Origin of the sequence: Veillonella rodentium, from assembly GCF_900187285.1 — a bacterium.
Classification (GTDB): domain Bacteria; phylum Bacillota; class Negativicutes; order Veillonellales; family Veillonellaceae; genus Veillonella; species Veillonella rodentium.
In genome coordinates this window covers 1,504,900-1,557,500 of record NZ_LT906470.1, presented here as the reverse complement: position 1 = coordinate 1,557,500, position 52,601 = coordinate 1,504,900, and the positions used below count along the sequence as shown (strand labels likewise).

The following is a 52,601-nucleotide window of genomic DNA, read 5'->3' as shown; positions in this document are numbered from 1 at the left end:
TATGAGGATCCACCTGTTCCCATCCCGAACACAGTAGTTAAGCTCATAAACGCCGAAAGTACTTGGCTGGAGACGGCCCGGGAGGATAGGAAGTCGCTGATTAAGCATTAAAAGAGGGTCACCCTAAAGGGTTGGCCCTCTTTTTTGTGCTCTAATGAGGATATTCTAATTTTTACTGGAGCCGTCTCCAGCCAAGGCTGTACAAGTAGTCTCTATCTGTATAAATCAATAAGACGGTGTGGGAAAAGTAGGGCAGTAGAAGATGGAGGAACAACGTGACGACAGATTCACTGCATCACTTTCTTCCGAACGTAAGATTTACCAAACTGCGAAGCAGTAAAGGGAAATCCACAGTGAGGAAGCAATTAGGGCAAGCGAAAAGTAATTAGGATTAAACGACGTATGGGGCCCACACATCACCTTCTTCCGAACGTAAGATTTACTGAACTGCAAAGCGGTGAAGGAAAATCCATAGTGAGGAAGCAATTAGGAGAACCTAAAGGTAATAAGAACTAACCGACGACAAATTCACTGCGTCGCTTAGTTCAGCGCGCAAGAGTTACCATGTAGCGAAGCTACATAGGGAACTCCACAGAGACGAACACCCACTATGGCTAAGGGTGAAACTATATATAAGGATTTGCTGATTATATTGGTAAGTTAACATAGGTATTTCTATACGGTTAGGCCTCCATTATGTACAAATTTTGGTACTTCATTTAATAATTCATATATATGAATTATGTTTTTGAATGATATACAAATAATTTAATATTTAGTAATATACTATGGTTTTCCGGCTTTTTCATATTTTTCGTATGTCCAAAAAAATACCCGTATATTTTTGGTAGAACATGAAACCTTCACTATCTTTTCACGAAGTGTCTATATACTAGCAATAGTTGATTGAGGTCAACTAAGGAATGGAGGTCTACTGCTAATAACTTTTACCTGTCCCTTTTACAAATAATACAAACAACACAAAACAATACAACACATAAAACAACACTTAATACACAACAATACTCTCCCTGTGTATAAACAAAACAATACATATACAAAACTCTCTAATTATATATACCATCTCCCGTATATATAAAGGTAAAAGTTAGGTAGACAGAAGAGCCCTTTTTAGGGCTCTTTTCCTTCCGGGACGCGGTGATTTTACTATTTAGAATGCGCGTATTTCTTGACAGCGTCCCTGTTTTTTGTTATGATAATCAAGTATCAAGCATGGCTTGGTGGAGATAGGGGTATAGCTCAATTGGTAGAGTAGCGGTCTCCAAAACCGTTGGTTGTGGGTTCAAGTCCTACTGCCCCTGCCAAATTTATTTTCAGCCTTTTGACTGTGAAGTGCTCGAAATGTTAAATAAATGCTTGCTTTAAAGCAGACATTATGTTAATATAAGTGAGTACTCAATTTATGACTCAGTAGCTCAGCTGGATAGAGCGTTTGACTACGAATCAAAAGGCCAGGGGTTCGAATCCCTTCTGGGTCACCAAATTAACCCGCATGTTGTGCGGGTTTTTCTTTTTGTCCTATAACCCCAAAAAATTCAAATATGATTAAGGGACTGTCCTTAGAATGCAGTAGAATTGCATTTTGAGGACAGTCCCTTTTATCGTTATGGTATTTTTTATTGCTGTATTGTATCACTTTATTAATATAACGCAGTACTATTTCTACAATGTAATTTAATTTTTACTATCATATTATTTAAGTTTGTTTATATTAATTGTCATATAGAAGATGTTTTTAAGCAATGATGAGCCTTTTACGCTACCCGATGGTGTAAGAGTCTCATATTATTTTGCGTGAGGTTGATCCGATTCAGCCACTACGTTAACGACGACTTCTTGATTCGAAGAAATCTGATTCATAATGACGGGGATTGGCTGTCCGATGGCTTCTGCTATATTTTTGATTTGTCGCATCGCAACAGGATGGGGTGTACTTCCATCGGCTTGAAATAGTTCTTCCAATTGACTGATTTCTGTTTGACTTAGATTTGATCTGGTTGCGAACTCCTCAATCGTCATATTATGTTGTTCGCGATAGGTTCTGATGATTTCACCGATATACATGATGGGCCTCCAGTAAAATTGTTTTAATATATTTTATTTTATGTGAAAGTCGGATAAAACTCAAGCTAGATTGTAATGATACTTCATATTATTAATAAATAACGGTTTTATATTATATGATGAATATATAATGATACGTATATATATGAAAATGAAAAGAGGTTGGCTATGAAGATGAATAGAGAACAACTTTTAACTGTTTATATATGTTTAGCGCTGGGGGCTTGGAGCGTTGGTGGGGGTATCAGTTTCAGTCAATCGAACGGCACTGCAGATCAAAATAATCGGTATACAACGATAGTACAGCATGGAACTGAAGGCACTGTTGAGGCCTCTGACCAAGGTAGTCCTGTTATTGCATCGTATTACAAGGATGGAAAAGATAAAAAAAAGAAGTCATCTGCTGATGAAGCGAAGCTTTCAGAAAAACAAAAAGCAACCAAAGAATTGAATGAGCATTCTTGGGTGGAAGAAGCGGGAAAACATCCGACACCGTATGAGGTTGTGGAAGGGAAAGCGGTCAGTGAAGATGAATTAGCCTACTGGTGGAAGGTGTTTAACGATCCCGTATTGGACCGGTTAATTGATTTAACTCTTAAAAATAACAGGCAACTAGAGGTGGCGCGCTCTCGAGTTAGACAAGGTCGGTTGCAGTTGGGAATTGCTGAAGCGCAACGATTACCCTGGCTGGATGCTTCCGCTTCATGGTCTGCTAACAGAGGGCAGGGCGAATGGGATTCGGACCGAGAAGAAATAAAGAGTTTACCTTTACCTGATAAGACGACGAGAACTGTAGAAACGGGCAAACTGGGAGTTGATGCCCGATGGGAAATTGATATATTCGGAAGACAGAAAGCCAATTCACGTGCTGCATCGAATTCGCTGCAGGCATCACAGGCGGATTTATATTCCACATGGGTATCGTTGAGTGCGGAAACCGCATTACAGTATATGTCGTTAAGAACCTTTCAGGAGCAATTGCGCATTACGGAAGATGATGTGAAGCGGCAACAGGAAGCGTTGGAACTGCTCAAGGTAAATTATCAGTCAGGCATTATAAATGAATTACCGGTACAACAGGCTACATATGCATTGTCTCAGACTCAGGCGGAGATTCCTTCATTAAAGAAAAATATAGCCTCCACAATGTCCGCCATCTCTATATTGACAGGAACGGTTCCGGGCGAAGTCGATGGGTTATTGACGGATGATGCTTCGTTACCGACGGTGGATCCGCATATGTTTATCGGCATACCGGCGGAAGCTTTACGGCAAAGACCGGATATACAGGCGGCTGAACGACGTATTGCGGCACAGCAGCAGAAAACGAAGTCAGCAAAGGCTGATCTTAAGCCTAGATTTTCACTGAATGGCAGTATAGGATTGGAGTCGTTTGCATCGGGTGGACTCGTTTCAGTCATCGGGAAGATGATAGGGATAGGACCGTCAATAACGATGCCTATTTTTCATGCCGGAGCTATCCGGAAGAATATAAAAGTACAAACAGAAAAGGAACAGGAATATTTAGCTGATTATGAGGAAACTGTTTTGAAAGCTGTCGGGGAGGTCCGAAATGCGGTGACGGATGCATCTCAGGATTATATTAAGTCCGAGGAATTAAAATCTGCCGTAGAATCGTCAAAACAAGCGGAGTCACTGGCACAAACCAATTTTGACTCCGGCCTTAGCGATTATTTAAGTGTTCTTGATGCGAGACGAAATGTATTATCTGCAAGGCGGCAATATATTATGAGTCGGGGACAGGAATTTGCCGATATCATTCGTTTATTCAAGTCTCTAGGCGGTGGTTGGGAAGCTATGGACATCGATCAGGCGGCAGAGGCGGATTCGCATGCTAAGAAATAGTGCCAGAGAAGGGGAATGATTATGAAAGAGAAATTTGATGTCGTTAAACGATGGATGGCGAATAATAGAAAAAAGTGTATAAGTATAATGATTGCTCTTCTAATTATTCTGGGCGGTGCAGGTTATTATGCTTATTATCAATATGAAGCGTATATGGCGGCTCATCACATTGTGTTGCAAGGCAATGTGAATCTGCGGGAAGTGAATGTTGCATTCCGGGGCAGTGATCGGATTTCCAGCCTTTTAGTGGATGAAGGGGCGGTCGTAACCAAGGGGCAGATATTGGGCTATTTAAATTCTGATGAATTGAGTCTTGCTGTACGGCAAGCTAAGGATACCATTGCAGCACAGGAAGCGGTAGTGGCTAAGTTGCAGGCAGGGAGCAGACCTGAAGAAATCGCCCAGGCATCGGCACGAGTTACATCTGCAGAGGCTTCGCTGGCTCAATCGACGCAGGAGTTCGATAAGCTGCAAAAATCCTATAATGCTTCAAATGGTAAGGCCGTCAGTCGACAGTCCGTAGATGATATACAGGCGAAAGTGAAAGTGGCGGAAGCTAAATTGAATGAGGCGCAGCAAGCATATAATTTAGCTGTTGCAGGACCGAGACAGGAAGATATAGCACAGGCCCAGGCACAATTGGATGCGATGAAAAGCGAACTGGCCCGTCAGGAGTTCTTGTTGAACCAAACCGTATTAACGGCTCCTGTAGACGGTGTTATAACGGCCCGATTATTACAGGTCGGCGATATGGCTTCACCGAATACACCTGTATTTAAATTGGCTGAGAATACTAAGAAATGGGTCCGTGTATATGTGAACGAACGGGATTTAGGGAAGATTTATAACGGTATGGATGCGAATGTGACGACGGATACCAATAAGAATGAACCGATTCACGGCACAATCGGATATATATCCTCCGTAGCGGAATTTACACCTAAATCGGTAGAAACGGAGGATGTGCGTACTACACTTGTGTATGAAGTGCGGGTATATGTGGATGATCCTGATAATCGTCTCCGTTTAGGAATGCCTGCCACTGTTTCCATTGATATATAGAGGTGTGCGGTGAATGATGTATATGCAATCGAAGCGTCACAATTATATAAAGAATTTCCTATTGTCGGAGCTGCTCCTAAAATAGCATTGGACCATCTGGATTTTAAAATTCGGAAAGGTTGTTTAACTGCATTAGTGGGACCGGATGGTGCGGGAAAAACAACGCTTATCCGGTTGATAGCCGGTTTATTGGACTCCACGTCCGGCTCTTTAGATGTTCTCGGAATGGACGTGAAAGCATATTCGCAGAAAGTTCAAGACAGACTGAGTTATATGCCTCAGAAATTCGGCCTTTATGAGGAATTATCGGTCAGTGAAAACATGAATCTGTATGCGGATTTACATGGTATCCCTCCGAGGGTGAGAACGGAACGGTTCGAAAACTTACTGCATATGACGGGGCTATCAAAATTTACTAAGCGTCCCGCCGGTAAATTATCGGGCGGTATGAAGCAAAAACTCAGTCTGGCCTGTACACTGGTACGATCTCCGGAGCTATTGCTGCTTGATGAGCCTACGGTAGGGGTTGACCCATTTTCAAGACGTGATTTATGGGAGATTTTAGAGTCGTTAGTACGTACAGATGGAATCAGCGTACTTGTCACTACTGCGTACATGGACGAGGCGGAACGTTGTAAAGATGTTTTTGTCCTCAATAAGGGGCGTTTTTTGGCAACGGGTACGCCGCATGAATTAACTAAAATGTCTGAGGGACGATGCTTTCAGGTAAAGATTCCGAAAACATTGAGCATGAGAAATGTGCAGGCCGCATTGATGGATGATACGCAATGCGTGACGGATGCCGTTCCGGAGGCCGGTGCCGTGCGGTACATAAAAACGAAAGAAATGCCTTCGATTCCTTGGCTTAGCGAGTACGGTATGGAGGAACAGCCTGTTCAAAGCCGTTTGGAAGATACCTTTATGATGCTGTTAAAAGAGGATGAGTTTGCCTCCGGGCAAGGGGGTGAGTTTTTAGGTCGCTTAAATATGGACATAGATGAAAGTGCGATAGAAAAAGAACGAAATCATTTATTGAGCCCAAATGAAATGGCCGAGCGGCATATAGAAATTTCCGTATCCCATTTGGTAAGAAAATTCGATGATTTTACGGCGGTTGCCAATACCTCGTTTACGGTGCAGCGCGGAGAGGTATTCGGTCTGCTGGGCCCTAACGGAGCGGGAAAGACGACGACATTCCGTATGTTATGCGGATTGTTGCCCGTAACGAGCGGGAATTTGCGCGTGGCCGGCATTGATGTCGTTAAATCCCGTACGGCGGCAAGAAGCAATTTCGGATATGTAGCGCAAAAGTTTTCTTTGTACGGTAATCTGTCTGTTATGGAAAATCTAAAATTTTTTGCCGGTGTATACGGTCTTCACGGACAGAAGAAGCTTGAACGGATAGAAGCCGTTATCAAGGAGTTTCGTCTGAACGACGTGAGAGATATGATGGCCGGTGATTTGCCAGGTGGTTATAAACAGCGCCTGTCCATGGCGGCAGCATTGATGCATGAGCCTAAAATCCTTTTCTTGGACGAACCTACAAGCGGCATTGACCCGCTTACGCGGCGTAATTTCTGGCGACAGATTACCTCTTTATCAAAACGGGGAACAACGATTATTATTACGACTCATTTTATGGATGAATCGGAATATTGTGACCGCATTATGATTCAGGATGCGGGTAAGCTCGTTGTATTGGGCACACCGGATGAGGTCAGACGGACTGCCGGCGATGAGACTTGTACTATGGATGAAGCGTTTATCTCCGTCATATTGAAAAAGCGGGAACAGGAGGGGGACGCATGAACGGCTTTATAAAACGGTTTTCTTCATTGGTACATAAGGAAACCTTACAGGTATTGCGCGATCCCAGCACTATTCTGTTGGGGGTCGTACTACCTATACTCCTTATTATCCTCATCGGTTCAGGGGTAACGTTGGATGTTAAGCATGTACCGATAGCGGTGGTTATGGAACGTCAGGATGCAATGTCCGAGAGTGTGTATGATTCGTTAAACGGTTCCGAGTACTTTCAGCCCATAGCGGTTCGAGACAGAAATACGGCGGAACTGTTGATGGAAAAACGAAAGGTGGATGCCATACTGGTGATTCCACAGGATTTTTCGTCTCAAGTTATGCGCGGACAAGGAAAGGTACAGGGAATCTACTACGGTGTCGATACTTCGGTAGCGATGAGCGTGCAAAGTTATGTTACCTCAGCCATCAATTTGTGGGCAGCTAAGAATATTCCCTTTATGATGCGTGGCGGATATATAACGATGAACCATCGCATGTGGTTTAATGAGGAAAATACGAGTACCTGGTTTTTAATTCCCGGGCTCATCATGATTATCATGACGATTGTATCCGTATTTCTTACGGCTGTCGTCATGGCCAGAGAGTGGGAACGGGGGACTTTCGAGGCTTTATTCGTTACACCGGTTAAGCCTATTGAAATTATTTTAGCCAAGATCGTACCGTATTATGTATTGGCGATGTCGGGCATGTTGTTTTGTCTCGGCGTATCGTATTTCTTTTATGACGTGCCGATGCGTGGTTCCTTATGGATTATCTGCATCGTGTCAACCTTGTACTTAATTGTTTCCTTAAATATGGGACTGCTTATATCCGCACTTACGAAAAAACAGTTTTTAGCGTGTCAAATGGCATCACTTACAAGCTTTCTACCGGCTTTGATGTTGACGGGATTTTTGTTTGATCCTCATTCCCAGCCCGTGGTGATTCAATATGTTTCCCGAATGTTACCTTCTACGTACTATTTGGAACTGTTGAAATCGTTGTTTCTGGGTGGAAATAACTGGTATTTAATTATTAAGAACAGCGCTGTTTTATCTGGCTTTGCTGTTTGTTTTACATTCTTGACGATTCATATTACGAGGAAGAAGGTGAAATGATGAATTGGCGCCTGTACTGGAATCAAATCATTGCTATCATATGGAAAGAGCTATTAGCCACTTTCAAAGATCCGAAAACTCGTATAATCTTACTGGTACCGGTTATTATTCAAGGATTCCTCTTCGGTTATGCCGCGACATATAACCTCAACAAGGTTCCTTATGTATTGGTTGATGAAAGTCACACTCAAACGTCGGCCGCCCTGGAATCAACTATCAATTCATCGGGCATCTTTAGCTTGTATAAAGTTGCGGACTCCCCCGATGTAATCGCTCCGCTTATCGATTCCAATAAGGTAATTATGGCGGTGATTATACCGCAGGATTTTGAAGAGAAATTAAAACATCAACAGCCTTCATCAATTACGGTTATTGCAAACGGGACAAATTCTATGACATCAGGTGTTGCCGCTTCGTATATGGGACAAATTATTTCCCAATTCAATCAGACCGCGTTAGGTGTTGAACATAAGGGGATCACGATTGAATCTCGTACGTGGTACAATGAAAATCAGCAGTCTTCGTGGACCTTTTTAGCCGGTCTCGTCGTCTTGGTCAGCATGACACAAGTCATCATGCTGGGCGGCTTATCGGTGGCGCGAGAACGAGAGCAGGGAACCTTTGACCAGCTGCTGGTAACGCCTGTATCCTCCCTGCAGATTTTGATTGCAAAGTCCATACCTCCAATGTTTATAGGCCTGTTTCAAAGCAGTGTATTGCTATTACTAGCTATGTTCTGGTTTCAAGTTCCGTTTCGAGGAAATATTTTTCTCGTCTATGCCGTATTATTTACATTTATATGCAGCAGTATCGGATTGGGGTTATCTATTTCGGCCATTGCTAAAAACATGCAGCAGGTTCTCGTATATGTTTTCGTTTTTTTATTGCCCTTGGCGTTATTATCCGGATTGGCAACGCCGATTCATAATATGCCGAAATTATTGCAATATATTACATATGTAAATCCTATGCGCTTTTCTATTGAAGCGATACGGCGGATTTATTTGGAAGGGGCAGGTTTTGTTGATATATGGTTCAATTTTATTCCTATGATTATCCTGACCATTATAACCATGTCCATAGCGGGCTGGCTGTTTAGAAATCGAGTGGGATAAGCATATTTTCTGGATGGTTGAACTGTTCATTTCTGTTATAACAATACGGCAGACCTATATAGCATTTTTTTATTAATAAATATGCTACTGCTGTATTGACGAAATGAATAGGGACTGTTAGAATAAAAGCATACAAAAGAACATATTTGGGAATAGGTGCTGAAAAGCATAATAGAGAAGCCGGTTAAAGGCCGGCACGGTCCCGCCACTGTATGGTTGAGCGAATCCGATTAAGTCACTGGGAAACTGGGAAGGCCGGATGAGCGTTGACGCCGAGTCAGGAGAACTGCCTATTCAACATTCACCATTTGACCTACGAGCGATAGGGAGGAGAAGTTTGAATCTCCTTTTTGCGTACCCGTAAAAAGGATTTTTTTAGTCTGTTGATCAGAGTCGAAAGCTTTTGCTTTTGTCGTGCGGTCGTGGTGATTTATGAAATTCGGTATTATCACCACGGCATTTTTGTTTGTGGCTGTTAATATATTTTGTGGTAAATGTAGGGCATGCATTTATTCATCATCATCCTAAAAAAGAGGCTGTCCCGGGATTTTGTAATTTACAGATTCCGGGACAGTCTCTTTTTCTATAGTCCGGGAGATTATATTTAGTCGAATATAGTTTTAACAATATATGTTTTTGCTATTGTAAATTTTCACGATGAGTACCATATATTTCTATAGCATGGATTTGTTATTAACGATTTTGAAAAATTATAAAAAAGTAATTGACGGTGCTGTATATACGTGATATTATAATTTCAGTCGGTACGCGGGAGTGGCGGAATTGGCAGACGCACCAGACTTAGGATCTGGCGCCTTACGGCGTGGGGGTTCAAGTCCCTTCTCCCGCACCAACTTTATTATTGCACCTGGTAGGTGCTATTTTTTTTGCCAAAAATAATTTGAGCCTCAATCGTCTTGTGAGGCTCAATCGTTTTGGGACATGGGTAATCCATGATATGTTATAATTAATGAGTCAAAAGATTTAAATTAATACAATATGGTGCAGTATGGATAATACATTTACAGAACTGCTTTCACAGAACCCATCCTTTGCGGATGGGCTAAATGCATTTCAAAATAAAGGAAAATCAGTTATATATGGGCTCAGCGGCTCTCAAAAGAGTTTCTTGTTGAGCCGGGCTTTCGCAGACGGGCCCACCAAGCCGTTCGTCATAGTGGTTCATGATAAGGAACATAAGGAGATGTGGGAACGGGATTTAGCCTTTTTCTGGCCGAATGTTCCGGTGTTATCATTTCCTGTAACGGATCATGTTGATTTTACCACCGTTGCACGCAGCCTGGAGGACCAGGGGGCGCAGATGCGGGCCTTGAGCCTGTTAGCGTGGCAGGAACCGGTAGTGGTGCTGGCCAATGCGGAAGAGGTCACCCAATATGTGGTGTCACCCCAATATTTGAAAGGCCAATCTCTTCACTTCGGTTTGAGTGATGTGATTGATCGAAATACCGTACTGGAACAGTTGGTGACAATTGGATATGAACGAGTGGACCAGGCAGAACAGCGTGGTCATTTTGCCGTGCGCGGCGATATATTGGATATTTATCCCGTAAATAGTGATGACCCTATTCGTATTGAGTTCTTCGGTGATGAAATCGATACATTGCGTTTTTTCTCCGTTGAAAGTCAGCGCTCCGTCGAGCAAATCGAGTCCTATACGGTGACGCCTTTCTTCTTAGGTAATGATGATGCTGAAAGTACGCTTTTATCCTATGTAAAAGAGGGAACTCTTATTTACGATGAACCGGGACGGATTCAAGAGGCATTGAAAAAGTTCCTCAAGGAGGATCCGACTCATCGGAAAATGCACTGTGACTGGAGCGCCTTGCAGAGAACCGCAGATGCGCGGACACAGATTGCTTTCACATTTATGCAGCAGCGTTCCATCGGCCTTGGCGGATTTACCGCAATCGGTATTCAAGGCAAGACGATGACCAGTTTTGAGCGTCAGATTCCGCTGTTGACGGATGAAATTGAGCAGTGGCATCGCCGACATCATCAAGTGGTGCTAGTCCTTAATAACCAGCAGCGCAGAAAGGGCATTGAGCGGGCTCTGGAGCAGGAAAATATTCCTTTTATTCATAGTGATACCTGGATTTCTAAACCCGATACTGTCGTTATTTTACAAGGCCTTTTAACAGATGGTTTTGAATTGCCGAACAGCCACATTGTGGTTGTTGTAGAGGGCAATATTTACGGACAGCAGAAGCGCAAATTGAGAAACAAGCCGAAGAAAGGTCAGGAAATCAATTATTTTACGGATCTGACTGTCGGTGATTATGTAGTTCACAGTGTTCACGGTATCGGCAAGTACATCGGACTTAAGACGATTGAAACCGAAGGTATTCATCGTGATTATATTGAAATCGCCTATGCCGGTACGGATAAATTGTTTTTGCCGGCCAATCATCTGGATCAGTTGCAAAAGTATATCGGCAATGAAGGTGATGTGCCTCGTATCCATAAGATGGGCGGCGGTGACTGGAATAAGGTCGTTACGAAGGCGAAAAAGTCCATCGATGACTTGGCGGAGAAATTGGTGGAATTATATGCACAGCGTGAGATAACCGAAGGGTTCGCGTTTCTTCCTGATCAACCGTGGCAACAAGAATTTGAAGATGCATTTCCTTATGAAGAAACGGCGGATCAACTGCAGGCGACGGCGGAAATCAAGGAGTCGATGGAACGCCCGGTGCCTATGGACAGACTTCTGGCGGGGGATGTAGGCTTCGGTAAAACCGAGGTGGCTATGCGAGCCATCTTTAAAGCCGTTATGAGCGGTAAGCAGGTGGCCGTGCTCGTGCCGACCACCGTATTGGCTCAACAACATTATCAGACCTTTGTGGACCGATTCTCTTCGTTCGGAGTTAAGGTGGACGTATTGAATCGATTCCGCAGTACAGCCGAGAAAAAGCAGATTCTCAAGGGCGTTGAGGACGGCTCTGTAGATGTATTGATCGGTACGCATTCATTGCTCAATAAAAAGGTAAAGTTTAAAGATTTAGGTATGCTCGTCGTCGATGAGGAGCAGCGATTCGGTGTAGCACAGAAGGAAAAGTGGAAAGAATGGGCGCATAATATCGATGTACTCACCTTGAGTGCCACTCCGATTCCTAGAACATTACATATGTCACTCGTAGGGGTGCGGGAGATGTCCGTCATTAATACGCCGCCTGAAGAGCGTCTACCGGTTCAGACCTATGTGGTTGAATACGATATGAATCTCATCGCTGATGCGATCAAGCGGGAGTTATCCCGAGGGGGACAGGTGTATTTCGTATATAACCGCGTTGCCTCTATTGAACATATGGGGGAACTTCTGGCAGATGCATTGCCGGGGCTACGGTATGCTATTGCTCACGGTCAGATGACGGGGCGTCAAATCGAAGAGATTATGACCGACTTTTATGAAGGTCACTATGATGTGCTCGTATCGACGAGTATCATTGAAACGGGATTGGATATTCCGAATGCAAATACGATTATTATTTATGATGCGGACCGATTGGGATTGTCTCAGCTATATCAGATGCGCGGCCGTGTGGGGCGCTCGCGCCGCAGGGCTTATGCGTATTTCATGTATCGTCCGGATAAGATGTTATCCGAGGCGGCGGAGAAGCGCTTGAAAGCCATCGAGGAATTTACGGAACTCGGAGCAGGTTTTAAGCTCGCCATGCGCGATCTTGAAATCCGTGGAGCAGGTAATTTGTTGGGCTCGCAACAACATGGCAACATCGCATCCGTCGGCTTCGGTATGTATGTAACGATGCTGGAAGAGGCCATTGCAAAGGCTCAAAATAAAGAGGTGGAACGGGAGACTGCCGTTGATCCCGCCATCGATTTAGAGGTGGATGCCTTTATCGACGATGCCTATATCAAGGACAGTGCCCGAAAAATCTCCGTATATCAACGATTATTGCGCATTAAGTCTAAAAAAGACCTTGATGATATGACGGATGAACTCATTGATCGCTTCGGAACGCCGACGGATCCGGTGGACCGTTTGTTGCGCATCGCTCAAATCAAGGAGCAGGCTCGATTATTGGGCATTAAGAGCATGGTACGCCGTGAAGGACAGCTCATTATTCACTGGTACGATGATTCGAAAATGGCCGATTGGGATATGGGCACTGTTCGTGAAGATTTATGGAAGAAAATGAAATTCGTAGATACAAAACCGACCACATTGTATGTGAGCCTCAACGGTATGAAGGGTTCTATTTTAACGATTACAGAAGCGGTGATGGAGGCATTGAGTCAGAAATCATCGACAAAGGAGAGCCTATGAATCGATTTCTAAAAGGTGCCATGATTTTGACCTTGGCAGGTATTATCGTCAAGATTATCGGCGCTTTCAGCAAGGTCCTGATCGCCCGCATTCTGGGCGGTGAGGGGATAGGTCTTTATATGATGGCCTATCCGATTTATCAGATTATCGTCAGCATATCCGCATCGGGGATTCCCGTGGCCATATCGATTATGATTGCCGAAAAGCTTGCCAACGATGATATACGCGGTGTTCAGAAGGTTTTTTTCGTATCTTTGCGGACCCTTACCGTGCTGGGAGTCGTATTTAGTCTCGCATTGTATAGCAGCGCTCAGTGGCTGGTTGATTATCATATCATAACCGACGCTCGGGCGTTGACAGCCATTCAGCTTCTGTCTCCGGCTATTTTGGTGGTGACCATATTGAGTTGCTTCAGAGGTTATTTTCAGGGCTTTCAATATATGGTCCCTACCGGTACGAGCCAGGTTTTTGAACAGATATTCCGCGTGTCCTCCATGGTGGGGCTGGCGTATTATTTTATAGATCGCGGCTTGCATCTCGCGGCCGGAGGTGCTACGTTTGCTACGTTTCCCGGTGTATTGGCGGGGCTGTTGGTGCTGATTTATTTTTACTATCGCCAACGTCATGTGCGTCAACAAATGTTGATGCATCAGAATCCGCAGGTTTCCGCTGAAAGTACGACGACCGTCGTAAAGCGTTTATTCAGTCTTGCGATTCCCGTATCGATGGCTAATATCATGTTGCCGATGGTATCCCTTATCGATACTTTCATCGTTCCGAAACGATTGATGGATATAGGATACTATCTGCATGAAGCGACCACACAATTCGGTTATTTAACAGGAATGGCTACGTCCTTAATCGGCTTGCCGATCATTCTGACCACATCTTTGGCGGCAAGCCTTGTGCCGGCCGTTTCCGAAGCGCATGCGCAAAAGGATATGCATCGCATCGTGCAGCGTTCCGGTTCGGCCATCAAAATTGCGAATATGTTTACCATACCGGCCTGTGTGGGCCTCTGTGTATTGGCGACGCCTATATCTCAGCTTATTTATGCGACGCCTAATGCAGGACCTGTCATTGCGGTCATCAGCTTGAGTATCGTATTCCTTGGATGGCAACAGGTGACGGCGGGGATTCTGCAAGGGCTCGGTAGAACTATGATTCCTATGGCTGCCATTTTTATTGGACTTTTAGCAAAAACCGTACTAGATTATAAATTAACGGGAACTGTCGAGCTCGGCATAAACGGCGCCGCATGGGCTACAAACTTCAACTTTGCCATTGCAGCCCTCATCAACTATACCTTTGTAAAACGATATGTAGGTGCGGTTTTAAATAAAATGGAACTCTTAAAAATCATCGTATCCGCCATGGCTATGGGCGGTGCAACCCAGGTGATTTATGTAAGCACGGTGGACCTGTTGGATAATGGCGGAGCCGTGGCGATGGCTATACTGGTGGCTATTTTCGTTTACTGCTTATCCTTATGGCTTACCAAGGCGATTGTGAAGGACGATATCTATTATTTCCCGATCATCGGTAAACGCTTACAGGCTCGCCGAAACAGAGAGGAGGCGAAACTATATGAACAACAATATTGATCAGTCCGGTTTGATTCATGATGAATCTACAGAAAAGGTATCGATTAAACCGCTTGTTGATGTAGTGAAAGCATTGCGTGCTCCCGATGGCTGTCCATGGGACAGAAAGCAGACTCACGAGTCGCTGCGGCGCTACTTTATCGAGGAGACCTATGAGGTGGTGGATGCGATTGATAATAAGGATATGCTCAATTTACGGGAAGAATTAGGCGATGTATTACTACAGGTCGTGTTTCACAGTCAGTTGGCGGAAGATGCGGGACATTTTACGCTGCAAGATGTCATTGATGATGTGACCGCCAAGATGATTCGCCGTCATCCGCATATTTTCAATCCCGGAAATGATGAAAAATCATATAGTTGGGATGAATTAAAGGCACAAGAAAAGAAAAATATACAAAATTCTGTATTAGACGGCGTTTCTAAAAGTTTACCCGCTTTAGTGGTCGCTCAGAAATTACAGGAAAAGGCCGGAAAGCTAGGCTTTGACTGGGATGAGCTTGATCCTGTCTGGGCGAAAGTAGACGAGGAAATGGCTGAATTTAAGGAAGCCGTAGGCGAAAAAGATAGTGAAAATATGGAAAAAGAGGCGGGAGATGTGCTTTTTTCCTTGATTAATTTATTTAGATGGTATAAAATAAGCGGTGAAAATGCACTGAATCGCACAAACACTAAGTTCCGACAGCGTTTTTCACATGTAGAGGCTTGTGTTAACCAAAGCGATCGCTCATGGGAAGACTTTTCATTAGCTGAGCTGGATGCTTTTTGGGAGGAGGCTAAGGTGCAGGAAAAGTAACCTGGAGGTATTTTGACATCTCGGGTATTGTATTTTTAAGGAGGTTCTGTCATGAATAAAACAGAATTAATCGCAAGTGTTGCACAAAAAACTGAGTTAACAAAAAAAGACGCTGAAAAAGCAGTTAAAGCTGTATTCGATACAGTTGCTGAAGAATTAGCTGCTGGTGGTAAAGTACAAGTTATCGGCTTCGGTACTTTCGAAGTTCGTGAACGCGCAGCTCGTGAAGGCCGCAACCCACAAAACGGCAAAACTATCCGTATCGCAGCTTCCAAATCTCCTGCATTCAAAGCTGGTAAAGGTTTGAAAGAACAAGTTAACGCTGCAAAAGCTAAAAAACGCAAAAAATAATCTGCTGTAAAAGTAAAAGAGACCTTTCGAGGTCTCTTTTTTTTGTCTATTTATGGTATAATGCACAGAGAAAGGGTGCATTATGAATAACGATATATCACGGAAGGTTCTCATTGTGTCCGCATCCATCGGAACGGGGCATATGCAGGCTGCCAGAGCCATAGAAGAATATTGGAAGGATAAGGAACCACAGGCCACCATCAGTCATGTGGATTTTTTGGATACCGAGACGATGTCCGTCGAGCATCTGATCAAGGGGACATACATCAAGATGATTGACGTGTTTCCGATGCTGTACGACATCATTTACCGCGTCTCCAAAGGGGAGAAGCAGGGATCCATTATGCAGACCGCTCTGTCTTATCTGTTAAAAGGTCGTATGCTCAAGCTGATTCAACAGGAAGAACCTGATGTGATGGTCTTTACGCACCCGTTTCCCTGTGGGGCCGCATCGATCCTGAAACGACAGGGACATATCAATATGCCTCTCGTAGCGATTATGACGGATTTCAGCAGCCATCAATTTTGGCTCTATCCGCAGGTTGATACATACTTTGTGGCTACCGAAAGTATGGTTTCCGAGATGGTACAGTCCGGTATCGATGAGTCGCGCATACACGTGTCGGGGATTCCCGTGCGTCGTTCCTTTTTTCGAGATGCTATTGAGGATTACTCCTTAGAGAAACCTGTGAAAGTACTCGTTATGGGCGGAGGTCTTGGCCTCGGTTCATTGGAAACGGCATTGAAGCATTTAGATGATGTGAACGGTATCGATGAAATCACTGTTGTAGCCGGTCAAAATACATCGCTCTATGAATCATTGGTGACCCTCAGTACCTCGATGAAAACGAAGACCACCGTATTCGGTTATACGTCAAATATTTCGGAATTGATGAAGACATCCTCCTTACTGGTGACGAAGCCGGGCGCATTGACCTGTATGGAGGCGGTGACAATCGGATTGCCGATGGTATTCTTTAATGCGATTCCCGGGCAGGAGGAAGCCAATGCGGAACTTCTTGAACAGCGCGGCTGCGCTCGCTGGGCTCGCGATATTCACAATCTGGAGGACGTTGTTGCGGCGCTTCTCATCAATCCGCCGCGATTACAGCAGATGTCTCAACGCGCTCGCGAATGGCAAGTGGACGGAGCGGCGGAAATCGTAAATGATTTGATTAAAATTTTAGATGATTATGATACGGTGCAGGTAACGGCTATAGAGGAATCTATATAGTTGCTAAGACATAATTAGCCCCTTGGTATTGACTGGCTTCAGTCTGATACCAAGGGGCTATTGGTTTATACCGTATTAATTAATTTGTATTTTATTGGTGTTGTTCGATGTGTTCTTCGCGAATATCCTCTAATGTGGCAAGAAATGTTTCCGTGCTGTCCGCATTTTGTAACAGTTCCTGTAGCTGATGAGAACTGTCCAGCGTGACACTCCATTGAAATGAGTCGTTATCATCGTATACATTGAATACGATAGGTGTATCTAAATCCTCGGGCATGTATCCGTCATCATCGGATACGGTAGCATAGGTACCGTCCTCTAGGAGCTCTGTGAATAATGTATCATATCCGTCTATGTCGATGATTTCAAAATTGATGCTTTCATAAAAGTCTAATACCGTATCTGTTACCATAAGGACCTCCTCAGGAATATTTATTACGTTACGTTTATTCTACTGATGGGGACCGTTACTGTCAATGATAATCTTGTAGTATAATAAGTACCATAGTTACAAAACAGGAGCGGAATATGAATGTCATCAGTTTACAGAATATAGAAAAATCATATGGCACGCGGCTGTTATTTAAAGACGTGAACATTACTTTTACTACGGAGAAACGATTGGGCCTTGTCGGGATTAACGGTACAGGTAAGTCCACATTTTTAAAAATATTAGCCGGCCAGATGGAGGGCGATAAGGGTCATATTGAACGAAACGGAAAGGCGACTATATATTATTTGGAGCAGACCCCGGATTTTGATGTGAATGCGACCTTGTTGGAGGCGATTCTAGATGGAAATCATCCAAGACTGCAAATGGTTAAGGATTTTGGTCGAATCAGTCGAGAATATCACGCTATGCAGGCGGCGAACCGCGATGATGATCGGGTATCCCGCCGGTATATGAATGCATTGGAACAGATGGATCAACAAGACGGCTGGCAGGTGGAGCAGGAAGCTCGCATCATTTTATCCAAGCTGGGGTTTATGGATGTGGAGCAGAAGGTGAAGCTGTTGTCCGGCGGGCAGAAGCGGCGCCTCGCACTGGGGCAGGCCTTGTTATATCCCTGTGATTTACTGTTGTTAGATGAGCCGACGAATCATTTGGATGAGAACAGCATTGAATGGCTCGAATCCTATTTGAGCACTCGTCAGGGGGGACTCCTGATCAGTACTCATGACCGGTATTTCCTCGATTCCGTATGCAATGGTATTTTGGAATTGTCGAATCGACGCATGTATCAATATGATGGCAATTATGAGGAGTTTCTTGCTCTGAAAGCTGATCGTGAAGCGCGTGAGGCGGCATCTGAAGAAAAGAGACGTCAATTTCTGAAGCGTGAAATCGAATGGGTGCGCCGCGGTGCACAGGCGCGCAGTACGAAGCAGAAGGCTCGCCTGGACAGATATGAAGCGTTAAAGAATATGGAAAAGACTCGTCGTTCCGATCAGATGGATCCGATCGCATTAAAGACTCGGTTGGGGAAGACGATTTTTGATATCGAGCACTTAACCTTTAATTTCGGAAATCGTCCGATTATTTCAGATTTTACGTATCATGTGGTTCGTCATGATCGCATCGGTATCGTAGGCCCTAACGGGGTGGGAAAATCTACATTTATGAACATCCTTGATGGTGCCTATGAGCCGACGGGCGGCACTATTGGCAAGGGAGAAACGGTTCGTATCGCTCACTTTAAACAGGAATTGCCGGAATTTGACGAGGATATGCGCGTTCTCGATTATATTCGGGAAGATCATGCTTACATGGTGTTGGGGGATGGCTCCACGTTGAGTGCGGGACAGATTCTGGAGAGATTTCTCTTTACGCCGGAGCTTCACGGTGTGCCGATTCGCAAATTGTCCGGCGGTGAGCGTCGTCGTCTCTATTTGCTGAAACTGCTCATGAGTGCACCGAATGTGTTACTGCTCGATGAACCGACGAATGATCTAGATATTCCAACCCTTGAGGTATTGGAGGATTTTCTAGACTCTTTCGGCGGCGTCATCATCACCGTATGCCATGATCGGTATTTTTTGGACCGAGTGGTGGATAAACTCTTTGTATTTACCGGCGATGGTCATATCGATATCGTGCATGGCTCATATTCGGATTACAAGGATGCTCTTGATGAAAGTACTGTAGGGAAGCGGACGTTCTATGTCGCTGATATAGCAGGCGATACCGTAGATAATACAGGAAAAGGAGATAAAAAACATAGTGATACATTTGTACAGCCTGAATTGCATCAGGAAAATGCAGAGCCATCTGTAATGGACCGTGAGGCGGATAGCGGCAAGTTGAATTCCGCAGATGTTGAAACGATTCGGAAGGGTGACGTACAGGATACTTTCACAGATACATCTGTAAAAAAGGGACTCAATAAATCAGAACAAGCCGAGTATGACCGAATTCTTGAAGAAATGCCGAAGGTAGAACACCTCATCAAAGGCATTGATGTTATGATTGCACAATTCGCAACAGACTATGAAAAAACGCAAGAACTGATGACGGAGCGTAATGAGGCGGAGGAACTTTTAAATGCCTTAACGGAGCGGTGGATAGTTCTTGAAGAACAATTATAATTTGTGATATAATTCACTGATGATATAACGATAACAACGTTACCTAAGTAGGAGGAATTCATGAGTAAGTATCAATTCTTGGATCGTCGCGTACCTATTGAAGAAGGAAATATTGCATTAGTACAAGACTTATCTAAATGTAAGAACTGTTCTTTGTGTCGCAAGGCTTGTGCCGTAGACATGGGCGTATTTGATTATTATGATTTAACGACGAACGGAGACCATCCGATTTGTATCCATTGCGGTCAATGTGCATCTATTTGCCCGTTCGATTCCATTAATGAACGCTCTGAAATTGATGAGGTGAAAGCGGCTATCGCTGACCCTGATAAAATCGTTATCTTCCAAACTGCGCCGGCAGTGCGTGTCGGTCTGGGCGAAGAGTTCGGACTTGATGCGGGGACCTTCGTAGAAGGCAAAATGGTAGCAGCCCTTCGTAAATTGGGCGGAGATTATGTACTGGATACAAATTTCGGCGCTGACATGACCATCATGGAAGAAGCATCGGAACTTGTTGAACGCGTTCTAAACGGCTCGGGCGAGTTGCCTCAATTTACATCCTGCTGTCCTGCTTGGGTTAAATTTGCGGAAACATTTTATCCGGAATTCTTACCGAATTTATCCACGGCTAAGAGTCCTATCGCTATGCAGGCGCCTACGCAGAAAACATATTTTGCGGAAAAAATGGGCCTCGATGCAAAGAAAATCGTCGCTGTTGCGGTAACACCTTGTACGGCGAAGAAATTTGAAATTCGTCGCGATGAAATGAACTCTTCCGCGGAATACTGGGATGTACCGGAAATGCGTGATACGGATTACTGTATTACAACACGTGAACTGGCTAAATGGTTACGCGCTGAGGACGTTAGTTTCGACGAGCTTGAAGATTCCGCATTCGATCCGTTGATGGGGGAAGCTTCCGGCGGCGGTATCATCTTCGGTAATACCGGCGGTGTTATGGAAGCGGCTATGCGCACTGCATACAAGGTGGTAACGAACGAAGATGCACCGAATACATTAATTCCGTTCGAAGCAATCCGCGGCATGGACGGTGCCCGTGAAGCGGACGTTACAATCGGTGATAAGACATTACACGTTGCGGCCGTACACGGTACAGGTAACTTGCGTAAATTTATTGAACGCATGCGTGCAGAAAATATCCATTATGATTTTATCGAAGTGATGGCTTGCCGAGGCGGCTGTATCGGTGGCGGCGGTCAGCCGCGCGTTAAATTGCCGATGGCTGACAAGGCTCGTGAAGCTCGTATCGCCTCTTTGTATACGCGCGATAACGAAGTAAAAGTTAAAGCATCCTGTGATAATCCGGATATTCAAAAACTATATGCCGAATTCTTTGACGGTAAACCGTTGAGTCATAGGGCCCATCATATGTTACATACGACATATGTAAGCCGTGCAGAAGACCTGGGCCCTAACGGTGCATGTACACCGGCTACATGCCCTACATCGGTGCCTAATTTGAAAAAGGCGGCTGATGCGGCAAAAGCGGCGGCGGAATCCAATAATTAATATAATGATAGATACATTGTAGTATTCGTAATAAAAGCAACCGATCCATATCCTGTTATAGACCGGTTGCTTTTTCATATACTATATACGATATGCGCATATGAAGTATTAACATTGAGACTGTTAAATTTGTTTAGGAATTCTTTGGGGTATGTTATAATGAAGTTATATTACAGAAGCAAACCGATACTGTTTCAGGAGGAACTTCATGGCTTTTAAATTAAAGGGAAAAGAAGAAAAGTTTTTCAGTATTCTAGAACATCATGCTGCCTTGACATATGAAAGTGCAGAAATGATGGAGCGTGTTTTTAAAGGGGAGATTTCAAAAGAGGAGGCCTTTCTTGAAATTGATACAAAAGAAAAGGCTGCAGATGAATTAGTGAGCGAAACAGTAGAGCGATTGCGCAAGACTTTCATTACCCCGATGGATCGCGAGGACATTCAATTGTTGATCGATCAATTGGATACGACCTTGGATAATATCAAAGAAATCATGGATAAGATGCTGATGTACCATGTGGGGAACCCTAGTGACGGCGCGATACGCATGAGTGAAATCGTCGTGAAATGCGTAAAGCATATTAATAAATCCATCGGATACATGGGCAGTCTTAAGAAAGATCATGTAAAGGTGGAAGGCCGCGTACATCAAGTGTTAAAGCTTGAGTCTGAAGCAGATAATATTTATCATGAAGAAATGGCTAAACTCTTTACGGAATGCAATGATCCGATTGAGATTATCAAATGGAAGGAAATCCTTAGCGCTATGGAAGATGTCATCGATGGCTGCGAAGATTTGGTAGGCACATTCCGCCGGGTAGTATTGAAGTATGCTTGATTCTCATTATTTGGTATGGCTGGTCGTGTTGTTGGCGTTAGCCTTTGATTATATCAACGGCTTTCATGATACGGCAAATGCCATTGCGACATCCGTATCGACGCGGGCGATTTCACCTAAAAAGGCGATTATGATGACCGCAGGGCTGAATTTCCTCGGTGCCATGGTCAGTACCGGTGTAGCGAAGACCATCGGCGGGGATATCGTATTATCGCCTGATCTGATTGACAGTTCTATTATCAGCGCCGCATTGATCGGCGCTATCGTATGGAATCTTGCCACCTGGTGGTGGGCGATTCCAAGCTCCTCATCTCATGCCCTGATCGGCGGTATTATCGGTGCCGTCGGATGGTCAGTCGGTTTTGATGCCTTAAATGAAGGCGGTATCTTGAAGATATTTTTCTCCCTTATTTTATCGCCGATCGTAGCGATGATAGGGGGCTTCATCATCATGAAGCTGTTGCTGCTCATCTTCGGAGGATTTTCACCGATTGTCTTAAATGACCGATTCCGATCCATGCAAGTTGTATCGGCGGTTATGATGGCGTTTTCTCATGGCTCAAATGATGCTCAGAAAGCGATGGGGATTATCACATTGACATTGCTCAGCGGCGGATATATCGATACCCTCGATGTACCGTTATGGGTAAAATTATGCTGCGCTTCCGCGATGGCTTTAGGCACCGCGGCAGGTGGTTGGAAAATCATTTCCACCATGGGAACAAAGATTTTCAAATTGGAAACCATCAACGGTTTTGCGGCGGATTTAAATTCCGCTATTACGATTTTTACAGCTACGTTCTTGCATTTACCGGTCAGCACGACTCATGTTGTGAGCGGCTCTCTTTTGGGGGTCGGCTCGGCTAAGCGTGTGAAAGCTGTTAACTGGGGCGTAGCACGATCCATGGTTATGGCATGGTTCGTCACGATTCCGTTGTCAGGTATCGTATCGGCTATTGCTTATGAAGTAGGACATCTGTTATTCGGTTAATATAAAATATAAAAAAGGGCTGTAACAGGCTGCGCAAAAACCGCGCTCCTGTTACAGCCCTTTTCATTATTAATAGGGTTGTGTATATGTGTAATTATTTTTCATAGGATTAAATTTGTAACACGCTTTGTCCTCTAACCCCTTAACATGTATTGGTATATTTAAATTTGAAACATGTTTTGTCTATAATCCCATTATTTGCTGGAGTCAGTGGACTTTGTATCATCTGATGTCTTAGCATTATCCTTGTTGCTAATAATGATATGTCCATCTACAACATCGGCAAGTAAATGTTTAGCATCGATGTGATCCAAGTAGAAGTCAGTCACATTATCGCGTATTTCAGATTCGATGACGCGACGTAATGGACGAGCGCCCATTGCTTTGTCATAGCCTTGTTCCATCAAGAGTCCTTTGGCTGCATCGGTTACATCAAGGGTGATGTTTTTCTTCGCCAATGTGGCATTTACTTGGGCAAGCATCAAATCAACGATTTTCTTCAAGTCTTCCTTGCTTAAATGATTAAATTCGATAACCGCGTTGAAACGGTTCAAGAATTCAGGGCGGAAGAATGGGGCGATACGGTCCATGATTTCAGCTGAGCTTTCATCATCCTTAGTATCACCATAACCAAAGCCTGCGTTAGATGTGGCGATGATAACGGTGTTCTTGAAGTTGACTGTGTTACCCTGACCGTCTGTTAGATGGCCGTCATCCAATACTTGTAAAAGTAATGTGATAACTTGAGGATCCGCTTTTTCGATTTCGTCGAATAGGATGATGGAATATGGGTTACGACGAACACGTTCAGTTAATGTATTGGAGTTATCGTCATAACCGATGTAACCGGCAGTGGCACCAATCAATTTGGATACTGCAGTGCGGTCGCTATATTCGGACATATCGAGACGAATAATAGCGTCTTTATTGCCGAACATATCAAGAGCCAATTGCTTTGCCAATTCCGTTTTACCGACACCGGTAGGGCCCACAAATAAGAAGCTGCCGATTGGACGATTGCCTTCGTCAAAGCCTGCACGGTTACGACGGATTGCCTTAGATACAGCTTCTACAGCTTTATCTTGGCCGATTACATGAGCTTCCAACCGAGACTTCATATCTTTCAATCGTTCGATATCGGATGCACCCATTTGGGATACAGGAATACCTGTCATGCGTTCTACCGCTTCGGCTACATCGTTAACCTTAGCCACAACCTTTTGATTTTCTGTGTGGTTATCGATTTCTTCCTGTAATTTCTGAATGCGCATCTTTTCATTGATAGCGGATTCGTAATCTTCTTTTTGTGCGTATTCCTCCTGTTTGGCCTTAGCATCCGCAATATCCGCTTCCAATGTTTTGATATCGGTTACGGGATGTTGAGAGGCCAAGTGAGCAGCTGTTACATCGATCAAGTCGATGGCTTTATCAGGCAAGCTTCGTTGCGGGATGTATTGCACGGAATAATCTACGGCCGCTTTCAATACAGCGTCTGGTAATTCGATGTTGTGATGTGCTTCATACAATGGGCGAATGCCTTGTAAGATTTTGAAAGTATCTTCCGGGGACGGTGCGTTTACTTTTACTTCATTAAAACGTCGAGCGAGAGCCGCATTTTTCATAATCGTGTTACGATATTCATCCTGTGTAGTCGCACCGATTACGGTCATTTCACCACGAGATAGAGCGGGTTTCAAAATATCTGCCAACCCCTTGGAGCCTTGACCATCACCTGTGGATCCGGCACCTAGGATCTGGTGGATTTCATCAAAGAATAGGATGATATTGCCCGCAGCCTTTACCTCTTTGATAAGGTTTTGAATGTTTTCTTCGAAGGAACCACGGTATTGTGTACCTGCTTCCAAACCGGAAATATCAATGGAGATGATTTCCTTATTTTTAATCGCTGCCGGTACATCGCCGTTTACGATAGCTTGAGCCAACCCTTCGACAACGGCTGTTTTACCGACACCGGCATCGCCGACCAACACCGGATTGTTTTTTGTACGACGTGCCAAGATTTCAGCCGTTTCCTGAATTTCTTTATTACGTCCGATAACAGGATCAAGTTTTCCGTTACGGGCCTGTTCTGTTAAATTTGTACCGAGTTTAACAAGAATACCATCTTGCTTTATCTTACCTTGTTGTGCAGCTTGAATTTCTTCATCGGTAGGTAAGTGACCTGTCTGACGATAGTAAGCAAATTCTTCAGGCGTTACTTCACGACCGTTGATCTTGTATCGACGGGTTTCTGTGGAATAACCGCCCATATTTCCCATCAATTGATTAAACAAATCATTCATACTACCAAATTCACTGCCAAAGTTATTAAAATTGTTATTCATATATATTACCTCACTTTTTACTACAAGCTTAACTATTTGACCTTTTGTCTACTTAATTTCTTGCGTATATTATTAGGTTTCGTTGACCTTATGTCATTATAATAAACTTAAAAAGTCAAAAAGTCAATAGTTCAAAATAAAATTTTTGACTTTTTCTGATTTTTTATGTTGAGGAATATTATTATAATAGTAAAATATAGGTAAATACTATATTCTATAATCTGAATATATCTATATTTGGCAACATTGATGTCGTTATTCAAGTGTGAAAGTATATAAATCTTATAATTATGTGCTTTGATTAACTATGCATTTTATTAATGCTTGCCATTTATATATGAATTACCGCGATTTAATCGCCTGTTAGAAATGGATAAGTATTGAATAGTTATGTACATAAGAGTATACTGGTCCTTGAGAGGAGTTATTTCAAGTGAAAAGTGAGGTATGTATATGGCCTGGGGTGGAGCAAGACGTGGGGCAGGGCGCCCTTGTAAACCTATTAAACGCATTGGCAGAACCTTTCGACTTAGCGATGAGGAGTTTCTTTCGTTAAGACCTTTGATTATGGCGATTAAGGCTAATAATGACAGGCGGTATGAAACAAAAAGGACATGAGCGTTAATCTGTCGGAACAATTATGACGGCATTGTCACAGCATATGATAACTGAATATCAAATTTTATATCTATTTGTACTTAACTTTTTTAAATCTTTCTAATCACAACACATTCCAACTCTCTAATATATGCTGTGTGCAATAAGCAATATGAAAAGGACCCGGTTCTTATGGACCGGGTCCTTTTCAGTATTAGATTAGATTGAATTGAATGACTATTCGACTCTAGTCGATTTTGACACCGTGAATTTCTTCCGCCAGGCGTTTGAGTGCATCCACTGTACGCACGCCTGGTGTGATTTCAGAAAGTTTTACACGGATGAAGTGATTTTCTTTAACGGCTGTAATATCTTGAAGTTGAGGATTTGTCTTGATCTTTTCGATTTTTTGCTGGAAGTCGTCATCGTTGCGGATAGAGTTACCGTAGTCAGCGATAATAATGTAATCCGGATTTTGTGCAATAACTGTTTCCCAGGAGCCTTTAGCCCATGTTTTATCCACGCCCAATCCGCTCATAACATTATCTGCGCCGATAAGTCTTAAGATATTTGTTGTATAGCCTTCAAATGCGGTAAATGGTTGACCGTCTTCGGAGTCATAGATAAATACGCGTTTACGAGGTAAATCCTTTAGCTTGTCCTGAATAGAAGCCAATGTTTTACGTTGATCTGCGACCCAGTCTTCGGCCTTGTCTTTTACACCGAAGATCTCGCCTAATTTGATCATATCGTTGAAGTTCGTATCTAAATCGGCTTTTGTGGATAACATGGATTCAGGAAGCCAGATATTTACCTTTTGAGCAATCATCTTATCGGCCGGAATGGCGCGTTTACTGAAAGAATCCGGCCAGCCGGTGGCAAAGTCTGGTTTTACGGACATAAACACTTCATAAGACGGCCATTTGTCGGATAATACTTTTACCTTATCGTAAGCGGCTTGTAAAGGAGGATAAATTTCTTCTTCTTTAAATGCTGTTCCCGCCATTTTATCTTCAAGTCCTAATTGCAACATCATTTCTGTTGTTGCTTGAGACATTGATACGGCGTGAGTAGGAGGTGTTTTTACGGAAAAATCCGTTTTTGTACCGTCGAATGTTTCACTCCAAGTCACGACTTTTCCTGTGTCAGCTGTATCTTTGGTGGCATCAGATCCACAACCGGCAATGGCAAAGGCTGCACAGGTCAGGGTAATTACTAATAATTTTTTTTCTTTTCTTAAATTTTGAAACATGATAAATCCTTTCTTTGGTTAATAATATAAATGATAGCGCCCTTCATCCCAGGATGTTTTGAAAGGAACTTCAAAAATCGGTTCAAGAATTTCAGGTGTGAGGATTTCGTCAGGTGAACCTTCTTTCAATATAGCCCCGTGATTCATTATGATTACATGGTCACAGTATTGAGCGGCCAAATTTAAATCATGCAGCACTACAATCGTAGTGCCTGTGAAAGCCCGTAGTTGTTTCATAAGGGCTATTTTATATTTCATATCCAGATGATTGGTAGGCTCATCCAGGAGGAGTACCTGCGGCTCCTGTGTCAGTGCCTTAGCGATAAAGACGCGTTGCTTTTCGCCGCCCGACAGATGATGAATCTCCTCGTTGGCAAGATGTGCGATACCTACTTCATCCATATAGTACTCTGCAATTTTAATGTCCTCTGAACCATATGTACCGAAGTGTTGCTTGTACGGATAGCGCCCCATGAGGACAATATCTTTCACTAAGAAGTCATCAATCATGGCGTCTCTGGATTGTGATAAGACTGCCACTAATTGAGCGAATTCGCGTCCTTTATAGGATTCTAAGGGGCGTTGGTTTAATGTGATTTTATTTTGCGACGGATGAAGGCGGTATAGATGGCTGAGCAGCGTTGATTTACCGCATCCGTTAGGGCCGATTATGGCCGTTATTCTATTCGTTGGAAATGTTACGGTAATATTCTTTAACACTTCTTTTTTCTCATAAGAAAAAGATAACTGATTGATATGATACATAGTATCTCCCATAAATTTGATAAAGACAGCTAACCGTTGTGTTTATAACGATTCATGATAATCCATATGAAGAGCGGAGCCCCTAATAAGGATGTAAGGACACCGATAGGGATTTCTTCCGGACTATAGAGTGCCCTCGATAATACATCTGACCAAATCATAACGATACTGCCGATAAGTGCACTGAACAGCAATGTGTGTGTATGTTTGGGCCCGCCTATAATCCGTGCCAAGTGGGGAATGATAAGACCGATAAATCCAACCATTCCGACCTTTGACACTAATGTGGCGATGACGATGGAGGATATGATGACGATGCTCAGTTGCAATTGTTTTACGGATAAGCCCATTTGTGAGGCTTCGTGATTGCCAAGAAGCAGTACATCTAGATCCTGATTAAACATATATATGTATATAATTAATAAGGTTACAATAACTGCTGTTAGCGGCAGGTCGCCCCACTGTATGCCGGCAAAGCTGCCTAGCAGCCAGAACATGGCGCTACGGACTTGAGCTTCGTGTTTTGCTCCATAAATAATCATCATCGTTAATGCTGAGAAGATTCCGGTCATTCCCATACCGATGAGTATGAGTTTTACGGGACTGTTGCTTTTACCGACGCAAAGCAGTACCAGCAGAATGGAAAGTGCCGCGCCCAAGGCGGCAAAAACAGGCGTATTATATTGTCCTAATAGAGGAATGCCGCCCATGATTATGGCGAAAACAGCGCCGGTACTCGCACCGGATGAAACGCCTAATACGTAGGGATCTGCCAAGGCATTACGTGTGACGGTCTGCATTAATAAACCTACGAGCGAAAGACCGATACCCGTTAGAACCGAGTAGATAAGTCGTGGCAACCGAATATCTGTAATAATCGTGTCTGTCGTAGTTGTCTGAGTATTCGGATTCAGTATGTGCGTAAGTGCAGACATTATTTGTTCTAATGGAATAAAATTAGCCCCGAACTGAAGGGCGACTACTAATGAAATACAGAGTATAAGACTTAGAACTAGTACTTTTATCAGAATCTGCATAAAATCTCCTTGTTATCGTTTTAGCAGGTAATAACTACTTAGATGAGTATAGATAATTTTCAATATATATACAATATGGATAGGCGTATGGGTATTCGAAATTATAGATGAACAAGCAATAAGATTGGTATACAAATTTGTGAGTCCATATTATTTAGGCCTTAGGTTTTTATACTTATGATGAGTTCATCTGTTTTTTGATATATGAAATTTGTCACAGAATAGATATAATAGACATGATATCTAATGTGTACTTAAGCTTAGGAGGTGTTAGCTTGTTACAAGATTTATTATCCGAGGACAATGTATCCTTTCATTATCCGGCGGAATCCTGGGAGGATGTCATTCGTCATGGGGGTCAGCTTATGGTGGAGGCAGGATTTACGGAACCTTCTTATACGGAGGCTATGGTAGAGGTCGTTCGTGAAATGGGTCCGTACATCGTATTGGCTCCGGGGTTAGCTATGCCGCATGCACGTCCCGAAAATGGAGCGAAACAAGTGGGAACGGCACTGGTTACGTTGGAAAAACCATTGGATTTCGGCAGTCCTGATAATGACCCTGTTTCCGTGGCATTGTTCTTATGTGCACCTAACAAAGATGAGCATATTCAATTGCTTACGGACATTGCGATGCTGTTTGATGATGAAGAATTTCTTGATGCGGCTGTTAATTTTGAAAGCATCGATGATGTTCAGGCATTCTTGGCGGAACATTTGAGTGAATAGTGAGTTGTTTAAAAACTCTAGTTATCTCTAGTTAGATATATGTATATATATTCTTTAACTTAGACATATTACATGTATTATTAGTTATGATGTATCGTGGTTGATAGTATAGGAGGATTTTATGATTTCAGTATTAACTGTATGTGGTAATGGCATCGGATCCAGCTTGATGCTTAAAATGAAAATTGAAGAAATATGTGCGGAAAACGGTATCGATGCACAAGTGGAATCCATTGATTTTAATGCGGCTCAAGGTCGTAAGGCGGATTTAATCGTAACCGTGAAAGAATTAGCGGAACAGTTTGATGGTAAAAATGTGGCTGTCGTTCGTAGCTATATCAATAAAAAGAAGATTAAAGAAGATATTTTAGAGGCATTGCAACAGGCGGCTCAATAACAGTCGTTTGAGTTTTACCATAGGAGGTAGTGTTATGGAAATGGTATTGGAGTTTTTACGTGATGTGCTCTCTCAACCGGCATTATTAATCGGTATCATGTCATGTATCGGATTGATTGCACTGAAACGTCCATTTCATAAAATTATGACGGGCACGCTAAAGCCGATTCTCGGTTATTTAATGCTCGCCGCAGGGGCCGGTGTTATCGTAAGCAATCTCGACCCGTTGGGAAAGATGATTGAACATGGATTTCATATTACCGGTGTCGTACCGAATAATGAAGCTATCGTAGCGGTAGCACAAAAGGTATTGGGCGTTGAAACGATGTCTATTCTCGTAGTCGGTCTTATTATGAACTTATTGATTGCCCGTTTTACCAAGTTCAAATATGTATTCTTAACCGGTCATCACAGCTTGTTTATGGCGTGTCTCATGTCCGCCGTGTTGGGAACGGCTGGGTTGTCAGGCATGGAACTCATCCTTGTAGGCGGTTTTTTGATGGGGGCCTGGTCCGCTATTTCTCCTGCTATCGGTCAAAGTTATACATCTAAAGTGACGGATGGTGATGAAATCGCAATGGGGCACTTTGGCAGCTTAGGATATTATTTATCCGCATGGATTGCTAAATATGTTGGTAAAGCCGATGACAGCACGGAGGACATTGAGATTCCGGAAAAATGGGGCTTCTTACGTGACTCCACATTGTCTACGGCTTTGACGATGATCGTGTTTTATTTAATTGCGGCCTTTGCGGCAGGCTCTGAGTTTGTAGCAACCTTATCGGGTGAAATGAGTCCTTATTTATATGCCATTATGAGCGCTATGAACTTTGCGGTAGGTGTGACTATCGTATATTCCGGTGTTCGAATGATTTTAGGTGATTTGATTCCTGCGTTCCAAGGGATTGCTACAAAGATTATCCCTAATGCTATTCCGGCCGTAGATTGCGCCGTATTCTTCACCTATGCACCGACGGCCGTAGTGCTAGGCTTTATCAGTTCTTTCATAGGCGGTATCATCGGAATGCTCATTCTTGGAGCCGTAGGTGGTGTTTTGATTATTCCGGGCCTTGTACCTCACTTTTTCTGCGGTGCTACTGCCGGTATTTTCGGCAATGCTACAGGTGGTCGCCGTGGTGCAGCGGTAGGGGCATTTCTCAACGGCTTGGCGATTACATTTTTGCCTGCAATGGCGTTACCTGTTTTGGGACAGCTCGGCTTCCAAAATACGACTTTCGGTGATGCGGATTTTGCAGTGGTAGCTTTAGTGCTAGGCCACGCTTTCGAATGGATCGGTATGGCAGGTATTTACGGTATCGTCGCTATTGCTGCATTGGTATTGATTATTCCTAATTTTATTAAAACGAAAGGTAAAGTTATTAACTACGTAGAAGAGGAATGATGAAAACAACAGCGCAACATCGATATGCAGTAGTGCGCTATGTATTTCTTACTATAGCCGCTATTAGCTTTGGCCTTGGTACTGTAGGCATTGTATTGCCAATGTTGCCAACTGTTCCTTTTTACATGCTTACACTATTTTGTTTGGCGCGAGGTTCTGAAAGATTCCATAAGAAGTTTCTGGAGTCCGATTTATATCAAAGGACTGTCGGAGCTTATGAGCGCAATAAGGCGTTGTCGGTTCGGGCAAAGTTGACCATCCTGGCTTCCGTCAGTACCATAATGGCGATAGGGGCCTACTTTAGTAGGAATATTTCGACAGCGCTTATAGTGATGGCAATCGTATGGATTGCACATGTAATAGCCTTAACATGTGTTGTAAAAACAAAAAATAAGTAAGTACCGGTTATTATACTTTAAACTGGCCACCCCTATTAGATGTGTTGATTAGGGGGTGGTCATTTTATTTGAGGAGAATTATCTTTAATAGTTTTAAGTCGACATGGGAATCCCATATAATTTAAAAGTTATATGAATTATTGGTAATTTGAATTTGACAATCACTTTCAATATGTATACTATAATAGTGATGTTTATAGTATTTGTGTATATGGTGATAGTATGAATCCACATAATCATGCGATTTCACAGCCGGGAATTTCCATGTCGAGATATGCTGTTTTTGACGGTATTGATTTGATCTTCCTGGATGTGAAGCGAGAGACGATTCAATTTTTCGCCCAGTCACATACAAAGACGTTTGCAATTAACCACTGTGAAGAGGGACGCATTGAGTGCAAATTTACATCTGGTGAGTACCTATATATGGGGGCAGGGGATATGTCATTAGGATGGCATACTCACTCGGATTATCAACATGAGAACTATTTTCCTACAAAATTTTTTAAAGGGATTGTATTGTTGGTGGATGTTGAAAAAGCTCAACCTGTATTGGACTCCCTTGTAACGGATTCGCGCATTGATTTGACGGAGTTAGCTAATCGATTTTGCGAGAATTCAGACTTTGGTATGATGGTGGAGGAAACGGAATCGGTTCGACAAATTTTTTCCAGTTTATATACTGTGCCCGATCAAATTAAAGGGCACTATTTTAGACTGAAGGTTATTGAAATCTTTTTATTATTATCTGTTATATCTACAGAAAATTGTGAAAGACGCAGTACTTTCAGAAAGCAACAGGTAGATATTGTTAAATCCGTCAGTGAGTATATGTCTACGCATTTTATGAAGCGTATCACTATTGACGAGTTAGCCCACAATTTTAACATTCCTTCATCCACATTGAAACGGTGTTTTAAAGGTGTATATGGTGTGACCATTCATCAATTTTTGAAAGAATGTCGCATCAATGAGGCGAAGCGGTTACTACGCGATACGGATGAACCGATTTTGCGCATTGCTAATGCCGTCGGGTATGAAAACGGCAGTAAATTTACAAGTGCTTTCAAAGCGGCTGTAGGGATGAAACCGAGTGATTATCGAAAGATATAGTTACACTATAACAACAGATTTAGATCGGTTGTTACACGATAATTGAATATTGTCCGAATTGTATATTTTTGGTCTGTTCGGAGTAGATATGCAAGATACACTTTGCTACCATAATTATGTAAATGATTTTCAATGTCATTACCTGATGGTAGTGAAGTGTATTTTTTATGATTTTTCTTGTGTGAAATCGGAATCATAAAGAAACAGTATGGTTGTGTGTAATCAGATATTGGAGGAGGTTGTGATGATCCGTTGGGGACACACAAAACGCTATTTAATCCTATCTAGTGCGGTGGCACTATGGTTAAATGCTCCGTTTGTTGTCATGGCTGACAATGCGACGGTGACCACCGATGTGGTTCATGTTAAGGGGACATGGGCCGAGGAAGAAGCTAAATTAAATCCACAGCAAGTGCAAATTATTACTAAAAAAGAAATTGAAAAGAAGCAGGCGAAGTCCGTCGAAGATATTATTTTTACTCAAACAGGTGTATCCAGAACGGTTGATGCAATGGGGCGTGTAGGGGTATCCATACGTGGTGCCGAGGCGCGGCATACGCTGATTCTTGTGGATGGGCAACCGGTACTGGGTGATTTTGATAAGTACTCCGGGGCGGCTGATGAAGTACAGCGTCTGGGAACGGAAAATGTGGAGAGAATCGAAGTTATTCAGGGGGCGGCGAGCGCTAAATACGGTTCCGATGCGGTGGGCGGTGTGGTTAACATCATCACAAAGAAGGCGCAGAAGAAACCTACCTTACAACTTAATGCGGAAGGGATGCGGCGGAAAAGTGATGGCGATGCCTTCCCGTATCAAAACTTCTTTATTCGGGCCGATTCGGGTCAAATGGGTAAATTGAAGGTGGGTTTATCCGGCAGCAAACGGGATCTTATGCCGGTACTGGCATCTGTTAAACGCCGTCAGTCTGGAATGGCCTTTGATTATGCAAAACATAACTTTAAGCCGAATGTGCTTCGCTACTATGGGGATGCGGCGGATATCGGTCTCGTTGCGACCTATGAGGCCAGTGATAGAAATAAATTTGAAATGCGCCTCAATCGATACACGGAGGATCTTGTACGTGATGTGAAACACTCCGATTCTGATTTGGAGCCGCAACAACACTTTAAACGAACTGCTGATCGTAATACGGCGAATTTATCGTGGTCCTCGAAGGCCGGTAAAAGTGATTGGACGGTAGAGACAAACTATTCGCGCATCAAGGAAAATGATGTGGCTCTCATCAGCTATACGGGGCGGTCCGCCTATGAAGGATCCAACGAATTGCGGTATATCGATAATATCGACCATCGCCAATTGGATATTCGTGCGAATGCGAACACACAGGTCCATAAAAATCACTTACTCAGTTACGGCGTAAGCTATGCTCGTGAAGAAGGCTCCGGCAGTCGCCTTAAGAGTTCGCCGAATGCGAGCACTATGTATATCGATCCGTGGAACTATGACAAGAGTCTGCTCGTAGATAAATTAGATCGTCTGGTGCGGCGTAAAGGTGATAACAGCGTTAAGGTTTACTCTCATATTCATGACTATAAATTCATTAATTCCGGCGGTGGAATGCCGCAGTGGGATATGGATTATGAATACTATGGCGCTGAAACAAATGCCCAGAAACCGGGGATTACATATGATGACTATGTGAATTATGGCTTATCTGAAAGTCGTCTCAGTGAATGGTCCAGCACATCACCTAATAATCAACCTGTAACCGATGAGTTTAAAAAGCGGTATTACGCTTTAGAGGATCGTTTGAAAGCGGAGAATCCCGAAATGGCCGCGCATCGTGCGAACATTGTAGGCGATTATTTTAAATACGGCGAATCCAATGATGCGGAAATGCGTAAGAAAGCACCTAAATTAAATGGCAAGGCATTCCTTGAAGAATATCGCAATCGAGATCAACGGTTGACTACCGGTAGCGGAACGATTAGAAAGGTAAACGCTTATATTTCCGATACATGGCAGGTCAATAAGAATTTGACATTGGTGCCGATTGTACGATTTGATAACAGCAGTCTGTTCGGCTCCAATATATCCGCATCAATGGGGATGACTTATAACGTCAAAGGTAATATACATCGTCGATTCAAGGCTAATGTGGGTACCGGTTATACGGAACCGGGCATGGGTGAGTTGTGGTACAACTGGGAAATGTATGCATCGAATCCTGTGGGCATCGGTGTTGCCAAACTCGGTTGGTACTGGGCGGGCAACCCGAATTTGAAACCGGAAAAATCACTCAACTTTGATATGAGTTTAGAAGGTGAAAATAAAAATACCTATGCTCGTATCGGGGTATTCCATAATCGCATTAAAAACTATATGTCCGTGTATTTTACTGGTGATTTTATGGACTTTGCACCATATTTGCGAGGCGATGCGAAATACCAACGTGCACCGGATATGATTTACAGCTTTAAAAATATCGGCAAAGCTGTAATCACCGGACTCCAAGCGGAAGTGCAGCAGAAGTTCGGCAAACATTGGTCTGCTAAATTGGGTTATACCTATTTGCATGCCATTAACAAGAGTGATCCGAGCATGCCGCGTCAACTCTTAGATAAACCGATGCACAAAGTGGATATAGGTATCACCTATGATAATCCGAAATCCGGCTGGAACGGCTCTATCTGGGGCGATTATTATATCAATATGCTCGACAGCAACACATTGAATAATGGCGGTAATTATTGGCCTGATATCCTGTCCGGTGATGCCGGGGTATATAAGAAACAGGTTTATGAAAAGAAGACATTCGGTATTTGGAATGTTATGGTCCAGAAGCGGTTTAATAAGAATGCCATGATGTACTTCGGTATCAATAATATCTTTAACCATCGAGATGATGATCGGGCTACACAGGAACGCGTATACCGCGTAGGTGTCAATCTTAAATTCGGCGGTGGTGAAAGTAAGAACGCGGCAATTGGTAAATCTAACGGCACAGCCGGTAAAGCAGGGGTCGTAGATTCTAACGTAACTAGTGGTGAGTCCGTAAACACCGAATCCGCAGTACAAAATGTATCCGATGTAGTTCGTCTAACCGATTTTATTCATTCTGATTTTGATCTATCTAAAGAACGCGGTATTACGATGGTCGGCGATTACCGTGCACGTTGGATGGCTCACGACGGTACCAACCGCCCTCAATCACCGTTTAGAGAAAATTCCGCTATCGGATCCGCAAAGGCCAATATATACGATGCAAATCGTCATAGCTTTGAACAACGACTACGTCTCGGCTTTGATGCACGTCTCAATGAGTTTACCAATCTCACCGTTATCGGCAGTGCGACGGGGATGCGTGGCGTAGATACAAGTTGGACGATGTCTAATTCGAAAGGCTTTAATCATCAACGGCTCGATACGGTTGATCTCACAAGACGTGTTAAGAAGTGGGACGTATCTGTAGGGCGATTGACTGAGCCTATGGGGGCCAGCGGCTATTGGTTCGGACAGTCTTATGATGGTGCACGTGCCGTATGGACCGGTAATGATACACAAGTACGCATTGGCGCAGGTACATTTAAACACAGTACAGGAATCAGTGATTCCGCTTATACACATGCGGAACATAAGGTGATTTACAGACCGCCTACTGCGGCCGAGCTGATAGGGATTAATCGAGATGAATATCCGTATGATATCAACAGTGCAACCAAGTCCGGCTCTGATGGAGAACGAAAGACGACGGAAGATGCGGCGGCTCCGGACAGTCCAAATGGTATCTACGACTCCACGTATAAAGGTAAAACGGATAATCTCTACTTCTATCAGCAGCTAAAGGATTTGCAGGATGAATATGAGACTTTCAAAAAGAATGCTGATCTAAGCTGGAGTAATCCGAATCGCGATCAGGAAATCGCGAAGGTTGATGCAAAACTGGCTGAAACGCAGAAGAAACAGGCTCAAATTATGGGGCGTTTACAGGATATTCTTACAAAGGCCTATCCTGAGGAAATGGCGAAAGCCAAGTTCTCCCTTGATATTCCGTCCGGTGGTTATGCAATGTATGAGATCACCAATAAGAAAACAGGGGAAAAACTCTATATGACTGGCGGCATCATGTATAATGTGAACTCGCCGTTATATCCTGAATACTTAAAAGAGTCGGCCAAAGGGCTTATCGTTTCGTCAGATAATAAGGATGCTTTGTTGAATTCTAAGGTTTACATGGATAAACATGGGGCGGATATCGATAAAGCTATGAATTCTATCGCTAAATACAATGCATCCGATAACTGGTCAAACTATAAGAATGGTGAGCTTGAAGCTGTTTGGGTTAAACAGTCGGACGGTACGTTCCGTCAATCGTATGATTATTATGGTCAATCTGCAAATGACTACGAGTTTTCCGGATTCTTAGGTGCCAAGACCTATAAATACGACAGTGGTAAATATGTATTTAGTGATTATGATGCTAAATCGACTCTTTATAATAAGAACTTTACACTTTCCTCAAGTGATTGGGGTGAAGGCAGCTCCGATTATGGTTGGGGTCTTACTCCTGCGATGTATAACTATCTATATAATTTGGAAAAGGTTGTACATGATGCTGAGTCAGAAAATAAACTGCCTCGGGAGGCTATCGGAAAGATTATCGGTAATCTTATCAGGACGGAAGGTGTTGTTCTTGAAAAGGATACAATTCCGGCGATTGAAACGGCCGCATTTGTACAGGTGAAGAAACAGATCGGTTCACGTCTCGGCCTGCAAGCGTGGTATTTACATTCCTTTGACGGCAGCAAGCATACCTTCCTGAATGCTAACGGCAATAAAAATGATGAATACAGTTTCTCGAATGTAGCGCATATATTCGGTATCGGCGCCAAATATCAGCTAGGCGCTAATGCATCCGTAACCGTTGATTACGGGCAGAACAGATCGAACTTCGGTAGATATATGAACGGTAATACCGTTTATGAACATGAACGGGGCACCGCGGATTTTGCTATTAAAGGGCACCAAATGGGCGGTACACCGCACTTCTGGATGGCTCGACTCGATATCGGCCGTGCGGATTTGGATGTTCCGAAGTCGTGGAATGCGTTTATTGATTATAAATACTTCCAGCACGGTTCATTCTTCGGCGGCAACGGTACAGGTGCTGTTCCGGATCGTTATCTGGACGGAATTCGCAGCTTTACCTTTGGTGCCGGTTATGTACCGCGTAAGGATCTGCTCATTGAGGCGTTCTATACATTTGATGCAAAGGGTACTAATAAACGAGATACTTTATATGGTAGTGAAAGCTTTAAGTTAGGCGATTATACAAGAATTCAAGGGACCTATCGGTTCTGATATGCGGTCTGTGAATAGACAGAAAGGTTATTAGTATGGAAAATCTAAATTATGTAATTCATTTATTTCATAGCGGCGGATATGTCATGTATCCATTGCTATTCTTATCCCTTATGGTTATCGCCATAGCGGTGGAACGAGCTTTCTATTATCGTAAATATGCAGGTAAGACATTTGTTGTGTGCCATGCGGTTAATGAACTTTCCAGATTGCAGAGCTGGGATGAAATTGAAAAAGTGATTCAGGAAAATCCATCCATTGCCAGTCGAGTTGCACAAGCGGGATTGACGAATGATAAGGACGAGTCAGGGATGAAAACGGCTTTCGCCGATCAGATGGGCGTTGATGCGGTAGGGTTCAAAAAATATATGGATTACTTAAGTGCAACCGTAACAATTTCTCCGTTATTGGGCTTGTTGGGGACGGTTACAGGTATGATCGGTTCTTTCAGTATTCTCGACTCCGGTGCAGGTGCATCCGCCATTACCGGAGGGGTAGGTGAAGCCCTCATCGCGACGGCATCCGGTCTATGTGTGGCGATTATGGCATTTATCGTTTATACATTTTTTAGCCATCGTTTGGACTCCATTATTAATCAAATTGAAACGATGTGTGTTAATATAATTACAGCAAAACGGGAAGGGTGGAAATAGTATGAATTTACAAAGTTTTCGTATGAAATCCAAGCCTGAATTCATGATTATCCCAATGATTGATATTATATTCTTCTTATTGGTGTTCTTCATGATGAATAGTTTGCAGACCATTGCGCAGAAGGCTTTATCCATACAGTTGCCGCAAGCTATATCCGCATCGACGCCGGCTCAATTACCGGTGGTCCTCACATTGGATGCGGAGGGACACATCACGATTGATAATAATCCGATGAGCATCGATGCGGCAGAGGCCATGGTAAAAGAGCGTATCGCACAGAATCCGAATGCCAGCGTTATTTTACAGGCCGATAAGCGTGCAGCACATGGTCAGGTGGTAGCTATCATGGATATGCTTAAACAATCCGGTGTTAAGCGCTTGGCTATTGCGACGGAACAGAAAGGATAACTATGGGAATAGGCATATCATGGAAAAAGGCAGCCATCATATCCGCCATAGTGCATCTGATTATTCTATTTATTGCCGTCATTTTCTTTGTAGTAGTGCCAGCTATTCAGGAGCAGGACACATATGAAATCGATCTCACCCAGAGTGTGCTTGATGATGGTGGTAGCGGCCATGCCGGCGGCGGAGGCGGGGACCGGTCATCTCTATTCCCGAAACCGCTGTCCGCTGATGAAGTGGCGGCAAGGACAAAGGCTGTTGTAACAAATGTGGAACCATCTACGGCAACGGATATTCCTGATGCTGTAGATGTACCAAGTAAGGGTAATGAAAATCAATCGAACACATTCGGTGAAAATGGCGGAGCCGGTAACGGTCCGGGATCCGGAGGCGGAACCGGTGGTGGTCATGGAACCGGTGACGGTACAGGTGTTGGCGATGGTCGTGGTACCGGTTATGGCAAGGGCGATGGCAAAGGTGAAGGGGACGGCCATGGCAAAGCGAAAGCGGCATTTGACAGTGAAGGCTTCCGTGAAAAAGTACAGAAATACGCACAAAGTCCGGCTATGGCATTGAAACGGCGCCTGGAGGGTGACGTACTTGTACAGGTGACATTAAATACGGACGGTGCTCTTATCGGTCAACAAATTTTATCGACTACAAATGAAATCTTTAATGATGCAGCTATGTCTGCAGTTGTATCCGCAACACCATATAATAATCCGACCGGAGAAGATATAAATGTAAATGTACCGGTTGAGTTTAGAGGACAAGAAGCATCTGATGAAGATGAGGAATAATCTATATAAGGAATAGAGGAGATAGCAATGAAAAACATTATTTTATATTCATCCCTTACAGGGAATACAAAACGTGTAGCGGAAGCGATGGCTTCCGTTATGCCGCCGGGGACACCTTGTGTTTCCGTTAAGGACGCACCGGACAATTTGAGTGATTACGATACCGTATTTGCAGGTTTCTGGGTTGATCGCGGTACGGCTAATAAAGAAGCGGCTAAATTGATTGAAACGCTTACAAATCCGCATGTCGTACTATTTGCGACGTTGGGGATGTATGCCGATTCCGATCATGCTCGTGAAAGCATTGAAAAAGCATCCGCATTATTACCGAACAAGGAACAACTGGTAGATGGATTTGTCTGTCAAGGGAAAATCGATCCGAAGGTCATCGAAATGATGTATAAGATGTTCCCGCCGGGATCTGCACATGGACAAAGTCCTGAACGTGATGCATTACATAAGTCTGCAGAAACGCATCCGGATGAACAGGACTTTGCAAATGCAAAGGCATTTGCAAAATCGGTACTTGCCAAGTTGCAAGCTTGATATAAGGGGGATTGTAGTATGACGTTAGCAGCGTTTTTTGAATCACTTCCCGAGAAGCAGAGAAATCTGCAACTGGGTATGGTTTGTGATGATCCTATCAGCGGGGCATTCCCCCATAAGCGCGTCGTTCATGCGGGGTTGAACGGTACACTCGTATCTCCGAAGGAAACTCAACAGGTCTGGCAGACCGTGATGAACGGAGAGGTCCCTAAAGGACAGATGCAATCCGCATATATCCATATTCCGTTCTGCAAGACGAAATGCACCTATTGCGGTTTCTTTCAGAATGGGACCAGTCAGAATGTGGAAGATACATATATCGACAACCTCATCGGTGAATTGCAGGCCGCCGGTGAATGCAAGCGATTGAAAGACGGTCTTATTCATGCGCTGTTTATCGGTGGCGGTACGCCTACATCGTTATCGCCGACTAACTCCAAACGTCTGTTGCAGGCGATTCGCGATTACTTGCCGTTGGCGAATGATTATGAAATGACCTTGGAAGGTCGTATTCACGATCTGATTCCGGAAAATTTGGATGTCTGGATGAGTCACGGTGTAAATCGTATGTCTATCGGTGTGCAGTCCTTCAATACCGAGGTACGCCAAATGGTGGGGCGTTTAGATGATCGGGAGACGGTGCTTAAAAGACTGGCGGATGTGAAAGCTTACGGTCAGTGTTCTCTTGTTATTGACCTTATCTATGGCTTACCGGGTCAAACGATGGAGGTATGGGAGGACGACCTGGCTCAACTCGTAAGTTCCGGCGTGGATGGAGCCGACTTATACCAGCTCAATGTGTTTGACGGCAGCGACCTTAATAGGGATATTGTCAGCGGTAAAGTGCCGCCGGCAGCGACGACGGCAATGCAAAGCGATATGTTTAGATTCGGTCGGGACTATTTGGAGAAACGCGCGTATCGTAGATTGAGTGCAGCCCATTGGAGTGCCGATAATCGGGAACGCAGCCTGTATAATATCCTCGCTAAAGCCGGTGTGCCGATGTTTCCGTTCGGGAGCGGTGCCGGTGGTAATATAGACGGTTACGGTATGATGTTGCATCGCGCTTTAAAGCCTTATGAAGACATGGTCAGCCGCGGTGAAAAACCGTTTATGGCGCTTATGAAGCAGAGCGAGCTGCAGCCGATTGTCAATGTCGTGGTGAGTCAACTGGAACAGGGCTTCCTGAATATCGATGATTTAGTGACGATGGATTTTCGTTTGAAAGAGCTTAGCTGGCTCTATGATGTTTGGCAGGAACGCGGACTTGTAACTTATAACGGCATTCTTTACCGTTTGACGACGGCCGGTGAGTTTTGGACCGTTAATATCACCCAAAGTACACTGGAAGCCGTCGAGTACATCATGACCGGGCGCAATTCGTTCGCGTTGGAATCTGTAGCTGCACAGGATACAAAGACCCATTCTAAAACGGCGCCGGCTCAAGAGGTGCGCGGTATCGGTCAAGGCAAGGAGAATATTTCCGTTCCGACCGGTGAAAACGAAGAAGCTAAGCGTAAGGATGCTCTCATTGCAAAGGCTAAAGCGGAAATCGCGAAAAGCGGTGCATCCGGTGAATCTGCGGAACGCATGGTTCAGGCTATGTATAATCTCAGCGCTGATGAAATAGAATATATGATGGAACGTATGATGTTCTAAACTTTACACTACTTACACCGACTAAATAACCTCAGTATACATTGTATATACTATTTCACCACATTATCGATAAAAACCCCGGGATTTGTCCGGGGGTTTACTTTTATCATGTATACGGGTATGCTAGACGTAGAATTTGTATTAAAATTAAGGTCAGCATGTAAGATGATCAGTATAATGAGGAATTAATATGCAGGTTACTATTGCAAGTGTTACGGCGACACCTGAACGGCCGAGAGATATTGTATATGACACACATCCTTTTGATATTGTCGGCATCGGGGCCAGCACATTGGATCGATTTGTCATGGTAAAAGCATTCCCTACGGGGCGTGAGGTACAGGAGGCGGTAATGACTGCCGTTGACGGAGGCGGCCCTGTAGCGACTGCTCTTGCTACGGCGGGAAAGTACGGACTCGATACGGTTATGATTGACGTCATCGGAGATGATATAGGGGGGACTCATATTCTCGATGATTTTGATTATTATAATGTTGAAACCAGTCATATCGAATCCGCGCGGGACTCCAAGTCGGCGAGTGCCACTATTTTAGTTAATGAAAAGACCGGCGATCGGGCTATTTTCTTTGAACGGTCCACGGCACCCGAACTGGAGTCCCTGGATAAACATAAGGCGTGCATTGAAGGCGGCCATATTCTACATATCAACGGTCGCCATCGTAAATGCTTAATCGAAGCCATGACCATCTGTAAGCAGTCCGGTAATCTCGTTTCTCTTGATGGCGGCGCGAACCGCTATGATGAAGGCTTAAAGGACATTACACGGGCCAGCGATATTGTTATCGTCGCCCGGGATTACGCCGAAGAATATACGGGAACGAAAGATCTGGAGGAAGCATGTCGCATCATTCATGAACGTGGCGCCTATATTGCAGGTGTTACGGATGGGGCTGAGGGCAGCTATTTTGTATGGCCTGACGGGACATTTTATCGGTGTCCCGCATTTCCTCAATATACCGTTTTAGATACTACCGGGGCGGGTGACAGCTTCCACGGTGCCTTTTTGACGGTTATCGCAAAGACGATTCGCAATATGCGTGTTGAGTGCGAGGGGCGTCGAAGTGCGCGGGAGGTTCTGTTGGACTGTTCCAATACAATTTTTGAAAGTGCCGCTGATTTTGCTTCCGCCGTCGCATCTTTAAATACGCAGAGACTCGGTGGACGCAGCGGACTGCCCTCATTAGAGGATGCGGTGGCGTTGGCAAACTCCCGTTAAGGTGGACATTATGTGGCACGATATTTCACATCATCCTGTACAAAAATATATTCAAGATAACCCCTATCGATTATTGGCACTCAGTTTTTTCAGTGTCATGGCGTTAGGTACATTACTGTTGATGTTGCCCATGTCGAGTGCCGATGGTTACGGTACGAATCTCGTGGATGCGGCTTTTACGGCGGTATCCTGTGTGTCCGTTACCGGGCTTGCGACTGTAGATACCTATTACCATTGGTCTTTTTTGGGGAAAATAATCATGGTCCTTCTCATTCAGTTGGGCGGACTCGGTATCGTATCGTTTACGACGATTATAGCATTACTGTTAGGACGGCGCATCGGACTTAGAAACCGAGTTCTCCTATCGGAGGATGTAGGACAGGAGGGGATGAGCGGACTCTTACATATCACAAAGCTGATAACACTGTATACCCTAGTTATGGAGATTATAGGCGGCATCATTTATACGATTCAACTATATCCCTATATCGGTTCTGAAGCTCTATATACCGGGTTTATGCAGGCTGTTTCAACCTTCTGTAATGCGGGCTTTGTATTTTTCGATAATAATCTGCCCTATGCTATGGTAGGAGATGTGCTGTTCAATATTAATACAATGGTTCTTATCATTGTCGGCGGCTTCGGATATTTAGCGACCTTTGATATATGGGCGAATCGCGGTGTAAGACGGTTTACAAACCTTAAGCTGCATACTAAAATCATGCTGATAGGAACAGTGACTCTCATTGCGATCGGTGCCATCATCATTTTAGGGGTCGAGTGGGGAAATCCGAAGACTTTGGGGCCTTTACCGGTATGGGAAAAGGTCATGGCTTCGTTTTTCCAATCTGTTACACCGCGTACGGCGGGGATTGCGACGGTGGATTATGGTTCATTACATCCCATTACATTGTTCGTGTCGATTATTCTCATGTTTATAGGGGCCGGACCGAACTCGACGGGCGGCGGTGTCAAGATAAGCACCGTAGCTGTTGCATTTTTGTCTGCTCGCACACTGTTTGATAACAGACCTGATGTGGAGGTCTTTGAACGCCGCTTATCCATAGTTACCGTAATGAAAGCGAACGGTATCATTTTCTTATCGTTACTGATAGTACTATTGGCGACCTGTTATCTTGCATGGGATGAAACGTATGACTTTATACGGATTCTGTTTGAAGTTATGTCCGCATTCGGTACGGTCGGGCTCACGACGGGGATTACCCCGGACTTATCGGATAGCAGCAAATGGGTACTGATGCTCGTCATGTTTACGGGGCGTGTCGGTGTTATGACGGTTATCGGTACATGGGCCTTAAAAACCGCACCTATGAAACCTATCGGATATGCGGAGGAGAATGTGCTGCTCTAACTGTTATTTCGCATGAACCTCTCGATATTTCTATTATGAGTATTGAGTATCAGTGTATTGAGTTCCATGAGGTAATGAGAGGTATTTGTATGAAACATAAAACTATAGCTGTAATTGGTCTTGGTCAATTCGGTACGACCATTGCTAAAATGCTGGCATCCATGAAACATGAAGTGCTCGGTGTCGATATCGATCCGGATATTGTGCAGAAAATATCGCCCTATGTGACACATGCCATCGTAGCGGACACCACTGATGAAACGGCGATCAAGTCATTGGCACTCAGTCAATTCGATCTGGTTATCGTCGCTATCGGCGACAATGTGCAGGCGAATCTGATGACCTCCATGTTGTTAAAAGAAATGAATATGCCCTATGTGGTGGCGAAAGCGGAAAATAGTTTGCAAGGCAAGATGCTCAAGAAAATGGGCGTAGATATGGTAATTTATCCTGAATATGACGTAGCGTTGCGTTTGGCACAGTCCTTGACGCGCGATCATGTGATGGATTATTTGCAGCTATCTGAAAGTATCGGACTCATCGAGGTGGATATGCCGGCGTTTATGGTCGGGTCCTGCCTGAAGGACTCCAGGTTGCGCGAGCAATATAATCTGAATGCCATCGGTATTCGGCGCGGTTCGGAATTGGAGGTGCCGCCGGATCCTGTGACCATACTTTCACAAGAGGACAAATTATTGGTCATCGGGAATAATTCCGATTTGGATGCATTAACGATGTAGCAAGTATGTAAAAGATATATAACTATATCGAAAAAAGATGATATAATAGAATAGAATTCAGTATAGGTCATACGTATTCGTATGGCCTTTTTATATAGAAGTGAAGGGTATTATGACAGAGGAACAATACATAACGGCATTGGTGAACAATCCGCATGGCATACGGAATATTCCAAATCCTACGGAGGGAATGCAGCTTGTCTGTGTTTCACAAAACGGCATGCTGTTACAATATATTAAACAACCTACGCAGTCGGTTATTGAAAAAGCCCTTGATGTATCCCCGCGAGCGATTCAGTTTGTGGAGCATCCGGATGAAGCCTTATTGATGCGATTGATTGAAAAGGATTGGGCCGTATTGGAGTTTATAGAGAATCCGTCCGATGTATTAATTGAGAAGGCGCTTGAACAGTCGGGCTGGGCTATTCGATACATCGAGAATCCGTCGGAAGCATTGCAACTTACCGCGGTGCGAAAAAACTTTGATGCGTTGCAATATATTAAACATCCTACAGAGGTGGTGCAACTGGCAGCTGTACGGGAAAATTATTTAGCACTTCGCTATATTCCGAAGCCTTCGATAACCGTACTGAAGACCGCCGTATTACAAGATCCGCAAGCAATGAGACAAATCGGTAATCTGACGAAGGAAACGGCGTTGCATCTTTTTTCTGTCTCTGCACGGGTTTTAGGCTATATTCCGAATACATTGGGGATTACGGTGGAGGATATACGGCGGAGTATTATAGATACATTGTCCGGCGAGAACGTAAACGAAGTATATATTCGTGAACTTATTAACAATACTTCTGTCGGCGGACGTCAATCAAAATGGCCAATCGATGTATTGGCGCTAATCGATACGTATGGAACAAGAGCCGTAAAGAAAATTGCGGTAGATGAATATTTAATATATTGATGCTGTAAGGGCATTGCATATTGATAGGGTGAGGAATATGAAATATGACTTTCACAAAAAGATTTATACATCATGCAAGTCCTGTTTCTTGAAATATAAGGCATTAAAGGAGTTACAATGAACTTTACAGATACTATGGCCAGTGTTGAATTGGTACTGGCCGCGAATCAGGTACCTTTACTCGTCGGTGAAACGGGTATCGGCAAAACATCATTAGCGGCGCGCGTGGCGGCGCTTCACGATTGGGAACTGGTGACGATTGACGGCAATCTTTTGAAAGAAGGGGAAATCGGCGGCTTACCGACGGTGGAAACAGTGTCACATACGGACGGTCATGGTACCGTACATCAAGTGAAAACCACTGTGTATGCGGTACATCATACGCTGGAACATGTGGCGCAGGCGGTCGATAAGGGGCGGCATGTATTGCTGTTCATCGATGAAATCAATCGCGCTGAACATGCGGTACAACAGGAGTTGATGAATCTCATTCTGAATCGTGAAATCAACGGGTTTTCCTTGAGTGACAATGTGCGAATCGTGGCGGCCATGAATCCGGAGGATTCCTTTGATTATCAAACTATCGATATGGATCCGGCGCAACAGAACCGTTTTGTTTGGCTGTACATGCATGCGGATTATATGCAGTGGATTGACTGGGCTATCGGTGGCGGCATTGAAAGCAAGGTGATCGAGTTTATCTCATCGTATCCGGAATACTTGAATCAGCGGCATGAGGATGATATCGATGCGACGCCGCGCTCCTTTGAGCGGGTATCCGGTCTATACAGTATTTATAAGAATCAAGAGGACAACGGTTACAGTCGCGACGTGTTTTTGAATGTCATACGCGGCAATGTGGGAAAATTGATTGCCGAGGCGTTTATAAACTTTATCGAGTCCGATCAGGAACCGTTGATTACCTTTGACGATGTGCTCGCAGCCGTTCAAAAACCGGGGGCTGTCATGTCTATGGCTGAACAGGTTCAAGGTGAAAGCCCTACGCGTCTTTACGTGGCGGCAAAGAATATGCTGCATCGCCTGAACGGTAACAGCAATGCGCAAGAGGTACATCACTTTGTAGAATTTTTAACACTTTATCCCGGTGATTTACGCATTGCGGTTATGAAAGACCTGCGCAATACGTACGAACGTGTTTATGCCTATGCTATTGAGGATGAACTGTTTGTGGATACGTTTTTTGAGGCGCAGAAATAATTGTTAAAATGTGTCATCTTAAATTTATATGCCCTTAGATGATAACTATACGGCTATGTGAGTTTTAGGGCTTCAGTCGTGTTGTGATTCAGGTGAATTTTATCGTTATTAACTTGAAGGAGGTGGAATAGATGCAACGTAATTTGGATAAGGATGACATCCGTGACGACACGGATCTGTTGACGCATATCGACGGCTGGGAAAAGACCGGTGCTTATGATGCGGATGCGGTCGAGTTACTAGATAGATGGCATGCCAAACGGGAGAGAATCCATCGTGAAGCGGAGGCTTTATATACGCAGATTTACGCGGCCTATGAGGCCTATGTGGACAGTTATGAAGCTCAACATCACAGCCTTGAACCGGAACGCATCGCCGCTGATTTGATGAATCACAATATATCAGACAGTCATATCGGCACTATCGGTCGCGCATTAGAGGATATGCCTTTAGAAGGAACCGATTTGGCGGTCATGCAACAGACTGTCATGAATACTTCGTATGAGCAGCGGTTGTGGGCGATTTTGCATGAGGTGAACAGTCTGCTTTTGGAAGAAGATCAATTTTTCGGATACTTTTACCTGCAGATGGCACATCGTATCAGATTTGATATGACCGGTGCGTTCGGCATAAATTTGAAACAGGGCGGTTATGTGCTGTATGTGAATCCGTTTATCTTGCTCAGACAGCCGCCGGACGTGATGAAAGACGGCATCAAACGCGAGGTGCTTCATATTATTTCCGCCCATTTGATGCGCGTGAAACAGTTGAGCCAAAGTTTTAATAAAACCGCGGTACACATGGCTATGGATATGGTGTTGAACGATTATTTGGAGCATGTGGACCGAGATGCGGTGACGGTAGCGAATGTGAATGAGCGGTTCGGCTTGTTACTTAAGCGATTCCGTACCATTGAATACTATGCAAAAGCCATTGATAAGGTGATGACGGAAAAACCGTACCTCTTTGTGCCGATTGAAGATGCGGATACGGCGGTAGCGATGGAATTTAATCCTGAGACAAGTCATGATATCTGGGATGAGTCGGACTCTATCGATACGGATACGATGGATCGGATCACAGAGCGCTATATCAATGAAGCCTCTAAAGGGGACATGGAGGGTTATGTGAAAAGTCTCATCGATACCTTTCAGAAAACCCGTCGTACATTGCCGTGGTACTTTTACCTTAAAAAACTGATGGGCAAGGTTTCAAGCGGATATAAGAAGACGGCGATGCGCCGCAATCGCCGTCAGCCGGAGCGCCTTGAATTATCGGGGACATTGCGCCAGCATAAGGCGAAAGTGTGGGTGGCTCTCGATATGAGCGGCAGCATTACCGATGATGAATTTACGAATGCACTGGAGCAAGTATTGCAGATCGTACATGCCTATAACCATCGCATTACGGTCGTGGAGTGCGATAATGAGGTGCGCCGCATATATACGATGGAGTCCGTACGGGACGTAAAGCCGCGTCTGGATGTGCGCGGAGCTACGGCGTTCAGTCCTGTATTTTCGTTGGCAAATCAACATCGCGTAGATTTGCTGGTTTATTTTACGGACGGTAAGGGCGAGGAGCGCTTGCGGGACATGCCGAAAGGGTATAAAGTTCTATGGGTTCTCACAGGGGAACAGCCGAAGCTTTCCCTGCACAATCCGCATGGGCCCGTTCGTGAATTAGGTTATGCAGGTGTCGACGAACGACAGGATATTGATGAATTCGTGCGCATGAGCAATCGCGGTGGATTCTCCATGGCGAATCAGGAAATATAATAAAGGCTGCCACAGCATAAGATAGATATATTCTCTTTGTTCGAGAAATACTATGGTATGCTGTGACAGCCTTTTGTTGTGTTTGTGAAATTCCGGTTAACTGTTCAGTTCAATGGAGGAACCGGGATCGATAATGAGACCAGTCTGGTTGTATTTACCTTCCACGAGGCTTGTGAATACACCGGGTTCGCGGTCGATAACAGGCCATGTTTTATAGTGAATCGGAATAGAAATACGCGCTTTCACATAGGAAGCGGCAAGCGCCGCGTCCTCAACGCCCATTGTATAGTTATCGCCGATAGGCAGGAGTGCATAGTCGATATCACCGAAGCGGTTTAACAGCTTCATATCGCTGAAGAGGGCCGTATCACCCGCAAAGTAGAGGATGTCGCCATAGAAATCAATAAGGCAACCGGCCGCATGACCGCCAGGAATCCCGGCACCGTGAAAGGCGGGAACCAAACGAACGGATCCGAACTCAAAATCGAATTTACCGCCTAAGTGCATGGCATGCGTGCGGCATCCGGCTTCAGCTGCCCTGCCGGCTATTTCGGCGGTGGAAATAACGAGGGCATCGTTAGCCTTGGCGATATAATCCGTATCTCCGTAGTGATCGTCATGTCCGTGGCTGACAAAGATATATTGACATTTAATATCTTCTTTTTTTGCGATATCCCATGTATTACCTGTCAAGAAGGGATCAAAAATCATGGATACATCACCGCGGGTCAGCATAAAGCAGGCGTGGCCGAAATAGGTTAATTTTGTTTTCATGGGGAACACTTCCTTCCTTATATATAATTCTTGATTCTATTGTATAATAGAATATATGAAAATAAAACTGTAGAGAGTGAATTATGCATACGGATTGGAAATATACACATGGATTTGACACATTTCGATGAACAGGGCAATGCGTGGATGGTGGATGTGTCCGATAAGGACGTGACGTCGCGTACCGCTGTTGCGGAGGGCTTTATAGCCGTTAACGATACAATTTATGATCGCATTGCGGCGGGAACAATGAAAAAAGGAGACGTATTGAGTGTGGCCCGGTTGGCAGCTATTATGGGGGCAAAACAGACGAGTCAGCTCATACCGCTTTGCCATCCTTTGAGTTTGACCAAGGTGGAGGTGCATTGCACTTTAGTTGATGGTGAAAGCTCGGCCTGTACGGATGTGACGCATAATCGTGCCGTCAAGATTCGTGCTATCGTAAAAACGACAGGGAAAACGGGCGTTGAAATGGAGGCGCTCACAGCCGTTCAGGTGGGACTTCTGACGGTATACGACATGTGTAAAGCTATCGATAAGGGGATGATTATGGGACCTACATATCTCGTTGAAAAAGAAGGAGGTAAAAGCGGGCATTTTGTAAGATAATGCATCAATATAAATCAGTCACGGCGCTTTCATGATCAGTTGATGTATTAGAGGCAATAATGGTTGTGAGATTATATTGAAGTATATTTACAAAATAAAATGGAATCTGTGTTAAGAACGAGAACATTAAGGGGGCCCGCACATGAGTAAATTACGATCGAAACTGTTTATTGTCATGATGTCAGCCATGCTGTTGGTAACCGCAGCCGGATGCGGCAGTGATAACATGATTGGCAATATGCTGTCTTCTATGAGTGAAGATGAGGCGCAACGCGGCAAGGGGATTAATAGCGATTTAAAAGATCCAGTTTACACCTATGAGGCCGTTGTCAATGCTGCACCGGGGGTGGTTCATCAGCGCAAAGTGCCTTATGGATTTTATTCGCAAAAAGGGGGGGATGACGAATATGAGATTTGGAGCTCTCATGTGATTAAACAGTTTAAAGATGTGAAGCCTGTTCCGGACGATGCATCGGAAGCGGAGATTAACCGATTATTCAATCAGATTCTCTATGTATCCGCTCTTGATTATGAGCCTGTAGAGGAGTTGGATAGGTATGCTTATTTGGTGTTTCAAAAGGACCGCATTCATCCGTTTACGAAGCAGCCGATTAAAGAAAATGCGCAACTGAATCTTGAAATTGTATTGGATGCCAGCGGATCCATGGTCAATGAAATTAAAGGGCAAAGTATGATGGATATTGCTAAAAACTCCATTAATGAAATTTTGGCGACCTTACCGGATAATGCTAATGTAGGCCTGCGCGTATTTGGACATTTAGGAGACAATACGGCGGAAAAACGTACGGAATCTTGCGGCGCCAATGAGCTGTTGCAACCGATAACGAAACTTGATCGGGAGAAAATAAAATCCAGTATGACTCCGATCCAACCGACGGGCTGGACATCGGTTGCGAAATCCATTGAAAAAGGAGCTTCTGACTTGAGTCAATTTACGGGGGAGAAGGATGTTAATATTTTATACATCATTACCGACGGCATCGAAACTTGTGACGGTGATCCGGTGGCTGAGGCGGAGAAATTAAAAGGCGGAAAGACCAATGTCATTCTGGGAATTATAGGTCTTAATGTCGATGCGAATCAAGACGCATTATTGAGACAAATTGCCGAAGCTGGCGGCGGTTATTATGCTTCCGCCAATGAAGCGGACACGTTGACTTCGGAGTTGTATCGGATTCATGAGTTGGCCAATGCGCAATATGAGTGGCAAACGTTAAATGATGAGGTGCTTAA

40 protein-coding genes, 3 tRNA genes, 1 rRNA gene and 1 riboswitch (2 of these 45 only partly in view) are annotated in these 52,601 nt (G+C 44.0%); of the genes, 37 read left to right on the top strand and 7 right to left on the bottom strand.

All coding sequences use genetic code 11. The annotated features are described in order from the left end of the window. From rrf to CKV62_RS07120, 3 genes are all read left to right on the top strand, one after another. Positions 1-102, top strand: a 5S ribosomal RNA gene (rrf, locus tag CKV62_RS07130); it begins 15 nt to the left of the window's first position. 1,147 nt (positions 103-1,249) lie between these two features. Continuing rightward, positions 1,250-1,325: transfer RNA gene (locus tag CKV62_RS07125), tRNA-Trp, on the top strand. A 100-nt stretch (positions 1,326-1,425) separates the two neighbouring features. After that, positions 1,426-1,502, top strand: a tRNA-Arg gene (locus CKV62_RS07120). Between the two features lie 304 nt (positions 1,503-1,806). Here the strand turns inward: CKV62_RS07120 and CKV62_RS07115 are convergent. Further along, positions 1,807-2,085: a helix-turn-helix transcriptional regulator gene (locus tag CKV62_RS07115; RefSeq protein WP_095066338.1), complete on the bottom strand. Its 279-nt coding sequence runs from the start codon at positions 2,083-2,085 to the stop codon at positions 1,807-1,809. A 168-nt stretch (positions 2,086-2,253) separates the two neighbouring features. On the opposite strand from CKV62_RS07115, the gene CKV62_RS07110 reads away from it, so the two are divergent. The 11 genes from CKV62_RS07110 (at position 2,254) to CKV62_RS07060 (ending at position 17,337) form a co-directional block, all read left to right on the top strand. Further along, positions 2,254-3,951: an efflux transporter outer membrane subunit gene (locus tag CKV62_RS07110; RefSeq protein WP_095066337.1), complete on the top strand. Its 1,698-nt coding sequence runs from the start codon at positions 2,254-2,256 to the stop codon at positions 3,949-3,951. Between the two features lie 21 nt (positions 3,952-3,972). Then, positions 3,973-5,013 (top strand): HlyD family secretion protein, encoded by a 1,041-nt coding sequence (locus CKV62_RS07105; protein WP_095066720.1) that lies wholly within the window; start codon positions 3,973-3,975, stop codon positions 5,011-5,013. A gap of 9 nt (positions 5,014-5,022) precedes the next feature. Further along, positions 5,023-6,822, top strand: a complete 1,800-nt coding sequence (locus tag CKV62_RS07100; protein ID WP_095066336.1) for an ATP-binding cassette domain-containing protein — start codon at positions 5,023-5,025, stop codon at positions 6,820-6,822. Beyond that, the gene (locus tag CKV62_RS07095; RefSeq protein ID WP_095066335.1) at positions 6,819-7,931 is read left to right on the top strand and encodes an ABC transporter permease; all 1,113 of its coding nucleotides are present in this window, start codon (positions 6,819-6,821) and stop codon (positions 7,929-7,931) included. The genes CKV62_RS07100 and CKV62_RS07095 overlap by 4 nt, the downstream gene beginning before the upstream one ends. Then, positions 7,928-9,046: an ABC transporter permease gene (locus tag CKV62_RS07090; protein WP_231968310.1), complete on the top strand. Its 1,119-nt coding sequence runs from the start codon at positions 7,928-7,930 to the stop codon at positions 9,044-9,046. The genes CKV62_RS07095 and CKV62_RS07090 overlap by 4 nt, the downstream gene beginning before the upstream one ends. A gap of 137 nt (positions 9,047-9,183) precedes the next feature. Next, positions 9,184-9,354: riboswitch (cobalamin riboswitch) on the top strand. Between the two features lie 460 nt (positions 9,355-9,814). Continuing rightward, positions 9,815-9,899, top strand: a tRNA-Leu gene (locus tag CKV62_RS07085). 156 nt (positions 9,900-10,055) lie between these two features. Next, entirely contained in the window at positions 10,056-13,352 is a 3,297-nt protein-coding gene (gene mfd, locus CKV62_RS07080; protein WP_095066333.1) for a transcription-repair coupling factor, read from the top strand. Further along, positions 13,349-14,956 (top strand): putative polysaccharide biosynthesis protein, encoded by a 1,608-nt coding sequence (locus CKV62_RS07075; RefSeq protein ID WP_095066332.1) that lies wholly within the window; start codon positions 13,349-13,351, stop codon positions 14,954-14,956. Before mfd ends, CKV62_RS07075 begins: the two co-directional genes overlap by 4 nt. Beyond that, complete coding sequence (gene mazG / locus CKV62_RS07070; protein WP_095066331.1) at positions 14,940-15,752, top strand: nucleoside triphosphate pyrophosphohydrolase; 813 nt, start codon at positions 14,940-14,942, stop codon at positions 15,750-15,752. The genes CKV62_RS07075 and mazG overlap by 17 nt, the downstream gene beginning before the upstream one ends. A 51-nt stretch (positions 15,753-15,803) precedes the next feature. Further along, positions 15,804-16,103 carry an HU family DNA-binding protein gene (locus CKV62_RS07065; RefSeq protein ID WP_038115973.1) on the top strand — a complete coding sequence of 100 codons (300 nt, stop codon included), beginning with the start codon at positions 15,804-15,806 and terminating at the stop codon, positions 16,101-16,103. Between the two features lie 82 nt (positions 16,104-16,185). Beyond that, positions 16,186-17,337: an MGDG synthase family glycosyltransferase gene (locus tag CKV62_RS07060; protein ID WP_095066330.1), complete on the top strand. Its 1,152-nt coding sequence runs from the start codon at positions 16,186-16,188 to the stop codon at positions 17,335-17,337. Between the two features lie 91 nt (positions 17,338-17,428). Here the strand turns inward: CKV62_RS07060 and CKV62_RS07055 are convergent, their stop codons facing one another. Next, positions 17,429-17,749 carry a hypothetical protein gene (locus CKV62_RS07055; RefSeq protein ID WP_095066329.1) on the bottom strand — a complete coding sequence of 107 codons (321 nt, stop codon included), beginning with the start codon at positions 17,747-17,749 and terminating at the stop codon, positions 17,429-17,431. A 116-nt stretch (positions 17,750-17,865) separates the two neighbouring features. On the opposite strand from CKV62_RS07055, the gene CKV62_RS07050 reads away from it, so the two are divergent. The 4 genes from CKV62_RS07050 to CKV62_RS07035 all read left to right on the top strand — a co-directional run bounded on the left by CKV62_RS07050 (position 17,866) and on the right by CKV62_RS07035 (position 23,282). Further along, positions 17,866-19,923: an ABC-F family ATP-binding cassette domain-containing protein gene (locus CKV62_RS07050; protein WP_095066328.1), complete on the top strand. Its 2,058-nt coding sequence runs from the start codon at positions 17,866-17,868 to the stop codon at positions 19,921-19,923. 60 nt (positions 19,924-19,983) lie between these two features. Further along, on the top strand, positions 19,984-21,453 hold the full coding sequence (locus CKV62_RS07045; protein WP_095066327.1) for a [FeFe] hydrogenase, group A: 1,470 nt from the start codon (positions 19,984-19,986) through the stop codon (positions 21,451-21,453). A 208-nt stretch (positions 21,454-21,661) separates the two neighbouring features. Beyond that, positions 21,662-22,291, top strand: coding sequence for a DUF47 domain-containing protein (locus CKV62_RS07040; RefSeq protein ID WP_038115958.1), 630 nt, complete (start codon positions 21,662-21,664; stop codon positions 22,289-22,291). After that, positions 22,284-23,282 carry an inorganic phosphate transporter gene (locus CKV62_RS07035; protein ID WP_095066326.1) on the top strand — a complete coding sequence of 333 codons (999 nt, stop codon included), beginning with the start codon at positions 22,284-22,286 and terminating at the stop codon, positions 23,280-23,282. The genes CKV62_RS07040 and CKV62_RS07035 overlap by 8 nt, the downstream gene beginning before the upstream one ends. A gap of 194 nt (positions 23,283-23,476) precedes the next feature. Here the strand turns inward: CKV62_RS07035 and CKV62_RS07030 are convergent, their stop codons facing one another. From CKV62_RS07030 to CKV62_RS07015, 4 genes are all read right to left on the bottom strand, one after another. Further along, complete coding sequence (locus tag CKV62_RS07030; RefSeq protein ID WP_095066325.1) at positions 23,477-25,627, bottom strand: ATP-dependent Clp protease ATP-binding subunit; 2,151 nt, start codon at positions 25,625-25,627, stop codon at positions 23,477-23,479. An 844-nt stretch (positions 25,628-26,471) separates the two neighbouring features. Next, a complete protein-coding gene (locus tag CKV62_RS07025) occupies positions 26,472-27,476 on the bottom strand; it encodes an ABC transporter substrate-binding protein (protein WP_095066324.1) in 1,005 nt (334 codons plus the stop codon). A gap of 18 nt (positions 27,477-27,494) precedes the next feature. Further along, entirely contained in the window at positions 27,495-28,241 is a 747-nt protein-coding gene (locus CKV62_RS07020) for an ABC transporter ATP-binding protein (RefSeq protein WP_095066323.1), read from the bottom strand. A 29-nt stretch (positions 28,242-28,270) separates the two neighbouring features. Next, a complete protein-coding gene (locus CKV62_RS07015; RefSeq protein ID WP_095066322.1) occupies positions 28,271-29,278 on the bottom strand; it encodes a FecCD family ABC transporter permease in 1,008 nt (335 codons plus the stop codon). Positions 29,279-29,553: 275 nt separating this feature from the next. On the opposite strand from CKV62_RS07015, the gene CKV62_RS07010 reads away from it, so the two are divergent. The 17 genes from CKV62_RS07010 (at position 29,554) to CKV62_RS06930 (ending at position 49,964) form a co-directional block, all read left to right on the top strand. Next, a complete protein-coding gene (locus CKV62_RS07010; RefSeq protein ID WP_095066321.1) occupies positions 29,554-30,006 on the top strand; it encodes a PTS sugar transporter subunit IIA in 453 nt (150 codons plus the stop codon). Between the two features lie 121 nt (positions 30,007-30,127). Then, entirely contained in the window at positions 30,128-30,403 is a 276-nt protein-coding gene (locus tag CKV62_RS07005; protein WP_038115943.1) for a PTS sugar transporter subunit IIB, read from the top strand. 34 nt (positions 30,404-30,437) lie between these two features. Beyond that, positions 30,438-31,805, top strand: coding sequence for a PTS ascorbate transporter subunit IIC (locus CKV62_RS07000; protein ID WP_095066320.1), 1,368 nt, complete (start codon positions 30,438-30,440; stop codon positions 31,803-31,805). Then, positions 31,805-32,203 carry a YbaN family protein gene (locus CKV62_RS06995; protein WP_095066319.1) on the top strand — a complete coding sequence of 133 codons (399 nt, stop codon included), beginning with the start codon at positions 31,805-31,807 and terminating at the stop codon, positions 32,201-32,203. Before CKV62_RS07000 ends, CKV62_RS06995 begins: the two co-directional genes overlap by 1 nt. A 222-nt stretch (positions 32,204-32,425) precedes the next feature. Next, positions 32,426-33,316 (top strand): helix-turn-helix domain-containing protein, encoded by an 891-nt coding sequence (locus CKV62_RS06990; RefSeq protein WP_095066318.1) that lies wholly within the window; start codon positions 32,426-32,428, stop codon positions 33,314-33,316. 244 nt (positions 33,317-33,560) lie between these two features. Next, positions 33,561-38,639, top strand: a complete 5,079-nt coding sequence (locus tag CKV62_RS06985) for a TonB-dependent receptor plug domain-containing protein (protein WP_095066317.1) — start codon at positions 33,561-33,563, stop codon at positions 38,637-38,639. A 35-nt stretch (positions 38,640-38,674) separates the two neighbouring features. After that, entirely contained in the window at positions 38,675-39,292 is a 618-nt protein-coding gene (locus CKV62_RS06980; protein WP_095066316.1) for a MotA/TolQ/ExbB proton channel family protein, read from the top strand. Between the two features lies 1 nt (position 39,293). Beyond that, positions 39,294-39,701 (top strand): ExbD/TolR family protein, encoded by a 408-nt coding sequence (locus CKV62_RS06975; protein WP_095066315.1) that lies wholly within the window; start codon positions 39,294-39,296, stop codon positions 39,699-39,701. A gap of 2 nt (positions 39,702-39,703) precedes the next feature. Then, positions 39,704-40,498 carry an energy transducer TonB family protein gene (locus CKV62_RS06970; RefSeq protein ID WP_095066314.1) on the top strand — a complete coding sequence of 265 codons (795 nt, stop codon included), beginning with the start codon at positions 39,704-39,706 and terminating at the stop codon, positions 40,496-40,498. 27 nt (positions 40,499-40,525) lie between these two features. After that, complete coding sequence (locus tag CKV62_RS06965; protein ID WP_095066313.1) at positions 40,526-41,044, top strand: flavodoxin family protein; 519 nt, start codon at positions 40,526-40,528, stop codon at positions 41,042-41,044. An 18-nt stretch (positions 41,045-41,062) separates the two neighbouring features. Next, positions 41,063-42,703 carry a heme anaerobic degradation radical SAM methyltransferase ChuW/HutW gene (gene hutW, locus CKV62_RS06960; protein ID WP_095066312.1) on the top strand — a complete coding sequence of 547 codons (1,641 nt, stop codon included), beginning with the start codon at positions 41,063-41,065 and terminating at the stop codon, positions 42,701-42,703. Positions 42,704-43,010: 307 nt separating this feature from the next. Then, positions 43,011-43,940, top strand: coding sequence for a carbohydrate kinase family protein (locus CKV62_RS06955; protein ID WP_422821981.1), 930 nt, complete (start codon positions 43,011-43,013; stop codon positions 43,938-43,940). 10 nt (positions 43,941-43,950) lie between these two features. After that, the gene (locus CKV62_RS06950; RefSeq protein WP_095066310.1) at positions 43,951-45,312 is read left to right on the top strand and encodes a TrkH family potassium uptake protein; all 1,362 of its coding nucleotides are present in this window, start codon (positions 43,951-43,953) and stop codon (positions 45,310-45,312) included. Positions 45,313-45,401: 89 nt separating this feature from the next. Continuing rightward, the gene (locus tag CKV62_RS06945) at positions 45,402-46,052 is read left to right on the top strand and encodes a potassium channel family protein (protein ID WP_038115915.1); all 651 of its coding nucleotides are present in this window, start codon (positions 45,402-45,404) and stop codon (positions 46,050-46,052) included. Positions 46,053-46,164: 112 nt separating this feature from the next. Next, on the top strand, positions 46,165-46,971 hold the full coding sequence (locus CKV62_RS06940) for a hypothetical protein (RefSeq protein ID WP_095066309.1): 807 nt from the start codon (positions 46,165-46,167) through the stop codon (positions 46,969-46,971). Between the two features lie 117 nt (positions 46,972-47,088). Beyond that, positions 47,089-48,189, top strand: a complete 1,101-nt coding sequence (locus CKV62_RS06935; protein WP_095066308.1) for an AAA family ATPase — start codon at positions 47,089-47,091, stop codon at positions 48,187-48,189. A 131-nt stretch (positions 48,190-48,320) separates the two neighbouring features. Continuing rightward, positions 48,321-49,964: a vWA domain-containing protein gene (locus CKV62_RS06930; RefSeq protein ID WP_095066307.1), complete on the top strand. Its 1,644-nt coding sequence runs from the start codon at positions 48,321-48,323 to the stop codon at positions 49,962-49,964. A 96-nt stretch (positions 49,965-50,060) separates the two neighbouring features. Here CKV62_RS06930 and CKV62_RS06925 read toward each other — a convergent pair whose 3' ends face one another. Continuing rightward, positions 50,061-50,738, bottom strand: a complete 678-nt coding sequence (locus CKV62_RS06925; RefSeq protein ID WP_095066306.1) for a metal-dependent hydrolase — start codon at positions 50,736-50,738, stop codon at positions 50,061-50,063. 108 nt (positions 50,739-50,846) lie between these two features. Here CKV62_RS06925 and moaC point away from each other — a divergent pair, with 108 nt between their 5' ends. Continuing rightward, a complete protein-coding gene (gene moaC, locus CKV62_RS06920; protein ID WP_095066305.1) occupies positions 50,847-51,347 on the top strand; it encodes a cyclic pyranopterin monophosphate synthase MoaC in 501 nt (166 codons plus the stop codon). A 142-nt stretch (positions 51,348-51,489) separates the two neighbouring features. Continuing rightward, positions 51,490-52,601 carry the 5' portion of a VWA domain-containing protein gene (locus CKV62_RS06915; protein WP_095066304.1) on the top strand. The gene runs 415 nt beyond the window's last position, so the window shows 1,112 of its 1,527 coding nt (coding positions 1-1,112); the start codon lies at positions 51,490-51,492; the stop codon falls past the right edge of the window.

What these genes read in the sequence shown, in the direction of transcription:
- CKV62_RS07115 (WP_095066338.1), bottom strand. Translation starts at nt 2,085, where the DNA reads ATGTATATCGGTGAAATCATCAGAACCTATCGCGAACAACATAATATG.
- CKV62_RS07110 (WP_095066337.1), top strand. Translation starts at nt 2,254, where the DNA reads ATGAAGATGAATAGAGAACAACTTTTAACTGTTTATATATGTTTAGCG.
- CKV62_RS07105 (WP_095066720.1), top strand. Translation starts at nt 3,973, where the DNA reads ATGAAAGAGAAATTTGATGTCGTTAAACGATGGATGGCGAATAATAGA.
- CKV62_RS07095 (WP_095066335.1), top strand. Translation starts at nt 6,819, where the DNA reads ATGAACGGCTTTATAAAACGGTTTTCTTCATTGGTACATAAGGAAACC.
- CKV62_RS07090 (WP_231968310.1), top strand. Translation starts at nt 7,928, where the DNA reads ATGATGAATTGGCGCCTGTACTGGAATCAAATCATTGCTATCATATGG.
- mfd (WP_095066333.1), top strand. Translation starts at nt 10,056, where the DNA reads ATGGATAATACATTTACAGAACTGCTTTCACAGAACCCATCCTTTGCG.
- CKV62_RS07075 (WP_095066332.1), top strand. Translation starts at nt 13,349, where the DNA reads ATGAATCGATTTCTAAAAGGTGCCATGATTTTGACCTTGGCAGGTATT.
- mazG (WP_095066331.1), top strand. Translation starts at nt 14,940, where the DNA reads ATGAACAACAATATTGATCAGTCCGGTTTGATTCATGATGAATCTACA.
- CKV62_RS07065 (WP_038115973.1), top strand. Translation starts at nt 15,804, where the DNA reads ATGAATAAAACAGAATTAATCGCAAGTGTTGCACAAAAAACTGAGTTA.
- CKV62_RS07060 (WP_095066330.1), top strand. Translation starts at nt 16,186, where the DNA reads ATGAATAACGATATATCACGGAAGGTTCTCATTGTGTCCGCATCCATC.
- CKV62_RS07055 (WP_095066329.1), bottom strand. Translation starts at nt 17,749, where the DNA reads ATGGTAACAGATACGGTATTAGACTTTTATGAAAGCATCAATTTTGAA.
- CKV62_RS07050 (WP_095066328.1), top strand. Translation starts at nt 17,866, where the DNA reads ATGAATGTCATCAGTTTACAGAATATAGAAAAATCATATGGCACGCGG.
- CKV62_RS07045 (WP_095066327.1), top strand. Translation starts at nt 19,984, where the DNA reads ATGAGTAAGTATCAATTCTTGGATCGTCGCGTACCTATTGAAGAAGGA.
- CKV62_RS07040 (WP_038115958.1), top strand. Translation starts at nt 21,662, where the DNA reads ATGGCTTTTAAATTAAAGGGAAAAGAAGAAAAGTTTTTCAGTATTCTA.
- CKV62_RS07035 (WP_095066326.1), top strand. Translation starts at nt 22,284, where the DNA reads ATGCTTGATTCTCATTATTTGGTATGGCTGGTCGTGTTGTTGGCGTTA.
- CKV62_RS07030 (WP_095066325.1), bottom strand. Translation starts at nt 25,627, where the DNA reads ATGAATAACAATTTTAATAACTTTGGCAGTGAATTTGGTAGTATGAAT.
- CKV62_RS07025 (WP_095066324.1), bottom strand. Translation starts at nt 27,476, where the DNA reads ATGTTTCAAAATTTAAGAAAAGAAAAAAAATTATTAGTAATTACCCTG.
- CKV62_RS07020 (WP_095066323.1), bottom strand. Translation starts at nt 28,241, where the DNA reads ATGTATCATATCAATCAGTTATCTTTTTCTTATGAGAAAAAAGAAGTG.
- CKV62_RS07015 (WP_095066322.1), bottom strand. Translation starts at nt 29,278, where the DNA reads ATGCAGATTCTGATAAAAGTACTAGTTCTAAGTCTTATACTCTGTATT.
- CKV62_RS07005 (WP_038115943.1), top strand. Translation starts at nt 30,128, where the DNA reads ATGATTTCAGTATTAACTGTATGTGGTAATGGCATCGGATCCAGCTTG.
- CKV62_RS07000 (WP_095066320.1), top strand. Translation starts at nt 30,438, where the DNA reads ATGGAAATGGTATTGGAGTTTTTACGTGATGTGCTCTCTCAACCGGCA.
- CKV62_RS06995 (WP_095066319.1), top strand. Translation starts at nt 31,805, where the DNA reads ATGAAAACAACAGCGCAACATCGATATGCAGTAGTGCGCTATGTATTT.
- CKV62_RS06990 (WP_095066318.1), top strand. Translation starts at nt 32,426, where the DNA reads ATGAATCCACATAATCATGCGATTTCACAGCCGGGAATTTCCATGTCG.
- CKV62_RS06985 (WP_095066317.1), top strand. Translation starts at nt 33,561, where the DNA reads ATGATCCGTTGGGGACACACAAAACGCTATTTAATCCTATCTAGTGCG.
- CKV62_RS06980 (WP_095066316.1), top strand. Translation starts at nt 38,675, where the DNA reads ATGGAAAATCTAAATTATGTAATTCATTTATTTCATAGCGGCGGATAT.
- CKV62_RS06975 (WP_095066315.1), top strand. Translation starts at nt 39,294, where the DNA reads ATGAATTTACAAAGTTTTCGTATGAAATCCAAGCCTGAATTCATGATT.
- CKV62_RS06970 (WP_095066314.1), top strand. Translation starts at nt 39,704, where the DNA reads ATGGGAATAGGCATATCATGGAAAAAGGCAGCCATCATATCCGCCATA.
- CKV62_RS06965 (WP_095066313.1), top strand. Translation starts at nt 40,526, where the DNA reads ATGAAAAACATTATTTTATATTCATCCCTTACAGGGAATACAAAACGT.
- hutW (WP_095066312.1), top strand. Translation starts at nt 41,063, where the DNA reads ATGACGTTAGCAGCGTTTTTTGAATCACTTCCCGAGAAGCAGAGAAAT.
- CKV62_RS06955 (WP_422821981.1), top strand. Translation starts at nt 43,011, where the DNA reads ATGGTAAAAGCATTCCCTACGGGGCGTGAGGTACAGGAGGCGGTAATG.
- CKV62_RS06950 (WP_095066310.1), top strand. Translation starts at nt 43,951, where the DNA reads ATGTGGCACGATATTTCACATCATCCTGTACAAAAATATATTCAAGAT.
- CKV62_RS06945 (WP_038115915.1), top strand. Translation starts at nt 45,402, where the DNA reads ATGAAACATAAAACTATAGCTGTAATTGGTCTTGGTCAATTCGGTACG.
- CKV62_RS06940 (WP_095066309.1), top strand. Translation starts at nt 46,165, where the DNA reads ATGACAGAGGAACAATACATAACGGCATTGGTGAACAATCCGCATGGC.
- CKV62_RS06935 (WP_095066308.1), top strand. Translation starts at nt 47,089, where the DNA reads ATGAACTTTACAGATACTATGGCCAGTGTTGAATTGGTACTGGCCGCG.
- CKV62_RS06930 (WP_095066307.1), top strand. Translation starts at nt 48,321, where the DNA reads ATGCAACGTAATTTGGATAAGGATGACATCCGTGACGACACGGATCTG.
- CKV62_RS06925 (WP_095066306.1), bottom strand. Translation starts at nt 50,738, where the DNA reads ATGAAAACAAAATTAACCTATTTCGGCCACGCCTGCTTTATGCTGACC.
- moaC (WP_095066305.1), top strand. Translation starts at nt 50,847, where the DNA reads ATGGATTTGACACATTTCGATGAACAGGGCAATGCGTGGATGGTGGAT.